56 protein-coding genes (1 of these 56 cut by a window edge) are annotated in these 56,512 nt (G+C 51.3%); 36 read left to right on the top strand and 20 right to left on the bottom strand.

Annotated features, from left to right (window positions below):
- Positions 1-132: the start of a polysaccharide deacetylase family protein gene (locus AC5JLP_RS15735; protein WP_496068872.1), read on the bottom strand. It extends 1,749 nt beyond the left edge of the window; the window shows 132 of its 1,881 coding nt (coding positions 1-132); it begins with the start codon at positions 130-132; the stop codon falls past the left edge of the window.
- Positions 133-887: 755 nt separating this feature from the next.
- Between AC5JLP_RS15735 and AC5JLP_RS15730 the strand changes: the two genes are divergently transcribed.
- The 8 genes from AC5JLP_RS15730 to AC5JLP_RS15695 all read left to right on the top strand — a co-directional run bounded on the left by AC5JLP_RS15730 (position 888) and on the right by AC5JLP_RS15695 (position 7,181).
- Complete coding sequence (locus AC5JLP_RS15730; RefSeq protein ID WP_496068871.1) at positions 888-1,571, top strand: V4R domain-containing protein; 684 nt, start codon at positions 888-890, stop codon at positions 1,569-1,571.
- The gene (locus AC5JLP_RS15725; RefSeq protein ID WP_496068870.1) at positions 1,568-1,879 is read left to right on the top strand and encodes a hypothetical protein; all 312 of its coding nucleotides are present in this window, start codon (positions 1,568-1,570) and stop codon (positions 1,877-1,879) included. Before AC5JLP_RS15730 ends, AC5JLP_RS15725 begins: the two co-directional genes overlap by 4 nt.
- Before the next feature lie 79 nt (positions 1,880-1,958).
- Positions 1,959-2,444, top strand: coding sequence for a globin family protein (locus tag AC5JLP_RS15720; RefSeq protein ID WP_496068869.1), 486 nt, complete (start codon positions 1,959-1,961; stop codon positions 2,442-2,444).
- Positions 2,445-2,575: 131 nt separating this feature from the next.
- Positions 2,576-3,232, top strand: a complete 657-nt coding sequence (locus AC5JLP_RS15715) for a V4R domain-containing protein (RefSeq protein ID WP_496068868.1) — start codon at positions 2,576-2,578, stop codon at positions 3,230-3,232.
- Between the two features lie 207 nt (positions 3,233-3,439).
- Entirely contained in the window at positions 3,440-5,467 is a 2,028-nt protein-coding gene (locus tag AC5JLP_RS15710; RefSeq protein ID WP_496068867.1) for a serine/threonine-protein kinase, read from the top strand.
- A gap of 157 nt (positions 5,468-5,624) precedes the next feature.
- Positions 5,625-6,338, top strand: coding sequence for an NnrU family protein (locus AC5JLP_RS15705; protein WP_496068866.1), 714 nt, complete (start codon positions 5,625-5,627; stop codon positions 6,336-6,338).
- Between the two features lie 55 nt (positions 6,339-6,393).
- Positions 6,394-6,753, top strand: coding sequence for a thioredoxin family protein (locus AC5JLP_RS15700; protein ID WP_496068865.1), 360 nt, complete (start codon positions 6,394-6,396; stop codon positions 6,751-6,753).
- A 284-nt stretch (positions 6,754-7,037) separates the two neighbouring features.
- The gene (locus AC5JLP_RS15695) at positions 7,038-7,181 is read left to right on the top strand and encodes a hypothetical protein (protein ID WP_496068864.1); all 144 of its coding nucleotides are present in this window, start codon (positions 7,038-7,040) and stop codon (positions 7,179-7,181) included.
- A 302-nt stretch (positions 7,182-7,483) separates the two neighbouring features.
- Here the strand turns inward: AC5JLP_RS15695 and cphA are convergent, their stop codons facing one another.
- Positions 7,484-10,228, bottom strand: coding sequence for a cyanophycin synthetase (cphA, locus tag AC5JLP_RS15690; RefSeq protein ID WP_496068863.1), 2,745 nt, complete (start codon positions 10,226-10,228; stop codon positions 7,484-7,486).
- Positions 10,229-10,664: 436 nt separating this feature from the next.
- Positions 10,665-11,651 carry a cyanophycinase gene (locus AC5JLP_RS15685; RefSeq protein ID WP_496068862.1) on the bottom strand — a complete coding sequence of 329 codons (987 nt, stop codon included), beginning with the start codon at positions 11,649-11,651 and terminating at the stop codon, positions 10,665-10,667.
- Positions 11,652-11,946: 295 nt separating this feature from the next.
- Here AC5JLP_RS15685 and trmD point away from each other — a divergent pair, with 295 nt between their 5' ends.
- The 8 genes from trmD (at position 11,947) to AC5JLP_RS15645 (ending at position 20,559) form a co-directional block, all read left to right on the top strand.
- The gene (trmD, locus tag AC5JLP_RS15680) at positions 11,947-12,651 is read left to right on the top strand and encodes a tRNA (guanosine(37)-N1)-methyltransferase TrmD (RefSeq protein ID WP_496068861.1); all 705 of its coding nucleotides are present in this window, start codon (positions 11,947-11,949) and stop codon (positions 12,649-12,651) included.
- Positions 12,652-12,745: 94 nt separating this feature from the next.
- Complete coding sequence (locus tag AC5JLP_RS15675) at positions 12,746-13,879, top strand: DUF1517 domain-containing protein (RefSeq protein ID WP_496068860.1); 1,134 nt, start codon at positions 12,746-12,748, stop codon at positions 13,877-13,879.
- A gap of 232 nt (positions 13,880-14,111) precedes the next feature.
- Complete coding sequence (locus AC5JLP_RS15670) at positions 14,112-14,735, top strand: DUF1517 domain-containing protein (RefSeq protein ID WP_496068859.1); 624 nt, start codon at positions 14,112-14,114, stop codon at positions 14,733-14,735.
- 206 nt (positions 14,736-14,941) lie between these two features.
- Entirely contained in the window at positions 14,942-15,421 is a 480-nt protein-coding gene (gene ispF / locus AC5JLP_RS15665; protein WP_496068858.1) for a 2-C-methyl-D-erythritol 2,4-cyclodiphosphate synthase, read from the top strand.
- Between the two features lie 558 nt (positions 15,422-15,979).
- Positions 15,980-17,479: a type IV pilus twitching motility protein PilT gene (locus AC5JLP_RS15660; RefSeq protein WP_496068857.1), complete on the top strand. Its 1,500-nt coding sequence runs from the start codon at positions 15,980-15,982 to the stop codon at positions 17,477-17,479.
- Between the two features lie 781 nt (positions 17,480-18,260).
- A complete protein-coding gene (locus tag AC5JLP_RS15655) occupies positions 18,261-19,637 on the top strand; it encodes an AmpG family muropeptide MFS transporter (RefSeq protein ID WP_496068856.1) in 1,377 nt (458 codons plus the stop codon).
- A 97-nt stretch (positions 19,638-19,734) separates the two neighbouring features.
- Positions 19,735-19,977, top strand: coding sequence for a DUF8624 family small hydrophobic protein (locus AC5JLP_RS15650; RefSeq protein ID WP_496068855.1), 243 nt, complete (start codon positions 19,735-19,737; stop codon positions 19,975-19,977).
- Positions 19,978-20,052: 75 nt separating this feature from the next.
- The gene (locus AC5JLP_RS15645) at positions 20,053-20,559 is read left to right on the top strand and encodes a GNAT family N-acetyltransferase (protein ID WP_496068854.1); all 507 of its coding nucleotides are present in this window, start codon (positions 20,053-20,055) and stop codon (positions 20,557-20,559) included.
- Positions 20,560-20,738: 179 nt separating this feature from the next.
- Here the strand turns inward: AC5JLP_RS15645 and AC5JLP_RS15640 are convergent, their stop codons facing one another.
- Together AC5JLP_RS15640 and AC5JLP_RS15635 are read right to left on the bottom strand one after the other, a co-directional pair.
- The gene (locus AC5JLP_RS15640; RefSeq protein ID WP_496068853.1) at positions 20,739-21,398 is read right to left on the bottom strand and encodes a lysophospholipid acyltransferase family protein; all 660 of its coding nucleotides are present in this window, start codon (positions 21,396-21,398) and stop codon (positions 20,739-20,741) included.
- A gap of 55 nt (positions 21,399-21,453) precedes the next feature.
- The gene (locus AC5JLP_RS15635; RefSeq protein ID WP_496068852.1) at positions 21,454-22,926 is read right to left on the bottom strand and encodes a DUF3370 domain-containing protein; all 1,473 of its coding nucleotides are present in this window, start codon (positions 22,924-22,926) and stop codon (positions 21,454-21,456) included.
- Between the two features lie 762 nt (positions 22,927-23,688).
- Here AC5JLP_RS15635 and AC5JLP_RS15630 point away from each other — a divergent pair.
- Complete coding sequence (locus AC5JLP_RS15630) at positions 23,689-24,444, top strand: MORN repeat-containing protein (protein WP_496068851.1); 756 nt, start codon at positions 23,689-23,691, stop codon at positions 24,442-24,444.
- Between the two features lie 292 nt (positions 24,445-24,736).
- Positions 24,737-25,051, top strand: coding sequence for a hypothetical protein (locus AC5JLP_RS15625; RefSeq protein WP_496068850.1), 315 nt, complete (start codon positions 24,737-24,739; stop codon positions 25,049-25,051).
- A gap of 148 nt (positions 25,052-25,199) precedes the next feature.
- Here AC5JLP_RS15625 and AC5JLP_RS15620 read toward each other — a convergent pair whose 3' ends face one another.
- From AC5JLP_RS15620 to lnt, 4 genes are all read right to left on the bottom strand, one after another.
- Entirely contained in the window at positions 25,200-25,703 is a 504-nt protein-coding gene (locus AC5JLP_RS15620) for a GNAT family N-acetyltransferase (protein ID WP_496068849.1), read from the bottom strand.
- Positions 25,704-25,711: 8 nt separating this feature from the next.
- Positions 25,712-26,008, bottom strand: coding sequence for a DUF2103 domain-containing protein (locus tag AC5JLP_RS15615; protein ID WP_496068848.1), 297 nt, complete (start codon positions 26,006-26,008; stop codon positions 25,712-25,714).
- 68 nt (positions 26,009-26,076) lie between these two features.
- Entirely contained in the window at positions 26,077-26,403 is a 327-nt protein-coding gene (gene clpS, locus AC5JLP_RS15610) for an ATP-dependent Clp protease adapter ClpS (RefSeq protein ID WP_496068847.1), read from the bottom strand.
- Between the two features lie 131 nt (positions 26,404-26,534).
- Complete coding sequence (gene lnt, locus AC5JLP_RS15605) at positions 26,535-28,217, bottom strand: apolipoprotein N-acyltransferase (protein WP_496068846.1); 1,683 nt, start codon at positions 28,215-28,217, stop codon at positions 26,535-26,537.
- 166 nt (positions 28,218-28,383) lie between these two features.
- Here lnt and AC5JLP_RS15600 point away from each other — a divergent pair, with 166 nt between their 5' ends.
- The 3 genes from AC5JLP_RS15600 to AC5JLP_RS15590 all read left to right on the top strand — a co-directional run bounded on the left by AC5JLP_RS15600 (position 28,384) and on the right by AC5JLP_RS15590 (position 29,560).
- Positions 28,384-28,563 (top strand): 50S ribosomal protein L32, encoded by a 180-nt coding sequence (locus AC5JLP_RS15600; RefSeq protein ID WP_496068845.1) that lies wholly within the window; start codon positions 28,384-28,386, stop codon positions 28,561-28,563.
- Positions 28,564-28,588: 25 nt separating this feature from the next.
- Complete coding sequence (locus AC5JLP_RS15595) at positions 28,589-29,179, top strand: sulfite oxidase-like oxidoreductase (protein WP_496068844.1); 591 nt, start codon at positions 28,589-28,591, stop codon at positions 29,177-29,179.
- A 75-nt stretch (positions 29,180-29,254) separates the two neighbouring features.
- A complete protein-coding gene (locus tag AC5JLP_RS15590; protein WP_496068843.1) occupies positions 29,255-29,560 on the top strand; it encodes a hypothetical protein in 306 nt (101 codons plus the stop codon).
- Positions 29,561-29,666: 106 nt separating this feature from the next.
- On the opposite strand, the gene AC5JLP_RS15585 is transcribed toward AC5JLP_RS15590, so the two are convergent.
- Positions 29,667-30,827 carry a sensor histidine kinase gene (locus AC5JLP_RS15585; protein ID WP_496068842.1) on the bottom strand — a complete coding sequence of 387 codons (1,161 nt, stop codon included), beginning with the start codon at positions 30,825-30,827 and terminating at the stop codon, positions 29,667-29,669.
- 417 nt (positions 30,828-31,244) lie between these two features.
- On the opposite strand from AC5JLP_RS15585, the gene AC5JLP_RS15580 reads away from it, so the two are divergent.
- The 3 genes from AC5JLP_RS15580 to AC5JLP_RS15570 all read left to right on the top strand — a co-directional run bounded on the left by AC5JLP_RS15580 (position 31,245) and on the right by AC5JLP_RS15570 (position 33,454).
- Positions 31,245-31,643 carry a Mini-ribonuclease 3 gene (locus tag AC5JLP_RS15580; RefSeq protein WP_496068875.1) on the top strand — a complete coding sequence of 133 codons (399 nt, stop codon included), beginning with the start codon at positions 31,245-31,247 and terminating at the stop codon, positions 31,641-31,643.
- Between the two features lie 104 nt (positions 31,644-31,747).
- A complete protein-coding gene (gene rlmB, locus AC5JLP_RS15575) occupies positions 31,748-33,067 on the top strand; it encodes a 23S rRNA (guanosine(2251)-2'-O)-methyltransferase RlmB (RefSeq protein ID WP_496068841.1) in 1,320 nt (439 codons plus the stop codon).
- 102 nt (positions 33,068-33,169) lie between these two features.
- Positions 33,170-33,454, top strand: a complete 285-nt coding sequence (locus AC5JLP_RS15570; protein ID WP_496068840.1) for a DUF1816 domain-containing protein — start codon at positions 33,170-33,172, stop codon at positions 33,452-33,454.
- A 60-nt stretch (positions 33,455-33,514) separates the two neighbouring features.
- On the opposite strand, the gene AC5JLP_RS15565 is transcribed toward AC5JLP_RS15570, so the two are convergent.
- Positions 33,515-35,386, bottom strand: coding sequence for an FAD-dependent oxidoreductase (locus AC5JLP_RS15565; RefSeq protein WP_496068839.1), 1,872 nt, complete (start codon positions 35,384-35,386; stop codon positions 33,515-33,517).
- Between the two features lie 156 nt (positions 35,387-35,542).
- Here AC5JLP_RS15565 and AC5JLP_RS15560 point away from each other — a divergent pair, with 156 nt between their 5' ends.
- Positions 35,543-36,028, top strand: coding sequence for a Uma2 family endonuclease (locus tag AC5JLP_RS15560; RefSeq protein ID WP_496068838.1), 486 nt, complete (start codon positions 35,543-35,545; stop codon positions 36,026-36,028).
- A gap of 48 nt (positions 36,029-36,076) precedes the next feature.
- Positions 36,077-36,211, top strand: a complete 135-nt coding sequence (locus AC5JLP_RS15555) for a hypothetical protein (protein ID WP_496068837.1) — start codon at positions 36,077-36,079, stop codon at positions 36,209-36,211.
- A 138-nt stretch (positions 36,212-36,349) separates the two neighbouring features.
- Here the strand turns inward: AC5JLP_RS15555 and ribH are convergent, their stop codons facing one another.
- Together ribH and psbZ are read right to left on the bottom strand one after the other, a co-directional pair.
- The gene (gene ribH / locus AC5JLP_RS15550) at positions 36,350-36,937 is read right to left on the bottom strand and encodes a 6,7-dimethyl-8-ribityllumazine synthase (protein WP_496068836.1); all 588 of its coding nucleotides are present in this window, start codon (positions 36,935-36,937) and stop codon (positions 36,350-36,352) included.
- A 128-nt stretch (positions 36,938-37,065) separates the two neighbouring features.
- Positions 37,066-37,254, bottom strand: a complete 189-nt coding sequence (gene psbZ, locus AC5JLP_RS15545) for a photosystem II reaction center protein PsbZ (protein ID WP_496068835.1) — start codon at positions 37,252-37,254, stop codon at positions 37,066-37,068.
- Between the two features lie 372 nt (positions 37,255-37,626).
- Between psbZ and AC5JLP_RS15540 the strand changes: the two genes are divergently transcribed.
- From AC5JLP_RS15540 to AC5JLP_RS15515, 6 genes are all read left to right on the top strand, one after another.
- Positions 37,627-40,533 carry a CBS domain-containing protein gene (locus AC5JLP_RS15540; RefSeq protein ID WP_496068834.1) on the top strand — a complete coding sequence of 969 codons (2,907 nt, stop codon included), beginning with the start codon at positions 37,627-37,629 and terminating at the stop codon, positions 40,531-40,533.
- 206 nt (positions 40,534-40,739) lie between these two features.
- Positions 40,740-42,251, top strand: coding sequence for a serine/threonine protein kinase (locus AC5JLP_RS15535; RefSeq protein ID WP_496068833.1), 1,512 nt, complete (start codon positions 40,740-40,742; stop codon positions 42,249-42,251).
- A gap of 155 nt (positions 42,252-42,406) precedes the next feature.
- Positions 42,407-43,138 carry a cytochrome c biogenesis protein CcdA gene (locus AC5JLP_RS15530; protein WP_496068832.1) on the top strand — a complete coding sequence of 244 codons (732 nt, stop codon included), beginning with the start codon at positions 42,407-42,409 and terminating at the stop codon, positions 43,136-43,138.
- 85 nt (positions 43,139-43,223) lie between these two features.
- Positions 43,224-44,621, top strand: coding sequence for a cytochrome c biogenesis protein (locus AC5JLP_RS15525; RefSeq protein ID WP_496068831.1), 1,398 nt, complete (start codon positions 43,224-43,226; stop codon positions 44,619-44,621).
- 129 nt (positions 44,622-44,750) lie between these two features.
- Entirely contained in the window at positions 44,751-45,239 is a 489-nt protein-coding gene (locus AC5JLP_RS15520) for a hypothetical protein (RefSeq protein WP_496068830.1), read from the top strand.
- 485 nt (positions 45,240-45,724) lie between these two features.
- A complete protein-coding gene (locus AC5JLP_RS15515; RefSeq protein WP_496068829.1) occupies positions 45,725-46,615 on the top strand; it encodes a S66 peptidase family protein in 891 nt (296 codons plus the stop codon).
- On the opposite strand, the gene AC5JLP_RS15510 is transcribed toward AC5JLP_RS15515, so the two are convergent.
- The gene (locus AC5JLP_RS15510; protein ID WP_496068828.1) at positions 46,569-48,275 is read right to left on the bottom strand and encodes an alpha/beta hydrolase; all 1,707 of its coding nucleotides are present in this window, start codon (positions 48,273-48,275) and stop codon (positions 46,569-46,571) included. The genes AC5JLP_RS15515 and AC5JLP_RS15510 overlap by 47 nt on opposite strands.
- Entirely contained in the window at positions 48,272-48,628 is a 357-nt protein-coding gene (locus AC5JLP_RS15505; RefSeq protein WP_496068827.1) for a phage holin family protein, read from the bottom strand. The genes AC5JLP_RS15510 and AC5JLP_RS15505 overlap by 4 nt, the downstream gene beginning before the upstream one ends.
- A 414-nt stretch (positions 48,629-49,042) precedes the next feature.
- Here AC5JLP_RS15505 and AC5JLP_RS15500 point away from each other — a divergent pair, with 414 nt between their 5' ends.
- Entirely contained in the window at positions 49,043-49,261 is a 219-nt protein-coding gene (locus AC5JLP_RS15500; RefSeq protein WP_496068826.1) for a hypothetical protein, read from the top strand.
- A gap of 20 nt (positions 49,262-49,281) precedes the next feature.
- On the opposite strand, the gene AC5JLP_RS15495 is transcribed toward AC5JLP_RS15500, so the two are convergent.
- Positions 49,282-50,193, bottom strand: coding sequence for a hypothetical protein (locus AC5JLP_RS15495; protein ID WP_496068825.1), 912 nt, complete (start codon positions 50,191-50,193; stop codon positions 49,282-49,284).
- Between the two features lie 161 nt (positions 50,194-50,354).
- The gene (locus AC5JLP_RS15490) at positions 50,355-51,116 is read right to left on the bottom strand and encodes an SDR family NAD(P)-dependent oxidoreductase (protein ID WP_496068824.1); all 762 of its coding nucleotides are present in this window, start codon (positions 51,114-51,116) and stop codon (positions 50,355-50,357) included.
- Between the two features lie 126 nt (positions 51,117-51,242).
- On the opposite strand from AC5JLP_RS15490, the gene AC5JLP_RS15485 reads away from it, so the two are divergent.
- The 3 genes from AC5JLP_RS15485 (at position 51,243) to AC5JLP_RS15475 (ending at position 54,038) form a co-directional block, all read left to right on the top strand.
- Positions 51,243-52,007, top strand: coding sequence for a creatininase (locus AC5JLP_RS15485; protein ID WP_496068823.1), 765 nt, complete (start codon positions 51,243-51,245; stop codon positions 52,005-52,007).
- A 230-nt stretch (positions 52,008-52,237) separates the two neighbouring features.
- Positions 52,238-53,299, top strand: a complete 1,062-nt coding sequence (locus AC5JLP_RS15480; protein ID WP_496068822.1) for an ABC transporter substrate-binding protein — start codon at positions 52,238-52,240, stop codon at positions 53,297-53,299.
- 40 nt (positions 53,300-53,339) lie between these two features.
- Positions 53,340-54,038: a cysteine hydrolase family protein gene (locus tag AC5JLP_RS15475; RefSeq protein WP_496068821.1), complete on the top strand. Its 699-nt coding sequence runs from the start codon at positions 53,340-53,342 to the stop codon at positions 54,036-54,038.
- Between the two features lie 37 nt (positions 54,039-54,075).
- Here AC5JLP_RS15475 and AC5JLP_RS15470 read toward each other — a convergent pair whose 3' ends face one another.
- From AC5JLP_RS15470 to AC5JLP_RS15460, 3 genes are all read right to left on the bottom strand, one after another.
- The gene (locus AC5JLP_RS15470) at positions 54,076-55,650 is read right to left on the bottom strand and encodes a B12-binding domain-containing radical SAM protein (protein WP_496068820.1); all 1,575 of its coding nucleotides are present in this window, start codon (positions 55,648-55,650) and stop codon (positions 54,076-54,078) included.
- A 279-nt stretch (positions 55,651-55,929) separates the two neighbouring features.
- Complete coding sequence (locus AC5JLP_RS15465) at positions 55,930-56,172, bottom strand: YgiT-type zinc finger protein (RefSeq protein ID WP_496068819.1); 243 nt, start codon at positions 56,170-56,172, stop codon at positions 55,930-55,932.
- A gap of 6 nt (positions 56,173-56,178) precedes the next feature.
- Positions 56,179-56,424 carry a type II toxin-antitoxin system HicB family antitoxin gene (locus AC5JLP_RS15460; protein WP_496068818.1) on the bottom strand — a complete coding sequence of 82 codons (246 nt, stop codon included), beginning with the start codon at positions 56,422-56,424 and terminating at the stop codon, positions 56,179-56,181.
- Positions 56,425-56,512 lie beyond the last annotated feature (88 nt).

Below are 56,512 nucleotides of genomic sequence, written 5' to 3'. Positions count from 1 at the left end.
GCCGCGATCGCAGCGTTGAGCGCTTGCGACTGCTCTGACCAAAGCCCGCATCACCAATTTCTGCTTGTTTTGCACGACCCCACCTAACCCACATCTTGAAACGAATAGACAGCCAGCAGTATTCTTCGTCACGATCGTTTGTTTAGACCTTCGCTCAGCGGTCCACCGGGCTGGCAGACGTAACACTGCGTTAACAAACCGAAATGCCCTTGCTAGATCTACCCTATTTCGGAGCGTTTGTCAGGTTTTTCAGCATACTTCTTACAGACACGCAACAGCCCTGCGTTTGAGTGTAGTTGGGTATGGCAAAGGACAAATGGCAGGGCATACCTTCAGCACAAAATAAAAGCCTCCCTCGCGGAAGGCGTAAGTTATGGTGATTTGACTCTAGGACATCCCTATACTGGGCGATCGCGAAGTCTCAAAACTGTATAAATGATCGCCTGGTGTTGTTGTTTTAAGCGAACTGTAGAGTCATTGAGGTCAATTGTGCGGCTTCTCTAACATTTAAGGGCGTAAAGGTAGCCAGATCTAAAGGCTAGGTGTCATCAATGACTCATACACATGTCTTGCAGCAAGGATTCCAGCCCCTAGGCTCGTTTGTTAGAACGGGCGCGATGATGCCGATATCTCAAGGCTCCTGAGCTTCATTAATGACGCGCTTTAGACCACGCTTGTTTATAAAAATTTTCAATCAATTGACTGTAGTGGGTTAGATCTTTTGGGCTCAGGGAACATTAAACCAGAAGCAGCAATAACCGTTTGGGTTGAAGCCGATCTTCTCCTGGTGGAGGGTGGAGTTAAGACCCCAGGAGACCGTGTGCAGTATGGCTTATTACTTCTGGCTGCTCACATTCATCCCACTTAGATTTCGCCGAGAAAAGACTATGGTGATTGCAACGCCCCAAGAAAACCCGATCAAAATGAGAAACCCAAAGAAACACAATCATTATGGGTTTCGAGACTTCTTCCAATTTGACCCAAATAGCGGTTCGATCATCGATTGGAACGGTAGTCGAAATGTGCTGACCACCGAAGATTTTATCATTGGTTTGGTTGAGGGGTTAGAAGAAGAAGTGGGTGATGCTTCAGCCGCCACAATGTACACGATCGGCTGTGAATGGGGGCAAAAAGATGCCTTCTTCTTTGAAAAGTGGTTTGAAAAAGAATTCGATCGCAACCTCCGTCAAACGAATCTGCTGTTCTTGCTCGAAACCTGGTGGTGGCCCTTTACCTCTCAAGGCTGGGGGCGCTGGGAGGTCGATATGGGCGATCGCAAGCAAGGCTTTATGTTTATCAATGTGTTTGACTCCGCTGTGGCTCGCAGCTTGGGCGATGTGGGTAAACCTGTCTGCTTCCTGTATGCCGGACTCTTTGCCGGATTCTTTACCGAAATGGTGAAAAAGCAACTGAGTTGCATCGAAATCCAGTGCTACTCAATGGGCGAAACCTACTGCAAATTTCTGCTCGGTGGTCAAGACCGGATTGATGCAGCCTCGTTCTGGCTCAATGAAGGGGCAACGGCTAGAGATATTGAGAAGCGCTTACGCACAGGAGATTTACTGCGATGAGCGCTCTTACTCTCCCTCACACCAATGGGGCTAAGGCGGCTTCTGTGATTGAACCGTGGCAGCGGGAGTCCGTGAAAACATTCTTCACAGGCATCAATTGGGAAGATCATGCACCCGCGATTCAAGAGATTAAACAGAGTCTCGCTGAAGGGGGCAACGCGCCTCTCAGTCTGAAAACGAGCGTGTGTCAGTTCTTTGCGGCAGTCAACTGGGAAGGGACTGCGATCGCGGCTCCTATTCCGATTCAGACTGCTCCAACGTCTACGACCAATAACCTGACTTTAGATGACTTTTCTGGGCTTTTCTAAAGGCTAACTGCTTAAGGATAAAGGCTGAATTGATTTCATCTTCATCCTTTATCTTTCATCCTTCATTCCTACAAAGCGTATGCACCCACAAATTGAAACGATTTTTGATGAAGCTGAGCTGCGGTATCTTAAATCGGAAGAACTAAGCGTTGTTAACCAGTACGTCAATTCGTTGCCTGAGCGATTGGAGACATACCGAGCGTTACGCGATCATGAGTTGGAGATCATGCAACAGGTCGCTGATCAGTTAGAGGCTGCTCTGCCTCAGGAAACTGTTGAAAACCTGGAGCGCAGTCTTAAAAATGCACTCCTTCTACTGCGTTATTCTGCAATGGGTATGTTGCTGAATGATGAAGCCTTTGTGCAAGAACGGCTGGTAGATTGGCTGACAAAAACGATTAGCCTGCACAATACACGGGCAATTGACATGGCGCTTTTTCGCCTGTTGAATCAGAAATTGATGCAAACACTTGCACCGAAGCAGATTAATTTGGTTGGTCCATATATTGCCAAAGTGCAAACGGCTATTTTGCAAACCCCTGCTCTCGCTACGGCTGCTTCATAGAATGCAGTCAGTTATTCGTCCGCTTACCTCGCTAGCGAATTAGCACTAACAGCTTGGTCTCTTCAACCTTTCAGAGTTTGCCTGGATCTATATCAGCCTTCTCTATATCAATCAATTTCTGGTATTGCTCTATGATTTCTGTTGCTGATCTACTCACAAATAATCGCGTTCCTGGCAACTATTTTGCGATCGATGCCTATGTAAAGGGCGATTTGGAAATGGGCTTATTAGAGAATCGTCGCGGCGATCGACTTCTGGCACTTCCCGAAACCTTAATTCAAGCGATCTATTCAGGACTACAAAAAGAAACAGGGCAAGCTTCGCGCTTGGTGCTGTTTAACTGTGGCCGCTGGTGGGGCAAAAACTTTTATACCCGCTTCCGGGAAGAACTGACGGATTATTACGGTACTGCGCTTGCAGATATGTCGATGCTGGAGTTCATCAATAGTTTGCAGTCTTGCTGGGCTGCGTATGGGTGGGGCAAGATCGAGTTGGATCATGCACACCAACAGCGGGGCTTTTTACTCATCAAAACCTACGGTTCTCCCTTTGCTAGTCAGGCTCCTAAAGGTGATGTACCCGTTTGCTTTTTAGAAGCGGGTGTTCTAAGCGCATTCTTCAGCCAATTAACGGGACGCGAACTACACTGCATTCAAACCACCTGTGAATCGTTAAATGCGGATTGCAATCGCTTTCTCTTAGGGTTAAATAGTCGCTTACAGCCTGCTGAGATCATGGTAGAGGATCATTTAGACCATGATTCAATCATGCAAAAAATTTGTGCATAAATGTAAGCCTGTCTGTGTCTTATCAGCACTTTGCAGAAAAATCGTTCACCGTTTCCTTTAATCAAGAGGAAATTTAGTATGGTACCAACTCGCAGCTAAAATCGACTAACTCTACTGTTCTGTGGCCTTTCTTAACGCGATCGAACAGTAATGTCTAACTAGTCACAACCACATGAATTACTAGAAACTGATTACTCGTTCCACAATGTGTCACATCTTGTAAAAGAGCTAAAACGCTCTAAATATCGGCTGTTAGGGTTAGTTGGACAGGGGCAATTTGGGCGCGTCTACTGTGCTAGCCATCGCAAAACAGGTCGTTTAGTAGCGCTCAAAGAACTTGATAAACAACGATTTCCAACGCATAAATTTCTGCGCGAACTGCGATTTTTACTCAGTTTGCAGCACCCTAACATCGTGACGTGTCACGCTCTAGAACATACTCCAACTGGACGCTATCTCGTGATGGATTACTGCGAGGGCGGTACGTTACGCGGGCTGATGGAAGAAGATGTTCGCTTACATCCGGCACAGTGCTTAAAGCTAGTAGTTGATGTGTTATCGGGGTTAGATCATGCCCATAGTCGCGGTATTGTCCATTGTGATATCAAGCCCGAAAACATTCTGCTGACGCTACAGGCAGATGGATGGACGGCTCGCGTATCTGATTTTGGGATCGCCCGTTTGCACCAAGAAAGCGCTGACGGCGATGGCGGTAATACAGGGTCGCCTGCTTATATGGCTCCAGAGCGGTTTTACGGCCAGTACGCTGCGACCTCTGATTTGTATGCAGTCGGCATTTTGCTGTTTGAATTGCTGGTGGGATATCGACCTTTCTCTGGTACGCCGATCGCCATGATGTCGGCACATCTTAATAACCCAGTGAAGATCCCCAGCACAGTACCAACGGCGCTGCATTCGGTGCTTTTGACCGCGTTGCAAAAGCTGCCAGCGCGGCGCTTTCAGTCTGCGGCGCAAATGGTTACCGCTGTTCAGGCGGCCATCGCAGAAGCCATGCCTGAATTTGAACAGGCTTGGTCAAAGGCCAGATTCCTACGATCGCCCATCGTTTCACCAATAGGAGTATGCACATACATTCAGCAGGAAGCACTACAGGCCGAAGTGCAACAGTTGGTGCCCCGCTCTGCCCAGGTACCCCAAGTTTCTCAGCCTCCGTTACCGCCAATGAAGGTTCAAATGGAGGCGATCGCGGCGGTCGTTTCAACTTCTACACCTGCCTCAGCAGAGCGAGATGAGCGAGTGTATCAGCTTTGCAATCACTATATCGGTTGTCGGAGTTATCCAGAAGGGTTGCTGACATCAGAAGGAACGCCAGTAGAGCAGGGGAAACGATCGCGGCTAGCCTCTGTTCGGTTACCCAAAGTGGTGAAAAGCTTGCTGGTAAGACCTCAAGGCTGCTTTGCGTTGACTCAGCGATCGATCTATCGCCTCTCACTTGATCTCTTTCAACAGGGGCAGACTCAGCAAGGTCAACCACCGAATGGTCACAATCTTGCTTCGTTTAAGCCTGCGGTGCCAGAGTTGGTGGCTGAATTCAGTCGAGACTTTCTCGCCACCATTGAGGCAAAAGGACGATGGATGGTGGTCGCGGTATTAGAACCAGATAACGTCACCAGCGCTCTAAGCTTCTGGAAGCTATCGCGGATGCAGTCGATCAAATCAGGTGGTCGTCATGGGAATGCAGCTCAAGCGCCTCGATCGACCGCACAGGTGTTTCACCTGGCGATGCCAGACTCACGGTATGTGGTTGCCTTCTCGCACCTTGTGGATCAGAGCACCAATTCTTACATTACCGGGGTGCTGCTGGAAATTTTTACGCGTCGAGGCGATCGCGTGAATGGCTTCAGCTTACCGATCCCCTTGCGTCAGGTACTGAGCAGCAAGGTGCCGTACAACCTGCTGGCACTGGAGCCAGGGCAAACCCATTCGGTGTTGCTGATCGATCTCAAGCCGCTCAAAATCGTCCGCATTGGGCTAGAGATCGTGCCGATTCTTCTGGCAGCGGCTTCGTGGGGGTACATTCTAGTGGCAGCAGATGGACACATGATTGTCTTAGACCGCTATGGGGTAGTGTTGGGGCACATTGCTGGACCGGCTCACCCAACAGCGATCGCGGTGCTTGAGCCGTATGGCTTACTCGTCGCGACCTGGAACGATGGTCGGGGAGATCTGTATACGATCGATTTGCAGCAACCCGATTCAGGTCTGGTGTTTTGAGTCAGGATAGTGGGATTGGGTTTTGAATCAAGCAAGGATACGAGGGGAACGATGAGGAACAGCGGAGAAAGCATTAGATAATGAAGGAGTCGGTGTATTTATTGCTCGACGCTTTATCCTCGTACTCTTTACTTCCTTCGACGGTTGTCTCCTACTTATGGTTTTCGACTGGTTAACACCTAGTCATTTGATTGTGCTGGGTTTGCTGCTGAGTTTTGCGATCGCTCATAGTGGTTTAGCGGCGCTGCGTCCCTGGGGCGAACAGCGAATTGGCCCGCGACTGTACCGAGTTGTCTTTGCACTGGTGAGTTTGGGTCTGGCGATCGTCCTTATTATTTACTTCTTTAATCACCGTTACGATGGGCTACAACTTTGGCAAGTCCAGGGACTACCAGGAATGCAGACGATCGTTTGGGTTTTGTCTGCGCTTTCGTTTCTCTTTCTCTACCCGGCGACTTTTAATCTTTTAGAAATTGCGGCGATCCAAAAACCAGCGGTACATCTTTACGAAACTGGCATCATTCGTATTACACGACACCCACAAATGGTGGGGCAAATCATCTGGTGTCTTGCTCATACGCTATGGCTAGGAACATCGTTTATGGTCGTTACGTCGATTGGCTTGATTGCCCATCACTTGTTTGGTGTTTGGCATGGCGATCGTCGCTTGGTTGCTCGCTATGGTGAGGCGTTTGAAGCGGTCAAAGCACGGACATCTGTGGTGCCGTTTGCGGCGATTCTACAGGGTCGCCAATCTCTTAATGTGCAAGAATTTGTGCGTCCTGCATACTTAGGTGTGGTTGGGTTCGTTTTACTTTTCTGGTGGGCACATCCCCTTTTGATCCGTGCAACAAGTAGCGTTCACTGGTAGGATGATCCCAAGGCAAATATTAAGCATTTAAATAACAAGGAACTATAGACTTGCAATGGGTGAGCAAACCTTTGTAGAAGAAGTTTTGGAATCTCCTATCCCTGTTGTCGTTCATTTTGGTGCACCGTGGTGTGGGCCATGCAAGATGATCGAGCCTCTTCTGACGCGCTTTCAGGAGGAATGGGGCAAGCGGTTTAAGCTGTTTGGCATCAACGCTGACGAAAACCTTAAACTATCAAGCCGCTATCGCATTACTACCCTGCCAACCATTCTGCTCTTTGAGGGCGGCAATGTAGTGCATCGACTAGAAGGATTACATCGACGTGACGATTTGTGGGCAGAGTTGCAAAAAGTGCTCGTTCAGCCATTACAAGCAAATGTACAGCCTGAAGTGATCCCGTCTGATCGCGGCTAGCCTGATGCGACGCGATCGTCTTAACTGAGGTCTTGAACCTCTCGCCATAGTCCGCCCGCACTTTAGTGCGATGCATTACGCAGAAGTGGGTAGCAGTGTAGCGGAATAGGGCTTTTAGCGTCTGGTTAAGCAAGGTTGTCAAATTGAAGCCTTGCTATGATCCACTGCGACTCGGTTAGAGAAGGCTCTAGCGACTTATGTAAGGGTTCGCAAGTTTGAGCCGAAGCATCGGTCGCAGAAGCCGCCAAATTTTGCCCAAGCGATGCGGTGGCTTGCCATGCTAGGTGGCTGCAGGGGCAGCGCTCACACAAACACCGGGCGTAAAAACCCTCTGGCGAAGCATGGGCAAGTTGCATCAGTGGATGGCAGGGCTGCAACTGGCAATCAAAACCCTCAGCCCAGGGCCGTTTCCTCCGGCTGTTGCGTAAGCCATAGCCTTTGAGTGCAGGGCCGGTGAGCAACGAAGCCATCAGCCTTGCAAAACCTTTGTCAGTCGATCAGTCGATCGCCATCAACATACTGCCTCAAGCAAATAAACAGTCTCAGGACTTACACAAAAAGCCCTAACTTCTGTAGTAGGACAAGCTTTGCAGCCTTGCATCTTCTACTAAAAGTTGGGAACCTGAACGCTTCTTGCATCAGTTCTCACGGTTTAGGAGCAGAGCGAACAGTAGCTCAGCGGCTTGAACGCTAGCCGTCTCGTTTACCGCCGTTACCTCTTTTCAAAAAGCTAGCGGCTGAAGTTAACGTACTCCACAGATTCTTCAGGGGTCGCCTCTGAAACGGCTTGTGGTTGAGCTACATGGTTCGCTGCCTGTACATTCTCCGCTGACTTCATAGCAACAGGTGCTGGTTTAGCTGGTGGCTCTGGACGACGAGCGTTGATTAAGTCAATGGCACGAGTCACGCTTTCTGGCAAGATAACGACTAAGCCGTTGAGCGAGGCCGCATCCAAAGCGGTATGAATGGCGGTCACTTCGTCAAGGATCGTTTCATAGCGAGCGTCTGGTTTCGCCTGTATGATCCCTTCGGTAATTAATTCAGCGGCTTCCCCACGTGGGCGACCGCGTGTGTCGTCATCTTCCTTGATGAGGATACGATCGAACATTTGCGCCGAGAGTTTGCCCAGCGTGATGAAGTCTTCATCGCGGCGATCGCCAGGCCCACCAATGACCCCGATGCGCTCACCGGGCCAATTTTTCACAAAACCACCTAATGCTTCGTAGCTATGAGCGTTGTGGGCATAGTCAACAAGGGCGTGGTAGCGCCCCAGGTTGACCAGGTTCATCCGTCCCGGTGTTTGCTCGGTCGATGCCTCAAAGGTCATCAGCGCGTCGCGAATATCCTCAATACGAACGCCCTGGGCAAAAGCTGCCAGGCTGGCTGCCAGCGCGTTTGCAATCATGAAGGGCGCGCGACCTGCTAACGTGAGCGGTACATTCACAGCCTGCTCAATGCGCAGCGTCCAGTCGCCCTTGAGAATCGACAAGTAACCGTTTTCATAGACGGCTGCCAGTCCGCCCTGTTGCGTGTGCGATCGAATTAAGGAGCTATCGGGCTTCATGGAGAAGTAAGCCACCTGCCCCTTCACGCGATCGGCCATCTCTGCCACCAATGGATCATCAGCATTCAAAATGGCATAACCACCTGGCATCACAGTCTCAGCAACGACTCCTTTAACTTGTGCCATTTGCTCGATCGTATTGATGTCACCCAAACCCAGGTGATCGGCAGCCACATTGAGCACTACGCCAATATCACACGCGTTGAAGGCCAAGCCAGAGCGGAGAATCCCCCCTCTAGCACTCTCCAGCACCGCCACCTCTACCGTGGGGTCTTGCAAAATGAGGCGAGCGCTTTGAGGCCCCGTATTGTCACCTGGCTCGACGAGGTAATCACCGATGTAAGTGCCGTCTGTCGTGGTATAACCGACCACTTGCCCCGTTTGCTTAAAAATGTGCGCCGTCAGACGAGTGGTCGTGGTTTTGCCATTCGTGCCAGTCAACGCAATAATCGGGACGCGACTGGGTGCACCGGACGGAAACAGCATGCTCAAGACAGGTTCCGCCACGTTGCGGGGAATGCCTTCGCTGGGGCTAACGTGCATCCGGAAGCCAGGAGCCGCGTTGACTTCGACGATCACGCCATCGACTTCGTAGAGTGGACGAGAAATATCAGCCGTCACCACGTCAATCCCCGCAATATCCAGACCCACGATTTTGGCAACGCGCTGTGCCAGCCAGATATTTTCAGGATGGATATCATCCGTGCGATCGACTGCAATCCCGCCCGTACTCAAATTAGCCGTGGCACGCAGGTAGAAGATTTCTCCCTCTGCAAGCACCGTATCCAGCGTATAGTCTTGCTTTTCCAGTAGTTGCCAGGTGGTACGATCGACCTCTAGCTTAGTCAGCACATTCTCGTGCCCTTCACCCCGTCGGGGATCTAGATTTGTTCGTTCAATCAGCTGTTCGATCGTGTCTTTACCATTGCCCATCACATGAGCGGGAACGCGCTCAGCCACTGCCACAACTTTCCCGTTGATCACCAGTACACGATGATCCCGTCCTTGGTAAAAGCGCTCGACGATCACATCTCTAGAGACTTCTTTCGCTGCATCGTAGGCCGCTTCCGCCTGATCCCAATTGGTGATGTTAATCGTAATGCCTCGCCCATGATTGCCGTCTAATGGCTTAATGACGATCGGATAACCACCCACATCCGCGATCGCCCCTTCCAGATCATCCAAGTAGCTAATCACCGTACCACGCGGCACAGGCACGCCTGCTTCCCGCAGGATTTGCTTCGTCCCTTCCTTATCCGACGCCAGCTCTACAGCCAGAATGCTAGTGCGATTGCTGAGCGTTGCCTGAATGCGCTTTTGATGCACGCCATAGCCAAACTGAATCATGGCGCGGGCGCTGAGTTGAAACCAGGGAATGCCCCGCGCGTCTGCCTCTTTTACCAATGTTTCGGTACTGGGGCCTAGCGAGGCATCGGCCCAGAGCGATCGCAAATCTTGCAGGTCTTGCTCCAGTTCTTCTTTGGGGTAGTGCCCCGTTTCAATAATGCTCTGGCAGAGTCTCACCGCCGCTCTGGCGGCATAGCGTCCTGCCTGCTCGTCCTGATACTCAAATACGACCTGATAGGTGCCCAAATTGGCTGTTTCGCGGGTTCGTCCAAACCCAACAATCATCCCTGCCAGTTCTTGAATTTCCAAAGCCACGTGCTCAATGATATGCCCCATCATCGTGCCTTCCTTGACGCGACTAAGGAAGCCACCTCGGCACCCAGGAGAGCAAAAATGCTCAATCAAACTGGGCAATGCCTCCGTCACCCCTTCGTAAAAACCGGGAATCACATTCGAGGGTTTGTCTGCCAGATCCTCCAAATCCAGACGCATCACGATGAGCTTTTGGCGTCGAATGCTCCAATAGTTGGGACCACGTAATGTCTGTATTTTGAGTATTTTCATGACACTGAAGGTTTAGGAGGGACTCTGATGAACGTGTCTAACTAGATAAACGTGTCTGACTAGATAAACGTGTCTGAATTAAATGTGATGAGATACCCGATTCAAATCTCGCTGACTGCAAGATCAGTAATCACGCTTGATCGGTTGTGTCTAGAACAAGGCATAGGGGAACGATTAACCAGTTTCAAACTCTCAAAAGCCGACAGACTGTTCGCAACGAACATTTTGGCGCTAAAATGAGGAGATTCGGCTGAAAGCGTCAGGTGTAGAGAGGCGGCAGAATCAATAGCGCTAGGTGTTAGCAAGGAAACAAGCATCCTTAATCTGGCTCTGTAAGATTCGCTTGGTCAGGCATTGCTTGATTAGAAGCCGCTAATGGAACGAGCATGGATCACAACCAGCCGTTTTAGACGTGATTACCGTCACTGGACGATCGCTAAACGATCCCGCAGCCAGGAAAGAACGGCATCCGCTTCTGAAAATCGTACCGATCGCTGTGACTTAAGATGTGTAGTCGAAGATTGCCAATGCTAAGCGGATCAGTTGCACCTACCTTAGCGTGATTGGTGTAACAGAGCTCGCCTGGGTCTAAGATGGTCACGGTTCCTTTGCCAATGACTTGCAGCGTACCATCCCCCTCAAATAGCGCACAGGTATCTTCATCAATGCCAATGCCCATACGATCAGGGTAGGCTGCGATCGCGCTCATCAACCGAGCCATCCGGTTGCGATTGTGAAAATGTTGATCCACGATGACTTCGGGAATGATGCCTAAACCCGTCGTCATATCGACTAACGCCCGATTGGGTGATTCGCCACTCCCTCCGCCTGCAATCATATAGTGGCCCATGACGGCTGCACCTGCACTCGTCCCAGCCAGCGTGATCTCACCCCGTCGTGCCCGTTCCCGCACTGTTTTCATGAGCGGTGTATCGGCCAAAAGCCCACAGAGGCGTAGTTGGTCGCCACCCGTCATAAAAACGCCTGTACAGTTTTCGACGTAACTTTGCATCAGGGGATCTTCACACTGTTCCCGATCGCGGATATCTAGAATTTCAATGCCCTTTGCGCCCATTTCACCGAAGATTGTCAGGTAGCGATCGCCAATAATGGCAGGCTCACGGGAAGCAGACGGAATAATCGCAATGCGAGCCTCGGTAGACCCTGAACGACCAAAAAAGTTGTACAGAATCTCCCGTCCGTGAACCTTATCTTCTGCTCCCCCAATCACCATGATGGCAGTTTTCGTAGATTGGGGCATGTTCTCTCCAAGGAACTGAAATTCAATTTGTGACGTAGCTTCAATTTGCGACGCTACAAGATTGGGCGCAATCGGAAAAAAGCGCTCCCATAGTTTCACGACTGAGGTGTAAACGCTGCCTTTATCCATATTGCCGCGTGCCTCGCTCATTGTCCTCATCATAGTGTTTGCTTGGCAAAACGATTGCAAGGACTGAGAGTAGTGACGTTAAGCACAATCGTCACAGGTGCAAACCGCACCTTAAAGCCTTTCGCGCTCTCAGGCTTCATCATGCCAGATCGTGGAAACGTAAGCTAACTGACACTAGGATTTTATTCAATCTTTTCATCCAACTGCTAGGGTTAAAACGGTCAATTAAGATTCAAGCCGTCAGCGGTCAGCGGTCAGCGGTCAGCCTTCATCACTCATCCTTTAGCCTTCATCACTCATCCCTTCCCCTCCCCCCTTCCTCCCGGCAATGCGTTTTGATCTTGTCACGCTCTTTCCCGATTTTTTTGCGTCACCCTTAAGTTCGGGCTTGCTAGGCAAAGCCTTGGCGAAGCAGATCGCTACGGTGTATCTTACCAATCCCCGCGACTTTACGACGGACAAGCATCATCGCGTAGACGATGAACCCTATGGCGGTGGGGTGGGGATGTTGATGAAACCAGAACCGATTTTTGCGGCTGTAGAATCCTTACCTGTCCTGCCCCGACGCGAGGTGCTGTTGATGACACCTCAAGGTGAACCCATGCGACAGCCGATGTTTCAGCAGTTAGCGATCGACTGTGATCAGCTTGTCATCATCTGTGGACACTATGAAGGGGTGGATGAGCGCGTGCTGCATCTAGTGACCCGCGAGGTCTCGCTGGGAGATTTTGTGCTGACGTGCGGTGAAATTCCAGCCCTGGCACTGCTGAATGGAGTCATCCGTCTGTTACCGGGCACCGTTGGCAAGGTGGAATCCCTTAAGGCTGAGAGCTTTGAAGATGGGCTGCTTGATTTTCCGCAGTACACGCGTCCGCCTGTGTTTCGGGAATGGGGTGTACCAGACGTGTTGCTATCAGGGAACCACCAGGCGATCGCGCAATGGCGCAAATCACAGCAAATTGAACGCACCCGCGATCGCCGCCCTGACCTCTACAATCAATGGCTGGCTGATCATCTCAGTCAAGAATCGTAGCAAGACAAGATGGCCTAAAGCAGATTGCCTACAATGGTGTCATAGGGTCAGGCGTGACAGTTTGCGATCGGACATATATCCATAACTTCAACTCATGGGACATTCAGGCTTTCGGCGCTATAGTGCCATTGCGGTAGGCGCGCTACTGGCGAGCACAATTACCATTCACCCCCCTACAGAGACCACCAGTTCACACCTGACGCTTGATTCTGCCGCTGACGCTCGTAGCAGTGGTGGGCGTAGTGGTGGTGGTTCCTTTCGTTCGACCCCTTCGCGTTCAACGGGTTCTAGTTCGTCGGGGTCGCGTTCGTCCGGCTCTAGCTCGTCAGGGTCTAGCAGTTTTAACCGCAGTAACAGCCCGTCTTACCAGCGCGATCGCTACTATAACGGCGGCAGCGGCCCTGTGATTGTGCCTGTACCCGTAGGCCCAGGTGTTTACAACGACCCTTACCGCAACAATGGCTACAGTAACGGCTACAACAATGGCTCTAACAGCAGCGGTTCTAACAACAGTCAGGCTTCAACAGACGATTCGGCTGTGGGTTGGATGGTCGCACTCTTCATCCTTGTTGTGGTTGCGATCGTAGGCTTTGGAATTGCCTTCTTCGTGTTTAAAGCCATGCGTAGCTCAGATGGAGCCGCCAGCAACACCGAATTGGACAACAACATTGTCACGGTGAGCAAAGTTCAAGTAGCACTGCTAGCAGAGGCCCGCGAGATTCAAACAGAGCTGACTGAACTTAGCCTGGACGTTGATACAGAGACATCAGAAGGTTTGCTGCAATTGGTGCAAGAGGCGGCTTTAGCGCTGCTAAGAATGCCAGAAAACTGGTCACACGTTCTGGCAGAGTCCCAAACAGTCAAAAGTCGAGAAGACGCTGAAGCTTTATTCAACAAGCTGTCGATCGCCGAGCGGAGCAAGTTTAGCGTCGAGACTTTGACGAACGTAGGCGGTAGAGTGCGCCAGAGCGATCGCTTCAAGCCTGACCCCGAAGAAGACCCTGCCTCCTATATTGTGGTGACGTTGCTGGTGGGAACCGCTAACGATAAGCCACTGTTTGACCAGGTGAGAACGCAGGAAGACTTGAGCCATGTACTAGAGCAGTTGGCCTCACTCCCGTCTGATTACCTGATGACCTTTGAGCTACTGTGGAGCCCGCAAGAGTCATCTGACAGCCTTACCTACGATGAACTGCTGACCGAGTACACAGACATGGTGCAACTGTAAGTATGCCGTGTTGATGCAGACAAAAGCTTGTGGCGAGGGCAGAAAGGGAATGCTGAAAGCACTTAAATTTGGCTGAGCCGTGATGGTTGGCTAAGCGCACGCGATCGCCTCTCAACGCTTGCAAACCTACCCTTTTACTCATGCGGCAACGTTATAGATTTGCAACTTTATAGAAATACAGACATGCAGATACGCCAAGCTAAAGTCAGCGGACGCTGAGCAACAGGGTGCTATGAACCATTTACAAGAACCGTCAGAGCAAGAATCTGCTGACAGCCTGGAACTAGTCAATGACATTGTGACAGTTAGCAGGCTACAAGTGGCACTCCGATCGCGTGCTAAGCGCCTTCAAACCCAGTTTTCAGCGATCGCGCTACGGGCAAATACGGCTACTCCAGAGGGGCTGTTTGAACTGCTGCAAGAGACGGCAACTGTCCTGCTAGAAAACGCTGACTTCTGGACGCACGTTTTAGCCTGTTCCCAGACGGTTGACAGCCGCGAAGAGGCAGAAGCCCTTTTCAACAAGTTTTCGCTGCAAGAACGCGCTAAATTTAGCGCCGAAACCTTGACCAACGTGAATGGAGTGATTAGCCAACAACCAGCCGAAGCGCCAAACGCCAATACCGATCCAGCTTTTATTGTCGTGACCCTGGTGCTAGGTACTGCCGATGATCAACCGCTTTTTAATGAGATTTATTCAACGTCACTGCTGCGCGATGTGCTGGAGGATATTTCGCTCGTGCGATCGCGTTTCCTGCTGGCATTTGAACTCCTCTGGACACCGCAAGACTCGCTTGATTGTCTGACTGAAGCTGACTTGAAGGCAGATTATGCGGACTTGGTGCCGATCGCTTAGGGTAGAGGGCAGAAGAAGTCAGAGGTCGGGGGCAGGGGAAGCAGAGGAGGCAGGGGGACAATTTGCAACTCAAAACTCAAAACTTCTACGCTGACCGCTGGTGGCTGACCGCTCAAAACTCAAAACTCAAAACTCCCCCACAGACTTCCACTGCTAGCTGACTACGTGCCTCACCCTATAATCGAAAGGTTGAGCGTTGTAGGCTGATGACGAAGATTCGGATTGGCAATGGGTACGACATACATCGTCTGGTGCGCGATCGTCCACTCATTCTGGGCGGGGTTGAAATTGAGCATGAGTTGGGCTTACTGGGGCACAGTGATGCCGATGTATTAACGCACGCGATTATGGATGCCATGTTAGGCGCGCTGAGCCTGGGTGATATTGGGCACTACTTTCCGCCGACCGACCCTAAATGGAAGGGCGCAGATAGTGTCGCGTTGCTCATGCAGGTCGATCGCTTGATTCAAGCGGAGGGGTGGAAGATTGGCAATATTGACTCTGTGGTAGTAGCTGAGCGCCCAAAGCTAAAGCCGCATCTTGCAGCCATGCGCGATCGTCTTTCTACGGCTCTCAAGCTCCAACCGAATCAAGTCGGCATTAAGGCCACTACAAACGAAAAACTGGATGCAACGGGACGTGAAGAAGGTATCTCGGCCTATGCCGTTGTGCTGCTGGTGGCATAGCTATAGGCGAGTGACGGGCGATCCACGCGTGCACTGGCAAAGGCGTGAGTCATTGATGGCTCTGGAGCTATTCCGTCATCAAAACTGTCATTATCCATAGTGCTTGATGAAGATTTCATCAAACTTCACTAAAGCTTATGTGATAGTGCTTTACCGGAGCAGGGTAAATTAGATTGCAGAAGTAGCGATCTCAGCTTGCCGCTTCCACCCGTGAAACAACTCCTAGTCTGATGACTCACCTTTAACAGACTATACTCTTAGTTCATCACCTCTTTCGATTGCAGAAATGCTGATGAATCGGTTAGATAGGGTTGTTTATGACAGCGTTTGGGTAATCAGGTGCAGTCATACCAGGACGAGGCGCTGTGCCTGACTAATGTCAGGGCTTTGTGATGGGCTGGCAGCGTGAAATACAATACAGTCATTCTTCAAGCCGTTCTTTCCAGTTATTCGCTCAGTGCTATGGTTCAACCACTCGCGATCGCTCTTAGCACGACATTCTGATACGAGTCCCTGAAATTCATCTTCACTTTCTCCTCGCTTGGGAAGCCACGTGTTATGACTGCTACTAATGCTTCTACCGGATCGAAACCTGATGCCAGTACATCCATCCGGTTTGTCATTCAAGACGCTTATGACCGTGGAGCAACTGCGCTATACCTTCAACCAGGTCGTCCACCGTTTTATCGCATGAGCGGTAAACTCCTGCCGCAAGATCATCTCGCGCCACTGACGCCAGAGCAATTTCGGCATTACCTTCAAGAAGTGCTGACGCCTCAGCAACTCAAGCACTACCTTGATGTGCGCAAACTAGACGTTGATGTCCGCATTCCCGGCTTTATGCAGGGTCGCATCAACTGTGGGCCAACAGCACAGGGAACGGAGGCGATGAGTCTCAACGCGATCGCGCTCGATGGGCCAGGACGTGATGTGCAGCGTCAAGGAACTGTGCAAGTCATGGTAGAAGATGCGTGTAAGCAGCGTGCGTCTGACATTCATCTACAGGTTGGCGAACCTGTGCGGTTTCGGATTCAGGGCAAGATGGTCAAGCAGGAGTCTTACGGCAAGATCACCGCGCGTCAATTTGAAGAGTTCCTGCAAGAAGTGCTATCGCCCGCGCAACAAGAACAGTTTCAGACACGGCAAGAACTGGACACCGCCATTCTCTACGAAGGCATGGTGCGCTGCCGGGTGAACTGTTCGCAGTCGATCATGGGCGGCGCAATGGTGCTGCGCTTGATTTCGCTGGATGTACCCACGCTGAAGAAATTGGGACTGCCGGATATTTTGGGCGTGCTAGCCGAGGAACGGCAAGGACTGATTTTGGTGACGGGGTCGGTCAACTCCGGCAAATCAACCTCGCTGGCAGCGATGCTCCGGCATGTGAATGAAACCTTGCCGCGCAAGATTGTAACGATCGAAGATCCGATTGAGTATGTTCACACTTCTAACCAATCATTGGTCACTCAACGGGAAGTGGGGCTGCACACCCAGGAGTTTAAAGATGCGCTGCGAGGTGCGTTGCGACAAGATCCCGATATTATTCTGATTGGTGAGATGCGCGATCGGGAAACCGTTGATACTGCCATTCGTGCTTCTCTCACCGGGCATTTGGTCTTAGGTACTCTGCACACCAAAGGGTCTGTTAATGCCTTCAAACGGTTGCTCAACTTCTACACACCTGAAGAGCAAGAAACGGTACGCATTCAAATTGTGGATGCCCTCCGTGCGGTAATTGCTCAAGCCCTGGTGCCTACCGTTCACGGCGGACGCACAGCAGCTTTAGAAATTATGCTCAACACCGACACCATTCGAGATTATCTCCAGAAGGGTGCGATCGAAGAAATTTATCAACTGATGGAGGAAGGCAAAGACGGCAGCCAAACCCTTAATCAGGCGCTCTTTGATCTATATGAAGGAGGAGTGATTACGCCTCACGATGCGATGACGGCATCTCTCTTGCCAGATGACCTGAACTATATGCTGAAGAACTATACGCGCCGTTCTAGTCGATCGGGCTTGATGACGTCTGAGTACTTTAATCACCAAATGACTTAGGAAACGTGAGTCCGGGTGATGCAGAGGGCATTGCTTCGGCAGAAACGATTGCCCAATATCCAATTAGCAGGGATTCAAGCTAACGGATTAATAGCGATTAAGAGCGCACCCTACAAAATTCAGTGTTGACGCAATACTGCGTGTCCCTTCAGGTCAAAGTAGGCAGTAAGTGGACGTTGAGTCGCTCGATTGAGTCTTATTTAAAGAATGAGTTGGATGATTTTTGGAATTAAATAAGAACAGAAATTTTTAGATAAAGATAAACGAAGATGATTTAGGGCGCGTCATCAATTAAGCTCAAAAACCTTGAGTATCAACCTTACCGCGCCCGTCCTCACAAACAAGACTAGGGGCTGGAACCTTTGCTGCAAGTCATATGTATGAGTGACTGATGACAGCCCCTAGACTGTAACGACATAATAATAGAGGCAGCTTCAGATACTTTCTTGATAGACGAATGTAAATTCAAATTTAGATTTGTTTTGTGGAGTCAAAAGCAGCATAGCGAATATTCCAGGTATTGTTTCTCAGATTCAAGCAATATAAAAAATATACAGACACGACAACGTTAAGTAATAAAGGTGATATTTTTTTCCATAGTGCTTGTATTGAAAGCCCGTTTTTTTGGTGTAGTCCCTAGTTATTTTTTCAAGCAAACAACGACAAAAGCCAGTTCAATCTTTTCCAAAATGAACTTGCTTTAGAAATTAGAACTTAACTATGGCATTATGGCTGGATGCCAAGTATGTAGATCAATTTGACTAGTAATTCTCATCCAGCCGTGAAACCTTCTCAATCGCTATTGCAGGTCTTTCAAAGTCGCAAGATGGCAGCTATTTTGCTGTTGGGGTTTGCCTCTGGGTTGCCGTTTGCGCTGACGGATGATGCCTTTCGCGCCTGGATGACCAAAGCTGAACTGAACCTTAGTACGATCGGCTGGTTTAGTTTGGTCAGTCTGCCCTATTCACTGAAGTTCATTTGGTCGCCGCTACTCGATCGCTTTGTGCCGCCGTTTTTAGGCCGCAGACGTGGCTGGATGCTGCTGGCACAGGTCGGTCTCATTGCAGGGATTGTGGCGATTGCCCTGCAGATGGGTGTTATTGCGACGCTGGACTCCCAGGCGCGATCGTTCAATCTGCAACTGCTGGCGCTAACAGCGTTGGGAGTTGCCCTTCTAAGCGCTACACAAGATATTGCGATCGATGCTTATCGTGCTGACGTGGTTTTGGAGCGAGAGGTCGGTGCAGGCGCATCTATGACCATTTTGGGCTACCGGATTGCCCTGCTGCTTACCGGGTGGATTGCCTTCAACCTGGCTGACCGTATTACCTGGCCCTGGGTCTACGGCTTTATGGCGCTGCTGATGGGTGCAGGGCTGCTCACGTCACTATGGGCACCTGAACCTGTTGAACGCGATCAACCCCCCGAATCGTTACGACAGGCTGTTGTGCTGCCCTTTATGGAGTTTTTTCGTCGCCTGGGGTGGCAGCAAGCTCTGTTTACGCTCATCTTCATCATCGTGTTTAAGCTGGGTGATGCGATGGTCGCCAAAATGGCTGTGCCGTTCCTCGGTGGCAAGGGGCTTGGCTTTGCCGATGCCGATATTGGTAACATTCGTCAGGGTATGGGATTGATTGCCACGATCGTCGGCACGCTGGCTGGGGGAGCCGTGCTGAGCAAAATCGGTATTCATCGATCGCTGTGGATTTTTGGTGCCCTGCAAGCCGTGAGTAATCTGGGCTATTACCTTCTTGCGGTAGTGGGTAAAAGCTACCCTACAATGGTCGCAGCCATTAACGTGGAGAATTTTTGCGGGGGCTTAGGTACGGCTGGCTTCCTGGGCTTTCTGATGAGCCTCTGCAATCCCCAATTTTCAGCAACGCAGTTCGCACTCCTGTCCAGTTTGATGGCAGTGGGCAGAGATTTGATGGCGGGGCCTGCGAGTGGTGAGCTAGCGCAACGGCTTCAACCGTTCCTTCAAGCAAACCCTGCCTTACTTGCTCATGGATACCTAGTAGGTGCGACCCAGCAAGGTTGGGCACTCTTCTTTTTAGTCACGCTGGCGGCTTCTTTGCCGGGGCTTTTACTGCTGCCCTTTTTTGCTCCGTGGGAGGGCAAACTGCGATCGAAATTTGCCGATTCACATGATGAAAATTAACGATGTCGCGTTACGATAGTAACTAAGAACTTCACAAATCTTGAGTGAAGTCTCAGAATTTCTACTTGAACTAAATACTATTCATACGGCTACTTCCATGACGTTCTTTCGGCAGTACATTGCTCCGCTTTTCATCTTTCTCATCTTTTTTGTGGCGTTAGCTGCGGTCAGCGTTCGGATTTTTCTGCCCTCCGATATGGCTGCTCCTGCCCCCATGAGCGACGTTAGTTCGCAGAAGGCGACTATGCCCAGCGCAGAGTCACTCGCGGGCTTACCTCCGGCGCTTTCGGCTTTGGTAAAGGGCTTGCCAGATGATCCAGCGCTATTGCAATTGCAGTAGTCGCAAGAAACTGCCTTTCTGACTCTGGAAGCGATCGCTCAAAACGATCGCCCTAAGCCATTGGTTGGGGTGTTTGTGTTGCATCAACTGCCTCCTGATTACAGCTTACGCTTGGGTTCTGGACTCGATCGCGCATTGCTGTTGAAATTTATGCAGCGGACGTATCAGGAGGTGGAAGCAGCCGACAGCTACGCCCATCTGGCACATACCGTTGAGCAGTACTTGTCGCACGAAACACCGCTTTGGTGGGTGCTTCCTGTAGCTGAGGCAAACCTAAACGCTCTGCCTGCAACAACTTCCGTGCGATCACAACCGCCGATTGCATGCCTCTGGTTAGGCACTGCGATCGATCAGGTATATGGCGATCAGCACACGCACGTTTTTTTGCTCTATGTACTGCCAAAGCATCGACGTAAAGGTATTGGTAAGGCACTTATGCTTCACGCTGAGGCATGGGCTATGAGCAGAGGCGATCGGCAGATTGGACTGCAAGTTTTTCAGAAAAACCAAGCAGCGCTCAACCTTTACAAAGGATTGGGCTTTCAAACGCAATCGTTGTGGATGGTGAAGCCGTTGCGGTGAGGGTGAGAAGTTGAAGGGCAGGGGAAGCAGAGGGAGCGAGGCTAAAGATAAGAAGGATAAACGCTGAAAGGCTGCATCACACCTCTTTAGTGTATGGCGCACTATACGAAGTCGCTTTCAAAGCGCTGGTGCTACTCAAAGCTCTCCCTGCTTCCCCACTCCCCACCCTACTCCCCTTCTCACTCAGCCAAGCCTTCCAGCAAGGAGGCTTCGAGGGCAGTGGTAATTGCCTGCGCGGTTTGTTTATCGCCGCTCTGCCGATAATTTGTCGTGTAAAGTGGCGGCCTAATCGTAATGGTGATGTGCGATCGCCATGTTGGAGTAGGGCGGTAGTGGATTGCGATCGGTACGATTGGGATACTGATGGGCTCAGGTATGACGGCTTCTGTTTGCAAAACTAGTCGTGCTAAGCCAGGTTTGAGTGAGCGTAAGGGCTGATCCCGCACGATGCCGCCTTCAGGAAACAGCATCAGTTTTTTGTGGGCTTGCAACAGCTCGATCGCGTAGCGAAAACTGGCAATCTTAGGATGCTCCACATCGACTGGAAAAGCGCCTAACCGTTGTAAAAACCAGCCCTGTATGCCAGCGAACTGGTTTGCATTGGTCATAAACCAGAGCGGTTCGACGCTGAGTAGCGCCAGCACAAATGGATCCCAGCGGCTGTAGTGTTTGGGTGCTAGCACAACAGGCCCCTGAGTGGGTAGATGCTTAACCCCACGAATCACGATCGAGCCAAAGAAAAGGCTTAAAAACAGCCGATGAATGGGCAACAGCAGCCAGTAAAGCCAGGGCACAACCGAAACGTGATCAAGCGTCTCTGGTATTGTTTTTTGAGTCAACGAGTATCCTCCTCTGCCTCTTCTGCCCTTTGTTTACCAGTTCTTGTTAATTGACTCAGGGGTCATTCAAGGTTCTCACAGTCAAAACCTGTGGTGGCGTTGAGTCGGGTGGGTAAAGAAAGTCAACTTGAACTAGGCGATGCTCCCCTTTGGGCATGGATAACGTCAGCAAGGGTTCGCCCTCTTGCCCTCGCTGCAAAATGAGATGAATATAGCGAGTTTGGGGTGCTCCGCGATCGTCTGTATAGCGTAGCCGCACAGGACCTCGAAAGAAAATTCGATCTTCTGGAGGGGTAAAAAACACCAGACCTCCTTTCGCTTTATCTTGCTTGATCGGAGTTTGAATCGCTACCGTTACGGTCTGCCGCTGCCCCGTTGTATTGTGCAGCGGCAAGGTCAGACTGTACTGAATGCCATAGTTGCCATGAGCCTGGTAGGCTGTATCAGCATAGCGGACTAGTAAGGATGCGCTTTGTACCTGCCCTGTTCCAAACGTGCCTTGATAGAGCGTGCTCAACCCGTAAGAAAACGCATGCCCGCGCTTTGGAATGCTTAAAAAATCTGCCTTGGGGCTGTCGGTCAGGTTTGCCTTCCATTCAGACCCTAGCGCCACACCAGCTACACGACCATAGATCACGCGTGCGTAGTCTTTCAAGCGCTCGATCGGGGTGGGTGGAATGTCACGAGGGCCTGATAAGCCTCCATTGACTAGAAGGTTTTGCCATTCTTCTAGAGAAGGGCTGCGCTCTGTTTTATCGGGGTTGAGTGGCGCAAACATGGCTAAGCTTGCCACATAAACGGGGCCATTGCTGCGCAACCGCAATAACGTAGAGCGACCGTTTGATGCAGCAACAACGTTGCCTACTGGAATGGGCAGATTCATCAACATCCAGCTTTGGCGTGGTGGAATGACCATCACAGCAGGCCAGTTCCCCTGCCGTCGTCCGCGCAACACATCATTCACAATGCGGCTACCGGGACCTGCATACACTCGACCAGTCGGATCATCCACATAAGAGGGTAGCTCTATAAACTGGGCGTCAGGACGGGTAAGATAGCTGGCACCCTGGAGGACGTCGATCGTAATAGGTTGGTAGGTTGGGTTATAAACAAGCACCCCCTGAAAAAGTGTGCGCGTGTCACTGGGGTTTCGGGCTTTGGCAATATGGTGAGAAAACAGGTCAAACCGACCTTGAAAAGGAAAATTGAGATGGGCCGCAGGAACTGCTTTTCCCTCAGGCGGAAAGGTGGAGAGCAAGATGCCTTCGGTTTGCACCATCTCTGGGCTGTTGCTATTAAACACTGGCACAGTGTCAAGTTGCCCTGGCAGGGGACGCAGCTCTTGCGGCTCAAAGATCTCCTGGCGTTGTAGCGACTCTTGGGGAGGAAGTCGCTCGTCTTGAGACGGAATGATTTCCTGGGGAGGTGGTACTTTGGGAGAGGTCGGAGTTGGAGTTGAAGGGCTGGGAAGCGGGAACGGAGCCGCGATCGTCTGTGCAAGGGTAAGGAACGAAAACAAGGGAAGCATCAGCAAACTCGAAAAATCCTACAGCAAAGGTATGAATCGGCAAGATATGCGTAAGCGAAGGTGCGGAGACCGGGCTAGACGAACCCGGTGATAACCAACGCTGCCAGGGTTGTAAGCAGAGTGGGAAACAAAGCTAGGACTTACGCAAAAGCGGTCATCTTTCGCCCCCTAGCCCCCAATTCATAGCCCTATCGGGCATACCCTTCGGGAAGCAAGCTATAAGAAAGGGGGAACCGAGCCAATTAAAGCCCCCAGCATTGGGGGTTTGGGGGCAAACGCGTAAGTCCTAAAAGCTAAAAGAGCACTAGATCGCTAGAAGCGCAGGCTTTAGATAGCGCGAGACTTCAGGTCGTGTGAGACACTCGTAGGACTTACGCAGTCGCCCCCTAAATCCCCCAATGCTGGGGGACTTTGAGTGCTTGCTCCCCCAAATTTGGGGGCGGGGGGGGCTAGTTTTAGAGAATTTGCGTAAGTCCTGACTCGGTAGAAAGATGACATAAGCAGAATGTGCGCTATAACATCTAAGTTCTGACACCCATAACCATTCCAAAGTGCTGCTGATAGCAAAAGCCGCTGCATCACGACCAGGTTCATTACCGTTATCGATGATTACACCAAGCAAAGACGATCGTCAGGAGCTTTAACAGTTTCTCGTTAAGTGTGAATCCTGACAAGCAAGTACTTGCCTTGAACAGAGTCAGCATCCCACGCCGATAAGACCCGGCAAACGGCGACCATCACGCAACAGTGTGCACCCCCTTTATGAAGAAAATTTTATTTAACCCTGTGCTAGTTTATCGATTCGGCATCATTGTACTAACTTCTGTCAGTATCAATGCTGTCGTTGACATTCATCATGCCCGCTTTCGTCCAGCGATCGCACAGGCGGCTGATACAGATAACTATTGCGAAGGGCGATCGCGGGATGGCTTAATCAATGGCCGAGGGGTCTGCACCTTCCCCAGTGGTAATCGGTACGAAGGAGAACTACGTAACAGCAGACGACACGGGAAAGGGGTGTTTAGCTTTGCGAATGGCACTCGTTGCGAAGGGGTCTTTAAGGATGATTTGCTCGACGGTAAAGGCATCTGCATCTTTCCCAGTGGCAATCGGTACGAAGGCGATTTCCGTCGTAATCAACGCGAAGGAAAAGGACTTTTTCGCTTCGCTGACGGGACCTACTGCGAGGGCGAGTTTCGGAATAACGTATTCAACGGAGTTGGTGTTTGCACGTTTCCAGACGGCAATCGGTTTGAAGGCGCATTTCAAGACGGTCGCCGTCAGGGAAGAGGGCTTTTTACCTTCGCCAACGGTGTCCGCTGTGAAGGTGACTTTCGGAATGAGGTGCTGAATGGCTCTGGCGTTTGTACCTTCCCCAGTGGCAATCGCTATGAGGGTGAGTTCCGTGATGGCAGACAAAACGGTAGAGGCACTTATATCTTTGCGGACGGTACGCGACTTGAGGGCGTTTGGCGAGACGGGCGGTTTCTCAACAATCCTAAAACGGGACGATCGTAGTTTTACAGTCGAGGATGCATAGGGCGTAGAAGGGAGTGAGGCTACCCGCTCGTGATTAAACATCTGGACCAACGGGTGCGAAACCCATTCAAATAGGTCGAAAGCCCCTAGCATTCTTCTTTAGAGGACTTTGTGCTGTTCGCCCGTATTAGTGCAGGGGCGGGTCAGGCGATCGCTGACAGCTTTGTCAGTTGACCAGGATTATTGCTCTTTGTAAGGATTGCTGTATCTCACAACACCTCTTCCTTTAGACTAATGTTCATTGTGAGCTTTAAGCGTCTTAGGTAAATACATGCCACATCTTTCTTGGCACGATTATTTAACGGTTCTTTCGTTCTTTGCAGCGATCGTTGGTATCGCGCTTCTCTTTAGTGGCAGCCAAGCCTATGAGAGCGACTGGGAAATTACCGATCGAGTTTTGATGTTGATGACGTTCACCTATTGGTTAGTTTATTGCGTGACGGCTGGCTTGCAGCACCTGATTTTGCCTCAATGGGAAGTGCTGCTGTGGAGCGTGAAGCTGACGGGCGTTTTAGCTTATTTGCTAACAGCCGCCTGTGTCCTAAGCTTGCCACTACACCGCGTTTCGATTCGGCAACCAGAGTAGTTTCGTCATAGCTTGGCGACGCCGATTCCTTCTAGCTAAGCCAGAATGGATCAGTCAAACATAGTTGCTTCTTGTCCGTATGCAAGATGGCTTACCCGGCAACTGCTGGTCTTTTAGAGCGGTGCCAAAACCTCCAGGAATGGTTGAGTTAACTGTTCTGAGGTTTGATCTCTGCTAGCAGTTCGATCGTGCTGCGACGAAAGCCGCACGTTTGAAATAACTGCCGTGCCACTTCATTGGCAATGGCTGTATCCAGCCGCACTTGCTGAATGCCTTTTTGTGCAAACAGGTGCAGAGCTTGCTCAACCAGTTGTCGTCCCAGGCCTGCTTTGCGTTCATCTGGCTCCACCCAGAGATCGTGAATAAAGCCATACTCTTGCAGGCGATAGATGGGAATTTCAGTTTCGATCGTGCCCACCAGAAAGGCAACTAAGGCTCCAGGTTGCTGACTGATTGGGCTTTCGCATTCGGCCACTAGAAAAATGCTGCGATCGCTCGTTGCTTGTTCCGCTAGCCAACGCTCATAGCGCTGCGCCGGATTGGGCAAAAAACCGTACTTGGCAGCATCCCACGCTTCATGCAAAGCGCAGATTTGAGCCACCATTGGCAGTACAGCAGGGACATCAGCAGGCGTGGCGAGGCGGATTTTCATGACGATGGCTACCGTCGTTTCAGTAGATGTTCGATCGCGGCTTCAAGTTGCTCTTGCGGCAGAGAGGTCAAAATGAAGACTTCTTGCACCGTTTTGCCCTGGCGTGCAATGACCTTAAACCCGCCTCGAATGGGAACGGATATTTTTAATGCCATTTTGGGCGCATGGGCACGCACTGACGCAATCACACCTGGCGTAATGGTTTGAATACCAGCCTGATGAGTCAGTCGCTCTAACAGCGGAATCAATCCTGGAATGTGGGTGGAATGGTTAAGAACGAGCCTACCACTGGAAGAATTACTCATGCAAAAAGACGGCAAGATGAAAGGATTGTAGCCTGTAGGTTTGCATGAGTTTACAGTTATCTCTCACTCTAAGCAGCTTCCAAGGGAGCCATCGTCAACCCTTCCATCCCAAGCTGCATGTGATAGAGTTCGGCCTGTTCCTGCGGCCCTACCCATACGATCGCCTGCCCTTCGTGGTGAATCTGATTGGTGAGTTCCAGGGCACGATCGAGCGTCATACCTGGAATGTGCTCCATCAAGCTCTCAGTGACGTGTTGAAAGGTATTAAAATCATCGTTCAGCACAATAATTTTGAAGTTGGGGTAATGCTGGCGAGTCACCTGGCTAGACCGCGAAGGAGCTACCGTTGGCGCAATGGCTGCCGTAGAAGAAGCCAGCGGAAGTGTCGTTGTCATAGATATCACCAGAAAAACGCTAGTTACTAACGTTGCTTAGTCACTCATCCTAACTCACCGGCTCGCACTTAGCGGTGAAAAGGGCTCAGCGCTCAGCGGTCAGCCTCTGCCCTCTGCCCGGACGTGACGGCTTAACCCAACCGCTGTGAGAACCCTACCGCGATCGCCCCTAATCCCACGAGCACAGGGGTAAGCCAATCGCCCCAACGGACATAGAGCGTTTGAGTTTGGCGGCGAAAAATAGTGGCTGCGTGGATTTGATAGCGGTGTGGCTGCGATCGCCATTCGACGTTGCCATGCGGTGTCACGATACTGGAGTAGCCGGTATTGGTGGCGCGAACCGCCCAGCGATCGGTTTCAATGGCTCGCATGATGTCTTGGGCCTGATGCTGAGCCATCAGTATTTCGCTGTAGGGGTCTAGATTCGATGCCGTGAGAATGAACTGTCCACCAGCAGCGGCTTGTGCGCGAAACACTTCAGGGAAGGCAGAATCGTAGCAAATACTGGCGATCGCTCGTCCGAACGGTGTTTCAAACTGCTGATAAAACGTTCCCGGTGCGCCATTTTCGGCGATCGGCGAGAGAATACTGATGATGTTTCCCAACACGCGCTGAAAGGGAATATATTCGCCCAACGGCACAAGCTTAATTTTGTTGTAGCGGCTTAAGGTCGAGCCATCGGCAGCGATCGTCAACAGACTGCGTGCAACGCCCTCCTTCTGGGTGGTAAACGTTCCTAACCAAAGCACAATCCTTCTTTTCAGCACCGCTTGATAGAGGGGACTCCGGCGCTTGTTCGGTTCATTCCACAAAAAGGGCAACGCTCCCTCCGGTGTCAGCACAGCCTCAACTCCCTGTGCCGCCAGGGTCTGATAGCCACTGGTATACCCATCAGTAGCCCTTTGAATCCCTTCACTGCCTAGCTTGATGCGCGTGGGGACATTGCCTTGAATAATGCCTACTCGCAGTGGCTCGACATTTCCTGATGCCAACGGCTGCCGATAGAGTGCATAGCCCAGTCCATGCACCGTGACCAGAAGTACGATCGCAAGTAATAGCAGCGTAGCCGTTGCGAGTTTTGCTTTGCTGGTGGCTGACGGCTGATGGCTGACCGCTAACCGCTGGTAGCTCATCCACCCTTCGGCCAAAAGCCCGTTGACTGCCACGATCGCCGCTGTGATGCCAGATGTACCAGACAATTGCCCCACATGCAGCAACGGGAGATTGCCCGGACTTTGGGTATAGGCCAGCACTGTCCAATCAAGCGGCCCCAGACTCCAAAGCCACTCCAGACTGCACCAAAGCGCGGTACCCAGCAGCACTCGACGGCAAGCTGTCCAGAGAGGAGGAGTCTGTGTTCTATGGGTGAGACGCTCAGCCCACAGCATCAGCAATGACCAGAGGGCAACAAGCACCGCGCCCCAAAGAGTGATAAAGCCCCAACAGAAGAGGACGATCGCCACACTTGCCAGCCACGGTACGCCCAGCCAGGTCAGCGGATGCAGCCCCCTAATCCAGGAAAGCGCCAGTCCGTGGTAGCCAAATCCCCACGCAAGGCTGAGCCAAACGACCAGCGGCAAACGGCAAGCGGAATCCTTTGAACGCGCTAGGGGCATACTTTGAGTGGTCGAACGCTCACCCTTGAAAAGCATGAGCCACAGAGGAACCAGTGCAACCCATGCCAATGGAAAGAGATTAAGCGGGGCGGGAGCTAACCCCATTAAAAGACCGCTGCCAAACGCGATCGCCACAAACAGCAGGCGGCTTAGGCGTAAGGGACGATTGCCCTGTAATGCGTGCCAAAGCTTGATCATGCTACGTCAACTTCATGTACTGCCGCCTACACCCTACACCTCATACCCTACACCCCTACCAAATTAGAATCGCTTAAGTTGAATTGCTAATTGCCAGCGATCGCGCCATAGATTTGGAATTCATGCCCTAGAATAGAAAAGCTGTCAAATTAATCCATCCACTGTCATGGCTGTTCCTAAGAAGAAAACCTCCAGCTCTAAGCGCGATCAGCGCAAGGCAACCTGGAAGCGTAAGGCAAACCTGCAAGCACAACGCGCGCTGTCGATCGGCAAATCGATCTTGACGGGTCGTGCTGAAGGGTTTATCTACCCACAAGCAGATGCTGAAGAAGACGAAGAGTCGTAACCTGACGCAACACTCGTAAAACGCCATGCTTGGAAAGTTTTTTCAGAAACCAGACCCGGAATTACAAGACCGTGTACCTCCAGGACAGCATCTTGCGAAAGGTTTTCCAGTGTTAACCTATGGCGATACCCCGATCGTTCAGGTGCAAAGCTGGCAACTTCGTGTTTGGGGGCTGGCGAAGGAAGCCGCCTTTAGCTGGGAAGACCTCATGGCAATGCCGCAGAGCAACTTCACAGCCGATTTCCATTGCGTTACCACCTGGTCAAAGCTAGATGTACAGTGGACAGGCATCAAGGTAACTGACTTTATGCGCCATGTGGAGTTAGCTCCTAATGCGGTGCACTTGATGGAGCATTGCTACGGCGGCTATACGACGAACCTTGCGATCGATGACTTCCTGCGTGAGGAAAACTTCTTCGCGCACACGTTATTTGGCGAACCGCTTCCCGCTGACCACGGTGGCCCCCTGCGATTGGTCGTGCCGCATCTTTATGCATGGAAAAGTGCGAAGTGGCTCAATGGCCTGGAGTTTCTCGATCGTGAAGCGTTGGGCTTTTGGGAGCGCAATGGTTATCATCGCCGTGGTGAACCCTGGGCCGAAGAACGCTACAGCTAATTGTTGTTGTCAGTTTTTGTGAAGAGTAGCCAGCCTTTTGTAGAGGCTAGAACTTAGAAGTTTGGAGGCATGTGTGTGAGTGAGGATGGAATGAAATCCAGACGAGATTTCATCAATTCTTTGAATGCAGTTCCAGCGCCTGAAGCATTAAAAGAGCTAGTCAGTGAAAAAGATGCTTCAAATGCTGAGGCTATCTATAACGGCATTGCTAGGTCTATGCGGGAAAATCCAGGGATGTTTTCTTCAGAAAATAGCGTTGATGTATCCGCATATTTCCATACACCCAAAGAAGAAGTTTTCAGGCTTGTGTCTGAAGCGTTTGCTAAGTATGGTTGGTCACTGGTCGTTGAAGAAGACCATTATTTTATCAAGGCTGTATAGGCGTACAAGCTAGATCGAGCAGCGTTAGCCTCGCGCTCATTCAACCAAATTCTTCAGTGTGCAGATTTCGCGCAACTCAAAAGCATATGGCTTATGACTGTAGCGCTTATGACTGTAGCGGTAGACAGACAGTAAACAAGCTGCCTTTACCAACATCCGATTTGACCGTGATCTCACCGTGGTGCGCTTCCACAATTTGACGCGATAAGTGAAGCCCTAAACCGCTGCCAGACCGTCTGTGGCTACCTGTAATAAAGCTTTCAAAGAGTTTGGGCTGATCGGCGATCGCAATCCCAGGGCCAGTGTCTTCAACCTCCAGTACGATTGCGTTGGAGATGGACTTGCTGCTGTTAACAGAGAGGCGCACTGTCACAGAGCCAATATCGGTAAATTTGAGTGCGTTTCCAAGCAGGTTAGTAATCACGCGTCGTAGCTCGATGCGATCGCCCATCACAGTTCCCAACACCTGCTGCCTCTGTAACACTGTCTGATCGAGTGTCAGCGTCAAGTTTTTTTCGATCGCCAATGGCTGTAACTCAGCAATCACGGTTTCAACCAGCTCTGGCAGATTGACTGCCGTAAAATTAAGCGTTTTGCGCCCAGCTTCGTAACGATAGACCTCCAGCAGCAGGTTGACCATTGTCAGCAAATTTTGATTGCTGCGGATCATCGTGTTGATGGCCTCACCCATTGCTGCTGGTGGTTCGCCTAAGGCACCCTGCTGGAAGAGCGTTAACATGCGATCGGCAGCGACAAGGGGAGTGCGTAAATCATGCGTCAGGCGAGAAACAAAATCTTCGCGCTGACGGGCAATCAAATCCCGCTCATCAACACTGTGCTTAAGTCGCAGCAGCGATCGCACCCGTGCGACTAACTCATCAAATTCAATCGGTTTACGAATAAATTCATCTGCGCCAATATCTAAACCGCGTACAACGCTGGGTTGATCATGAGCTGTGATCAACAAGATGGGTAGAAACGGTAAACCCGTATGTTGGCGAATGCGTCGTGTTACTTCATACCCATCCATACCAGGCATCATCACATCTAGCAACAACAAATCGGGCGGGGTTGCTTCAATATAACTAAGGGCGGCAGTGCCACTGTTAGCGATATCGATGTGATAGCCTTCTTGCTGCAATAAAGTTTGAATCAAAAAGCAGTTGTCAGGTAGATCATCCACAACCAAGATGCGATCGACTCTAGTCGGTCGAGTCAATGGTGTCTGGCTCATATTGGTCGGTTGGGGTGAAAGGGAGAGACTCATTGGTACAACGTGAACTGGTGGTCAAGAGCAGACAAGCGTTAAGCAAAGAACCCCAGACAAGGCTTAGGCCAGCGTCAATTTTTGTTAACTCGCTGGATGAGCACTGACGTGCAATTTTATACGTTGGTATTCTCATCTGCTTCTTTCTTAAGAGAGATTTCGGGGCTATCAGGCATGAAATGATGCTTTAGATCTACCTCGCATCACCTGTTGCCCAATCAGAAATCCCGCTAAGATAAGAGTGTTGTTTTCTATTGACAGCATTTGACGAGTGCCTGTTAAAATTGGCAACCTGGTAGTAGCCCAGCAACCGCTAGACGTGAGGTAGCGCTTACGGAAACAGATAAGGACAGCGACTGCTTACACGCCAGGGTAGATGTGGCACCGTCTAGCAGACTTCAACCATTTGTGCCCTTCATGCCTCTGGCAGACGTGCCTCTATCAGAGGGGGCTACCCAACAACTGCCACCCGCTGCTCTGGCGTATTTAGGAGATGCTGTTTACGAACTCTATGTACGTCGTTGGTATCTGTTGCCTCCTCAACGGCTCCAGTCTTACCACAATCAGGTTGTAGCTCAAGTGAGGGCAGAACAACAAGCTAAGCATCTAAGATCGCTGATGCCATTGTTGACCGACTCAGAACTAGATCTGGTCAAGCGGGGGCGTAACGCTGCGACCAGACACCCCAAGCGAGTTGATCCCAGGCTCTATCAGCAAGCAACCAGTCTGGAAACGCTGATCGGCTATCTCTATCTCACAGATCCGCAACGGCTGGTGCAACTGTTAGCCAACCTTGAGCTTGGCTCGTCCGACTAGCGCCTTAAGATTTCACCCTGCGTTTTTCTTGAGTTACGCTCAAAGCTGCTTGAGTCTCCGCTTAGAATTTTTGAGCTTTTTATTCGCATTACTTCCGTAACATCATGGCTGCCAAAAGACATCACGACGATCCCCAAGAGCGCGCCTTGCCCATCCGTGCTGCGAAAGCCCGCATCAAACCAGCAACCGCAAAAGGGCGATCTCAGCCTGTGAAAGCTGGCAAACCACGGCTGTCACGCGAAGCAAGTATTGACTTTCATGTGGACAAACCACGTCCAGCCCGTAAAGCAAGCGGTGACGCTAGGGCTTCTGAATTTAAATCTGAGCGGGATACGTCCAAACCAAGGATTAGGAGACGCCATGGCGATCGACCTACAGGCGATCGCACCAACGGCGCGTCAAACTCCTCGCGTGAACCGAGAGCTGACTGGAAAGCCGATCGCATCCGCCCCTCTAGAGATGGCGATACAGTACAACCAAGGCGACGGTCAGGGCATGCTTCTCGGCATGAAGGGCATGCCCCTCGACATGAACGCCCGTCTCAATCACGCTCTCAGCGATCCCTGCCACCTGTAGCATCACGCCCACCAGCAGACGTTAGCGCTGATCTCGCTAATGCAGCGCCAACATCTTTTGAAGAAGCTGATTTAATTTATGGACGTCATCCTGTTTTAGCGGCACTGGAAAGCCAGCGATCGCTCAACCGCATCTGGATCACCGCCAAGCTCCGTTATGACCACCGCTTTCACGATTTGCTCGGTCAAGCCAAAGCAAATGGTACCGTCGTTGATGAAGTTGAACCACAGCGATTAGACCAATTGACCTTTCGAGCAAACCATCAGGGTGTGGTAGCTCAGGTTGCACCCCACGCCTACATGGAACTGACCGATTTGATTGAGCAGGCAAAAGCGACCTCTGATCAACCTGTGCTAGTCGTAGCAGACAGCATTACTGATCCCCATAATTTGGGTGCCATCATTCGCACTGCCGAAGCCCTTGGTGCGCAAGGCTTAGTGATCCCTCAGCGCCGTGCTGTTGGAGTCACATCCACGGTTGTCAAAGTTGCTGCCGGAGCGCTAGAAACGTTCTCTGTAGCAAGGGTGGTCAATCTGGGCCGCGCCTTGGAAGAGCTCAAGAGTGCCGGGTTTTGGATCTACGGTACCGCAAGCAACGGCAGCCAGGCGCTACATACAGTGCAGTTTTCAGGACCTGTCGTGCTAGTGGTGGGAGCAGAGGGCGACGGACTCAGTGTGCTGACCCAGCGTGCTTGCGATAGCCTAGTTTCCATTCCTTTAAGCGGCCACACCCCTAGCTTGAACGCCTCTGTCGCGACAGGAATGGCATTGTATGAAATCTTCCGCCAGCGCTGGTCGAATACGTTGCATCTGGATAAAGTGGAAAAGGCAATGCGGTTGAAAAAGTAAGCCGCAAGTAGTATACAAAGTGTAAAGAACCTATTGCGACAGCAGTCACATGATGCCGCCGCGTTCTCTTGATCAACCATTGGTAAATCAGCAGAGACCTGAATGAAAGACCTTTTGACAAATCTGCTCAATCTGTTTGGGCTTGCTTGGTGGGTTGAAGTGGTCACGGAAACACCTGTATGTACCTATTACTTCGGGCCATTTCTCAGCGCGAAAGCTGCTGCCGCTTCTAAGAGTGGCTATGTGGAAGATTTGGAGCAAGAGGGCGCTCAGGGCATTAGAGCCACGCTAAAACGGTTGAAGCCTACCAAACTGACCGTGGGTGATGACCTGGGGGAGAAGTCTAGCCAGGGAGTTGCACACACGCTGCGTGGGCAGTTTCAGTAACCTTCTGGCTTTGGCTCTTTTGGCTTTTCCTTTGGCTTCTCAGGGCACGATCGCAACCAGCTACAGGTCATCTGTAACGAATGCAATCGTTTCCACTAGCAACCAGCCACCAGCCATGTTGACGGTGCCTGATACAGCTAGCCATTGCTCCAGGGCTATAGTCGTTAGCTGCTGATTGATGTTGGCATCAAGCGTCACCAGCTTCAACGTTAAGCCGTTCAGCTCTGGCGGCTCCAGAACTAGCATGGTGTAGTTCTGGTTGCCGTTGCGTTGAAAGCTGCCGAGTGCTTCTTGTACGGCAGCTAACGTCAGGGACGGCACCAGTGTAGACAGTGGTTTGGTGCCCTGTTTGGGTGCCGCTCGTTTGAGTGGAACATTGCCATCAGCAGGGTACGCGTCTGGGTGGTCTAGATAGTAACGCTGCCAGTAGAGCCAGTCGGGATCATTAAAGGGTAAGTTTAGCAGCGGGATGACTGCGGCAGGCGCGATCGCATCGCTCAACAGAGCCTCCTGGAGCGATCGCACCTTCAACTCTCGCGGTTGGCATCCCTGTTCAACGCAAAGTGCTGCTGCCATTCCTGCTGCCTGCCCGATCCCCAGGACAAGAGGCTGCAAGCGCGTGGCTCCATTCGCCATGTGGGATACCGAAATATTTTTTTCGCATACCAAGAACCCATCTGTGCTGACCGATACCAGCGATCGGTAAGGAATGGTAAAGGGTGTACCTGTCCAGCGTCCGCCCCAACGCATCGACTTCGGTTTGAGCGTGATGTCGCCGTTGGGGTAATGATGATCATTGGCGTAATTGCCGATCGCGATCGCATCACAGACATTCTCCGCCTGCGTGCAGCCCTGTGCCGAAACGACGATCGGTAGCGACGCAACGCACCCATGACTTATCGGAAGAATATCCTGCTCCCGCACGGTTGTTAAGCCCTGTAACCGCCGACTTTCCCGATAGTATGGGTGCAGCGCATACGCCCCACCGCCCAAATTTTCCCTGTCCCCCACCCCCTGTCCCCTGTCCTCTAGCGGAAAAATCTCCGCTGCTAACCCATACCGACAACCCAGTTGCCTCTGAATAAAGCGGGCAAAACTTTGCGTATGCCACCGCGCTTCTTGCAAAAATTCTCCCCGTTTCTCAGCAGACAAAAGGCGATTAACCCCTTCACCATAGTCATTGCCATAAATCGGCCAGTTGATCATGAAGCGGTTTCCGGGCAATCGTCCGTAATTGAGAAAGCGATCGCCCCCATAGTTGCCCCAGGCTCCCAGAAAGCGATCGGGATCATCGTTGGGTGGCGCAGGGATCTCAGGCGCGGTTTCGCCCTCACCGTAGTCCTGCATGACAACCACCCAGGTAGGAGCCTGCACTGGATACTGCTGCGTCAGTTGGTTAGGACTGATAGGTGCGCTCGGTTCACCAAACTCTGACTGGAACTCCCAACCCCAACGGTGCGGTATATCACCGATCGCCAGCACCTCGCCCAATTCTGTGCCGTCGATCGTCACCTGGGCGTGGATCGTAAACTCCTGAAAACGGACTCCAGTAATGTGATTCCCCTCCCGAAGTACTGCTTCTGGCGTTTGTCCAGCAATCCACTGAAGATTGGGCAATGCTGCCACCCAATCGGCAAAAATCTGAGCGCCAACCCGTGGATCGTAGGTGAAGAAGCTAACCCACCCGTGATCTAACCCTTCTGGCTGTCGCTGCCTGAGTTCGTGCAGAAAGGCTCCCCAAAGTCCCGTTTGCAAGGCAAGTAACTCATTGCCATCGGGGGCAGCTACACCTGCACTGGTCAACATGCCGCCCAACCAGCTAAATTCGCTTACCAGGATCGTTTTTGCTCCCCGTCGAGCAGCTTGAATGGCGGCAGCAGTCCCCCCGGTTCCTCCACCCACGACTAAAACATCGGCTCTTAGTTCTTGCATGACATGTCACCATAAAATTCTCAAGCGAAAAACATACTCATTCGCTGTCGTAAGAAACAGGGTAGCGGTTCGTCAGTGGCGATCGCGCAAAATTTCGGTCATCCCGCCGCCATAATGGGAATAGCTCATCAGAATCAACGTTGTGAGACAAAACCAATGGTGTTCACTGCTCAACAGCTAGAAGCTATGATGCCCGATGCTACCCAGCTTTTGAGCGATGAGCCAGAGATGGAAAGTTCCCTTCACTATGCTCAACTGGCACTCCTGGTTGCCTGTTTGGAATGGCTTTGGCGCAACCAACCAGATTTTTTTATTGGCGCTAATCTCACCATTTACTTCAGCCGTCAGCAACTCCGCAACCGGGATTTTCGCGGCCCCGACTTTTTCCTCGTCAAGCGCACTGAGGCGCGATCGCGTAACGCCTGGGTTGTTTGGGAGGAAGATGGACGCTATCCCGATTTGATCATTGAACTGCTGTCAACGTTCACCGCCAAGGTCGATCACACCCTCAAGAAAGACCTGTATCAAAATCGTTTTCGGACACCAGAATATTTTTGGTTTTCGCCAGAAACGCTCGAATTTCAGGGCTTTCGGCTAGTCGGGCACGAGTATGAAGCGATCAACCCCAACGAGCATGGCTAGCGCTGGAGTGAAGAACTTGAACTGTATCTTGGTGTAGAGGCTAGTCAGTTGCGCTATTTCAATGCTCAGGGCGAGAAAATACCGACTCTGGCAGAAGCGATCGCGCAGTCGATGGTAGAAACAGAACAGGCAGCAGCACAGGCAGTAGCAGCAGCAACACAGCAATTTGAGCAAGAACGCTAGACGCTAGCACAAACCGAGCGCAGCTTAAACAGGAAAAATTACAACGCTTTGAAGCTCAGCAGCGCGCGGAACAGTTGGCGATCCGTTTGAGAGCAGTGGGCATTGATCCCGACTGAAGCTGGGTTGAGGGCAATGGCTCTATTTTTCCTGCCCGATCGCTTCATCAATGGCGGCACTTTTCATGGCTGCTGCTGGGAGTGTTGGATTTGCCCCAGCGCTCAGGTGATTGCCCTGCGGTTCTACACCAAGGCCCTTTACCTGATGCATCAGGCTTGCCATTTCTAAAGCACTCATGGCGTAGTTCCAACCCAAGTTGCTTTTAATGCCTGCTCGTTCCAGCGCTTGCTGCATCGTGTCTGTGGTGAGCACACCAAAAATTACAGGCACTCCTGTTTGAAAACCAGTGGCCGCAATGCCCTTGGAGACCTCTGCCGCCACGTAGTCAAAATGAGGCGTTTGGCCTTTAATGATGGCACCCAGGCAGATGATTGCATCGTAACGGTTTGTCAGAGCGAGTTGCCGAGCAACCAGGGGCACCTCGAAACTACCCGGCACCCAGGCATAATCAACCTGTGTTCCATTGGGATCGGTATTTACCCCGTGACGCTTAAGACAATCCTGGCAACCTTCTAAAAGCTTTGTGGTGACCAGATCATTAAACCGACCAATCACGATCGCAAACCGCATCTGGTCTGTTTGAGTGAACGTTCCTTCAAAAACTGCCATGTGCTTCTAAATTTAAAGACCTTCCCCACCAGCTCAGGACTTATGGAATGAACGTCTTTTGCTGATGGGGCATACGATGATCTTAAGCGAGTGTTCTTATCGCGGCGTAATCTGTAGACTAGAGACGACTAAACAACCAGGTAATTCAGTCCTCCTACCAGCAGAACCAGCACTGTCCACACAACCGAACCGAGAAAGATAAGACGTCTGGACTGATCCCAGTTTTGTGGTGTTGCGAGAGCGACAGGCGCACCAACAACCATCACAAACGACAAAATCACTAGAGCCGCCAGGGAAATCTGAAAGACGATGGTCATAATTTCCGCTTCTCCAATACAGCGATAGATTAGGCATAGGGACGTCAATGCGGACGATCGCATGCAGCCCCAATTAGTAAGCTATCAGAAAACTGTACCGATCTCATGGAGGGATTTGGGATTACAGTCGGAGGCAGAGGGTAGAAGGTAAAGGGTAAAAGGCAAAAGAAGTTGTTTTTTAGTTGTTGGTTGTTAGAAGCAAGCTGGACAGTTGAGTGTTGAAAGCTGTAGCTTGCTTCTGCTTTACGGTCGGCTGACGGCTGATAGCTAGTGGCTATTAATCGCTCGCTCTTTAACTCAAAACTTCAACACTGACCGCTGATCGCTCTTTAACTCAAAACTCAAAACCATCCCTCGTCCTTTCTTCCCCTAATGGATCTCATCCTCTGTCACACCACTGCTGATTTTGACACATTGGGCGCTGCTGTCGGGCTGACGCGGTTACAGCCAGGGTCTCGTATTGTGCTGGCAGGTGGGGCGCATGCAGCCGTGCGCGATTTTTTGGCGCTGCATCGAGATGAGTATGCCCTGATCGAGCGTCGATCGGTCAATGCGGACCAAATTCAGGCGATCGCCGTGGTCGATACTCAATTTCGCGATCGGTTAGGCAAGGTAGCGGAGTGGCTCAATTTGCCTGATGTCGAAATTTCGGTTTACGACCATCACCTTGGCGTAGAGTCGGACATTCAACCAGCCAAACGCCAGATAGAAGCGGTTGGAGCAACCACAACTCTGATTGTAGAGCAGCTTCAGGCGCAACAGGTAACGCTCACGATCGCCGAAGCAACGGTGATGGCATTGGGCATTCATGTGGATACCGGCTCGCTGACGTTTGACCAGACAACCGCACGAGATGCCATCGCGTTGGCATGGCTGATGGAGCAAGGAGCCAGCCTGCGAACGATCGCCCATTATGCCGATCCGGGGCTTCCGGCTGAGTTACAACCGTTGCTGACAACGGCGCTCAACACGGTACAAACAGAGACCGTATACGGCAAAGCGATCAGTTGGGTGATGCTGACGCTAGATCGTTTTGTTCCAGCCTTATCTAGTCTGGCATCGCACCTGATGAGTCTGACAGATAGTGATGCATTGCTGCTGGCAGCCTACTATTGCAAAAATGTGGCCTGTCGAACGAGCGAGGATGACAGCGACGATCGCGCACTGACTGTTATTGGGCGATCGCGCATTGATGGCACCGATTTAAACGTTCTGTTTAGTGCGATCGGCGGTGGTGGACATCCCTTAGCCGCTTCCGTGAATCTCCATGCCGTTGATCCACAAGAAACTCTTGCTCAACTGATGGCTCAATTTAAAGCGCAAATTCCTCAACCACCCGCCGCGAGAGATCTAATGTCATCGCCTGTCCGCACCATTCGTCCTGAGACTACGATCGAAGAGGCGCAGCGGTTGCTCTTACGTTATGGGCACTCCGGCTTATCGGTGGTCGAAACCAATGGTCAGCTCGTTGGCATGATTTCACGCCGTGACCTGGATCTTGCATTCCATCATGGTTTTAACCACGCCCCCGTCAAGGGTTACATGACCACTAACCTCAAAACCATTACGCCTGACACCTCGCTACCTGAAATTGAGTCGTTGATGGTGACCTATGACATTGGTCGGTTACCAGTTTTAGATCAGGATCAGTTGGTGGGAATTGTGACCCGCACAGATGTGCTACGCCACTTGCATCAGGCCGCGAGGCGAGAGAGGGCAGAAGATAGGGGGCAGGGGGTAGGGGGTAGGGGAGAGCAGGGCTTGACTCCTCACTCTTCATTTCTCACTCCTCATTCTTTACTCCTGACTACTCTGCGGCAGTGTCTTACTTCTGAACTCTGGCAAGTCTTAGCGGCAGCGGCAGAAGAAGCCGAACAACGGGGATGGCATCTATATCTTGTAGGGGGAGCCGTGCGAGATCTGTTGCTGGCGATCGCGGCGGGAACGGCAACCACAGGCACGCTCCTGTTAGAAGATGTGGATCTAGTCGTAGATGGGTTTCACCGAGCAGCCGATGTTGGAGCGGGAGTTGAAATGGCGCGATCGCTTCAAACCCTCTATTCCAGGGCACGTCTGGAAGTTCACGGTAAATTTCAGACGGCTGCCTTACTGTGGCACAATGATCCGATGCTGAAATCCCTCTGGGTTGATTTTGCGACAGCTCGCACAGAGTTCTATCCCTACCCAGCCGCCAATCCGGAGGTAGAAGCCAGTTCAATTCGGCAAGATCTTTACCGCCGCGATTTTACGATGAACGCGATGGCAATTCGCTTAACCAACCCCCATGCAGGCGAACTGCTCGATTTTTTTGGTGGGACATTTGATCTGCAAGCAAAACAGATCCGCGTCCTCCATGCCAACAGTTTTATTGAAGATCCCACACGGATCTACCGAGCTGTGCGCTTTGCCGTGCGCTTGAGCTTCCAATTAGACGGTCAAACAGAAGGATACATCCGGTACGCGATCGCTAGTGGCGTTTACGCTCAAGCGTATCAAAACCACGATCGTTCCCTGAGCAAATCACCCATCACTGCCCCTGCCTTGCAAACGCGCCTCAAAGCGGAACTAAAGTATATTCTTCAATCGCTTTACTGGAAGCCTGCGCTGCAGTACCTGGCTGATCTGGGTGCGCTGCAATGCATCCATCCAACCTTATCGATGGATACAACCTTATGGCGGCAACTGCTATTGGTCGATCGAGTGTTGAGGAGGCAGAAGTCAGCGGTCAGCGGTCAGCGGTCAGCAGTGTCCCAACATTTAATTCTTTATCCTTTATCCTTTCCTCTTCCACCATCCTGGCTCATCTTGCTCGAAGTTCTGCTTGCTCACCTTGCAGCCGAATATCGGGGGTTAGTAGCAGAAAAGCTACAGCTACCCACTGACAGCATTGAGCGCTTGCAGCAGTTAGAAGCAGCTCAAGCTCGTTTAGTGGCAGTCCTACCAACCTGTCATCGCTCCAGTGAGTTGATCCAGTTGCTGAGGCCGTATGATCGACTGCTCTTAGCATTGATTGCTGTACGCGACGTGCGATCGACCCCGCAAACCAGTCGAGGAGACTCCCCCCGCCACAAAATTTGGCAGTATCTCACTCGTTGGAGCACCCTCCAACCACTTTTAGATGGAAACGATCTCAAGGCAATGGGGTATAAACCTGGTCCACAGTTCAAAGCGATTTTAGATGCCCTCTTAGCTGCGACCGCAGACGGCATCATTCACACCCGTACTGAAGCGAAACAGTTTGTAGAAGCACAATTCTCTCCAACAAATGGAAGGGAGTGAACCGTTGGTTGAACCCAGTGTTCAGTCATCAGCCATCAGTCTCAGTATCCCGACCCACTTCCCCTGCTCCCACTGCTTCCCTTGCTCCTCTGCTCCCCCTGTCTTCTGCCCTCTGCCCTCTGCTTCTTCCCCTCATTCTCCACTCAAACTAGCCTTCGGGTACGTCGAGACGTTAGCATGGTCACGACCTCTGGAAGCGATCGCCCATGAACTTAACGGCTGGTACAGCGCTGCAACAGGGCAAGTATGTTCTTGGTAGTCCTCTGGCTCAAAGTGCTTTGGGGCTTACCTTTAAGGCAACTCAAGCGCGATCGCACCAGCCGATCGTGCTGCAAACACTACGAGTGCAACCGCAAACTGATGTTGCACATTTAAAGCGTCGGTTTATGGAGGAAGCGCAGCGGTTAGCGCAATGCCAGCACCCCGGCTTAGTGCGTGTAGTGGATGTGTTTGAGGAAGGTGGGCTACCGTTTGCCGTGATGGATGATGTTGTAGGGCAGACGCTAGCAGAATGGGTAAGATCGCGGGGGCCATTACCAGAAGCGGAGGCCGTACAATACATCCGTCAGGCTGGGTCGGCGCTAAGCGTCATGCATCGACAGGGGTTGTTGCATCGGGATGTGAAGCCAGAAAATTTGATACGCCCAAAAGGTGCATCGTTTGTCGTGCTAGTTGGTCTTGCGATCGCACACTATGCAGTGCTAGATGTACCAGACAGCGCCGGAACGGTGTCTCCTTACGCCGCACCGGAACTGCATCAACGACAGATTAAGCTTACGCCTGCAACAGATTTGTATGGACTGGCTGCAACGCTGTACTTTTTGATGACCGGGCAGGAACCGCTCGAAGCCTTACGTCGTGCACAAACCCCCTTACTGTCGCCGCGTCAATTACAGCCACAGTTGAGCAGCATGATCGAACACGCAATTCTCAGCGGTATGGCGCTCAACTCTCAGGAGAGACCACAAACCGTTGCAGACTGGTTTTCGCTCTTATCAAGTCATCATCATTTACCTGCAACTCAGGAAACATCGCACAGGGCAGATCAACCGCGTGCTGCGCTCGACCTGCCCAATCCAACGGCATCGTCGAATGGCTCTGGTCGCACGACTGCTCCTCCAGCACCACCCTTCATGCCGATAGCTTCAAGCCCTCCTACTGCATTCCCTCCGACCTTACCTACCCATGCTCTAGGAGGTCACAGCCCAGGCCCTCACGCGACTGTAGCACCAAGCCGTCCATCCATCCCCAGCCCTATAGTTGTCAAAAGCCGCTTTCCCAAAGCGCTACTGCTGGCTTCGGCCATTGCGATCGCGGCTGGTTCGGGGTTGGGGTTGGCATTGCGCTTGAGTGCAGCACATGGCATTGGTCCAACATTCTTTCAGACGCAGCAAGACTTTCCACCTGTGCAAAATTGGCCTTTACAAGCCGCTCCTGAGGCTCTATCGACAGCGCCACCTCTCCCGGAACCATTGCCCATTCGTAGCTTTGCACCTGCACCGTTGCCCAAGGTTAGATTTTCACCTAGCCCATTACCAGAACCTGTAACGCCTGAACCGTCACCCAGCGCGACGATCGAGTCCAGTCCTATACCGACTCCTAGCTCGTCGATCCCCAGCGTTCAGCCTTCGCCGTCACCCAGTCCTGTTCCCTCGACTGTCTTGCCACCACGACCAGCCCCTTCTGTACAAGCTCCTGCTAATTCTCAAGGCTTATAGCGGTTGTAGTCCTGAAGGCTCCTGGTTCTTGGCAAATGGGGAGAGAAGGAACACAGTTGATAGGCACCTTCTTGCCAGCGTTGTCTCATCCCCGGCTACCTTCCATCTCCAGTAAGATAGACTCAGCGCTGTTGGATAGGGTCGTTAGGCTAGACATGATTGAAACGTTGCAAACCCAGCTTTACGAGTTAGAACACTTTGCGAACACACTAGTGGGCGATCAACTGGCGCATCTGACGCCAGCCAGTGTGGGCATCATTTTCGTGGCAGGGCTGCTGACGAGCCTGACGCCCTGTATGCTGTCGATGCTGCCCATTACGATCGGCTATATCGGCGGCTACGAAACCCAAACGCGGCTACAAGCGGCAGCGCAATCTACCTGGTTTGCACTGGGACTGGCGACAACCCTGGCGGGGTTAGGCATTGTGGCAGCGGTCGTCGGTAAGATTTATGGTCAGATTGGGCTGGGATTGCCTATTTTGGTGAGCGCGATCGCCATTTTGATGGGTCTGAACTTGCTGGAGGCATTGCCCTTACGGCTACCCTCTTTTGGTGGTTTGGAATGGATTTCCAAGGATCTGCCACCCGGTGTACGCGCTTATTTGATTGGTCTGACCTTTGGCTTAGTTGCATCGCCATGTAGCACGCCCGTTTTGGCAAGCATCCTGGCGTGGATTTCTGCAACGAAAGATCCAGTCTTGGGCAGCGTGCTGCTGCTCTCATACACCGTTGGTTATGCGGCACCACTCGTGCTGGCAGGAACGTTCACAGCCTCGATCAAAAAACTGCTGGAGCTTCGTCGCTGGTCAGGTTGGATTACACCAGCCAGCGGCGTTTTGCTCGTAGGCTTCGGTGTCTTCTCTCTGCTTGCAAGAGTTCAGTTTTGAGTTTTGAATTTTAAGTTTTGAGTTAGATAGCTGCTCAAAACTCATCACTCAAAACTCATCACTCAAAACTAATAACGTGCTTCAAATGTTTGCAAATTCTTCGCTCTTCACGCGTCTATCTGGTTTAGGAACAGCTTCTCGAAGCTTCTTCAGGAGAGAACTGCTGCCTGTGTTGTCTGATTTGCGGTTGGCGATCGTCCTGTTGCTGGCGATCGCGCTGTTCAGCGTGATAGGGACGGTGGTGGAGCAAGGGCAATCGGCTGCGTTTTATGAAGCCAACTATCCAGAGCATCCGGCGCTGTTTGGGTTTCTTACCTGGAAAGTGTTGCTGATATTGGGGTTAGATCATGTCTATCGGACGTGGTGGTTTCTGGCATTGCTGATTTTGTTTGGGTCGAGCCTGACGGCCTGTACCTTTACGCGGCAGCTTCCGGCCTTGCGCTGGTTTTCGCGCACGTCGCGTAAGTTCTACAGTCAGCCGCGCCAGTTTCAGAAGTTTGCCCTCAGCGCCGAGTTTAAGCAAACGTCGTTAGATGACGTGTGGCCGCTGTTAGAGCAGAAACGGTATAAGCTGTTTCGCCAAGATGACGCGGTGTACGCTCGCAAAGGGATTGTGGGACGCATTGGGCCGATCGTTGTCCACGCGAGTATGCTGCTGATTTTGCTCGGCGCGATCGTCGGGGCGCTGATGGGGTTTGTGGGGCAAGAGATGGTGCCCAGTGGTCAGACGTTTCAGATCAAGAACATTGTGGATGCGGGGCCGTTTGCCGAATCGCAAATTCCCAAAGATTGGTCGGTGAAGGTGAACCGCTTTTGGATTGACTACACCCCGCAAGGCGCGATCGACCAGTTCTACTCCGATATGTCGGTGCTGGACAGCGAGGGAAGGGAAGTCCAACGCAAAACCATTCATGTGAATGAGCCGCTCCGTTATCACGGTGTCACGATGTACCAGGCAGATTGGGGCATTGCTGCGGTTCAGGTTCGCATCAACAACAGCCCCATTTTTCAGCTTCCAATGGCGCAACTGGATACAGGTGGCAAAGGTGGACGCATCTGGGGCACCTGGATTCCCACTAAGCCAGATTTGAGCGCAGGGGTCTCTCTTATCGCCAAAGATTTGCAGGGCATGCTGCTGGTCTATGACACCTCTGGTAAGCTGATTTCCACCGTTCGTGCTGGCATGTCTACCCCGGTGAATGGCGTGACGCTGGCAGTGAAAGAACTCATCGGTAGCACTGGACTGCAAATTAAAGCCGATCCCAGCATTCCGATCGTCTACGCTGGCTTTGGGCTACTCATGCTGGGCGTGATGATGAGCTACGTCTCCCACTCGCAAATCTGGGCACTTCAAAAAGATGGACACCTCTACATTGGCGGTCTCACCAATCGTGCTCAGGTTGCCTTTGAACGCGAAATGTTGGAGATTTTAGAACGGTTGGATACGCAAGAACAGGAAACGAATGCTGTCGTAACGGTGTGAGGCGATCGCTGAACAAGAAACTTGCAAACAATTGCGTTGTGTCAGATCCCCGACTTCTGATCTAAGGGCACTTAATCAGTCAAAATCTGTAAAGAAGTCGGGGATCTAGATTGTCAGCCCAAATTAGCCATGCCAAAAAGTTCTATGGCGCTCAGTTTGAGTCAAGAAGTGAAAGACCACCTAGACTTGGTGGCACCTGCAATGGTATTTTTTGCTTTGCCTGCGAGTCAGCAAATCGACGTATTACCGACGCTGGCAAAGGAACAAAAATATGATTTTTCGCAAGGTGATCTATTCACAAGTAACCCGCTTGAAGTGTTGTTAACTGCTTATACAAACTGTCTGAATAATCTCCTCAATTGGCTTGTAGTTATGGCAGATGAACCGAGAAGTCAGGAAGCCGAGATTTTGAACAGCCTCATTGAAGATCTCCTAAACACAGCCCATACAATTGTTGATGATTGTTTTGAAGAGATTGGTAATGTGGATAGTCTTGAATCTCCTGAATGGAGCAAACTTCGTCGGCTCTCCCAAGCGGTGCAACAGCAACTTCAAATTCGGCTAGAACTCAACACCGCAGCTATTAACAGTTTCATCAGTTATTGGCTTCATGCTTGAACAATTAAGTACCCGATCGCGTTCTAAACCTTTGACTAAACTGTAATGCCGTAAACCATGCGTCTCTACCAACCGCCATCATCGCTACAATCGGGTTACTCACTGCGAGTGATTGGCCCCAGTGGCACTTTGCGAGAATTTAAGTCCTTTCAGGATAGGGTTAAGATCTAGCGATCGTGCGGCGATCGGGTTGAACTCACTCCTGCCCAACTCAGAGCTAGCATAGTAAACTAGTTCTATGAGGAGCGACCATTCCAGGGAACGGGGTGATGAAGGAAGACCCGTTGGTTTAGCGTTTAATGATGCTCAACGAGCACGACAGGGGATGTCTTTATTCAGTTAGATGAACGCTCTGTATCATCTTTTTTTGGGTAGAAGCGCTGCACTGGGAAAACTTAGCGATTTACAACAAGCAGTTATTTTTGAGTCATCAGCATTGCTCTAGACATAGCTGATTGCAGGTAGGAGCGCCTCTCACCGATCAAATGCACCTTTGTCAACCGCCACCACCATTACAACCAGGTGACTTACTGCGAGTGATTGCCCCTAGCGGCACGTTGCGGGAGTCTGAGGCGTTTCAACGTGGAGTGGAGATCTGGCGATCGCGCGGCTACCGGGTTGAATTGACTCCGGGCTACGACGATCGCTGGGGCTATCTGGCAGGGAAGGATACCGATCGGCGCAAGCAGTTATTCACCGCACTCAACGATCCAGACTGTCGTGGCATTCTTTGTGCGCGGGGTGGCTATGGCGGTGCGCGGTTGCTCGAAGACTGGTCGTGGGCAGGGCATGATCCCAAATGGCTGATCGGCTTCTCGGATATTACCAGTCTGCTGATGAGCCTCAGTCTACAGAGCGTTTCAGGCGTTCATGCACCGCTGTTAACAACGCTGGCAGCAGAACCGGAGTGGTCAGTGCAACGGCTGTTTGCTTGGGTAGAAGGTCGATCGCTCCCGCCTCTAGAAGGAGTAGGTTGGGGCGGCGGACAAACAGCGGGAGTGCTGTTACCTCTCAATCTCACAGTGGCGACTAATCTTTTAGGAACGCCCGTACAACCTGACTTTGCCGACACGATTCTGGCGTTGGAAGACGTGGGAGAAGCGCCCTACCGCATCGATCGCATGTTGACCCAGTGGAGACTCTGCGGTGCGTTCAAGGAGGTAAAAGGCATTGCGATCGGTCGTTTCAGCCAGTGTGATCCGCCAGTTGATATTCCCAGTTTCACCGTGGAAGAGGTGCTACGCGATCGCCTGAGCGACTTGAATATTCCGATCGTGTCAGGACTGCCCTTTGGTCACGACGGAGCCAATGCAGCGCTCCCAGTCGGCATCATGGCGCAATTAGACGGCGATCGAGGGCTTTTAGGCATCGGCTAAACAGTTCTAACGGCTGACCGCTGACAGCCTCCAACCCCTTCCCCGACTGTAGTAGGCTCAGAGGCAAAGGTTCCTGGCTCAAATACCTAGCATACGCACCGCTGAGATACTGACGGTAAGTAGTCTGTTGGGCAACGTGGGTTTCAAAGAACGCCAGACTTAATGCACTCAGATATCCACGGGCGATCGACGGATCGGAACCTGCCAAACTTGAGGGAATCTTCAACACACCCGAATCATCTGGCGCACCGCCCAGCACGGAAAAATGGGTACCATGCGTGATGAGCACAAGGTAGCGATTGGGCGTTGTCAGCCAGGTAAAAGGGCGGATCTGCTCCAGCACGGCAGGCGTTACTGCATCATCGCTGCCTGCAACCAGCATCGTAGGCACCTGAATCTGGCTCAAACTAACCCGACCCAGTAGGCTACTGGTGATAGGGTTAACCGCCAGCACTGCCTTAATGCGGCTATCCTGCAAGCTTTCCGCTGTCGGTGGTAGGGTTAACGCCTGACATTGCACCAACAGGGCAAGGTTGAACGATCGTTCGCTTTGGCAATCCTGTTGGAGTTGCGCGACGTTAAGTGGTGCACCTGCTAATGCCAGTGCTGCATAGCCACCTTGAGAATGCCCCATCACGCCAACCTGTTGAAGATTGAGTGCTTGAAGAGCCGTATCGGTACGCGATCGATGTTCGAGTGCATCCAACAACCGTTTGACATCCAGCGGCTGGTTAACCAACTCAGCTACATCAGGCTCGGTTGCTCGTCCAGCCAGAAATTGTCGGTACCGTTGAGCGCTATTACCAGGGCTTTCGGGTACGGCAACCGCAAACCCATGTGATGCCAGATGGATGGCGAGATAGGCAAAGGTATTGCGATCGGACGCTGCACCATGTAGTAAGACGATCAGAGGAATCGATGTTTTGTCTCCAGCGTTTCGTTCTGGAAGATACAGATCGACGGGGACAGTGCGGGCTTGCTCGGTCAACTGAAACGTTTGTCGCCGCCAGCGGACTGAGCCTGGTTGTTGCAGTTTTGGGCGCTGGGCAAAGTCGATCGAGGGTTGGGCAGTTGCCTCTGCGATCGCGATTTGTTGAACGGCAGCGATCACCTGCTGCTGTTGCTGCATACCCATTGTGAATGTTCTTACCAGCGCCAGGCCCGCTTTGAGGTCAAGTCGCACACTGGGTGAAGGATAGTGGCGCAGCACATTCACAACCGTAACGCCTTGGGGATCGGCAGCGGCTAAGAGAAAGGCTGCCCGCAGCGCATAAAAGCCGTTTTGTCCAGCGTCGGTCTGCACGATCGTACCAGCCTGTTGCAGGATCGCCTCTCCCAACCGCGTGTAAGTGATTTGGGAGATGAGTACAGGGCTGACAGATGCCCGTTGCTGAAGCCACGATCGCAGTTGACCAACCTGCTGTGGGTTCGCACGCTTGGTATAAAACGCTAACTCGTCGTTAACTTTGCCCTGCCTGGCGTAAAGTTCCAACGAATCCACCGACAGCGAGAACTGAAGTGGCCCAAAGAACATAGTAATACGGTCAGCAGCCGTAGCGGGTAAGGCGGCGATCGCGCTGGAGATAACCCCAAAACTAAGCGATCGCGTCAGGTTCACCCAACTCCGCTGCGCGAAAAACGAACGCAGTAGTTGCTTCATGCCGTCGGATCAATCATTCTCACAATCCAGGAAACGATGGTTGAAACAATCGTTAATGCAACTGCCCCAATCAGCGCTGTCAGGAATCCCGCAATGTGAAAGCCTGGCGTAATCGCGGCAACCAGCCAAAACGTAAAGGCATTGATCACAAACAAAAATAAGCCCAGGGTCACAATCGTCAACGGTAGCGTGAGGATTGTCAAGATGGGTCGAACGATCGCATTGACTACACCCAAAACTACCGCCCCAATCAGCGCAGCAGTGAACGTGTCAATCTTAAAGCCCGGTACAAAGTGGGCTGTAATCACTAGCGATACAGCCGTTGCCAGCCAAGTCAAAATAAAATGCAGCATTGCTCTTAGTCAGAAGATATCTAGAAGAATGGCTGAGCCATTTGCCGAAAGCATAAATCAGCCTGTGTATTCACTATAGTCACCTTGGTAGGCCAGCCGTATCTCAGGGACAACTCAGAGGTAAATCAGGTGGCTGAAACACACTCTAGTGGTCTGTCAAGACTTATTTTGTGAGTTTCTCACTTACAAAATAACAACCTTCACTAAACCCAAAGCACAAAATCAAAACTGACGAACCACTAGGGCGCGTCATCAATTCTTTGGCAAAAACTTGTGGTATCAGCCTTGCCGCGCCCGTCCCAATAAATCAGCTAGGGGCTGTAAGCCTTGATTCTTAGGCAATGAGCCGACAATTGTTGACAGCCCTAGTATCAAGCATCTTGCACTCATCGCCTCACTGAGCGATCGCCCATCATGGAAACCTCTCTCGTTAGCCCTCTCCAATTCTGCCTCAAGCAAATCTTGCCCTTTGCCTTTAGCTTTTTGGATGATGCACTACTGCTGCTACTGCCCCGTCTCGGCTTGCATGTAGATGGACTACACTGGCTATCGCCTGTTCTCTTCAGCGGCACGCTCCTATACTGGTTGGGACAGTTTTGCTACTGTCACTACCGCACTTCACTCGTTCATTGAACGCACTAAAGTGCCTCAGTTTACAGGCTAAAACCGTCTTTTAAGCGTTTCAGTTTAGATAGAAGTTTGTCTTCAAATGAAACGCGAAGGTTTCCCGATCGTGTAATTTCCTCCTTAATAAAGGCTGGACTTCTAAAATTAATGCTTGGGATCAGAAAAATTAAAGATGTGTAATGGGAAAAACCAGACCACCACGGTTGCCACGCATTAATGTGGTAATTAAATTCTGAATGCTGGAGAAGCTGCATGTCGATCGCGACAGGTAACGCATTCCCATAAGCGCCATGTTGCGGCACGTGGGAAAACATTATGCAGTGATAACGATCGGCTAACTCACATTTCAGCTCGTAGGAGTCACTCATCACCACGATCGGGAATGTTGAGCGAGGAAGAATCTTTTTTTCAATGATTTGAAACACGCGCTGCTTTAACGCATCGTCAACAGCCCCATCTGCTTTACCAATAAATTGATCGCCAGCCCGAATACTCAACACTTCATATTCAGGCTTTGTCAGCTTCTCAGCAATTGATCGTGTGACACTCTCATTAAAACAGTAAAACTTCTTTGCAAACGCGCGCGTTGCCGCTGGAAGGGATGTTCTGTTCCAATCACCCAGATTGGTACACAGATAAAGCTCCTCTTCCTGGGAGTTCAAAAACCGATCAACTTGGGCATACATCTCTTGGTGTTCATGCGTCTCAAAAAATTCTTGAGCCGTTGCAATGTTATGCGCTTCACCCAGATGAAAAAACGATGGGTCAAACTCAATGAGAGTAGAAAAATCTGTTTGGCTTACATCGACTCTAAGTTCGCATCCAGTGGCTTCTAATCGTTCAAATAAGTGGCAGGTACCTCTGATGAAATCACCCAATCCTGGTGGGTTGTGTTGCCATTGCTTGCCTGCTTTATACGTTTGAATAATCTTTTTCATCGCGGCACCTGTATACGTTACGGCAGAATTCAGGAGTCAAAAGTTAGGAATGACGAAGGCTAAATGTAAGGCTTTCAATCCCAAATCTGTACTTCATTTAGTTACAAATCGCTGTAAAACCTGCGATCGCAAAGCCTACAAGCCGCTCAGATTCTAGTCGCTCAAAGGATGGTCTTGCCGCCATCCACCACCAACGCGGCACCGTGCATCAAAGCAGGCGCGTCACTGGCAAGAAAGAGTGCCACTTGGGCAATCTCAGCGGGATCGCCCAGCCGTCCAATTGGCATGGTGGCAATGCCTTCTGCTTTGGCCTGAGCCGGATCAGCCGCTTGAGCGAATTCGCCTTGTAGCATGGGTGTTTCAATCGGCCCAGGACACAAAGCATTAATGCGAATATTCTCTTTAGCGTACTCCAATGCTAGGGCACGGGTGAACGATAGGACGGCTCCTTTGCTCGCACAGTAGGCCGCGTATAAGGGTTGAGCCACGATCGCCAGTTCTGATGCAGTGTTAATCACAACTCCACCACCCTGCTGCTGCATTTTTGGGATCGCCTGCTGGCAGAGGTAGAACACCGATTTGAAATTGACTGCCATCACGCGCTCTAGGGCTTCTGCATCCGTTTTCACAAATGGTTCAATGATGGCAATTCCCGCATTGTTATAAAGAATATCGATGCGTCCATAGGTATTACAGCAGTACGTGATCGCCTGCACACACGCCGCTTCCGTAGACAAGTCGGCAGCCAAAAAGTGAAATTGCCCCTCTGCCTGCAAGGTTGCTGCGAGTGCCTGCCCTGCCACCTCATTGCGATCGACTCCCAAAACCTGCGCGCCTTCTGCGGTAAACAACGCTGCCGCCGATCGCCCAATACCAGATGCAACGCCCGTTATTAATGCTACTTTGCCACTTAGCCGACTCATCGGTTACTTCCTTTATGACGTTTTTTATGACGTAGATATGGTTGGTGCTGAGGGAGGAAAGGGTGCTAGCTGAACATCCTATGCGGTCGATCGTGTAAAGTCCAATTAGATCGTTTAGGTGTGAGCATGAGTGCCTTGTTGATGAGTTCGTTGAGTTGGGTGGCTTACCAGGAGCGATTGCAGAAGGACGATCTGGTGCTGCTGCTGCCCTGTGGCGCGCTAGAGCAGCATGGCCCACATTTGCCGTTGGGAACGGATGCCTTGTTGAGTGGGGCGATCGCGCAAGCCGTAGCCGAGAGAATTAACGGGCTGGTGGCACCAACGCTGAGCTATGGCTACAAATCGCAGCCCAAATCGGGTGGCGGGCAGCATTTTCCGGGTACCACCAGCCTGGATGGACAAAGCTTGAGTCAGATGACGCGCGATGTCGTTCGTGAATTTGCCCGTCATGGGATCAAGAACTTGGTTGTGGTCGATGGACACTACGAAAATCAGTGGTTTTTGACGGAAGGGATTGATCTGGCGCTGCGGGAATTGGGAATCGCCAATCCCCTCCGTATCATGCGCCTGGAATATTGGGACTTTTGCACCGAAGCCACGCTCAACCATGTCTTTCCTGATGGCTTTCCAGGATTTGCGCTGGAACACGCGGCTGTCATTGAAACCTCGCTCATGCTGCACTTCTACCCCGATTTGGTGGCGTTGGATCAGCTTCCTACCGATCCACCTGCCAACTTTCCACCCTATGATGTATACCCCACTCGCATAGAATGGATACCTCCATCGGGTGTTCTTTCCTCAGCCCAGGGAGCCACTGCTACAAAAGGTTTGTTGATGGCAGAGCAAATTACGGCTAGTATTGCAGCGGCGATTCAGCATGAGTTTGGTTGAGGCAGAGGGCAGAAGGTAAAAGGCAAAGGGTAAAAGGCAAAAGCAGTTGTTGGTTGTTAGCTTTTGGTTGTTAGAAAGAAGCTGATGGCTGATAGCTGATAGCTGACCGCTATTTCCTCAAAACTCTCTACTCCTTGGCTAAACTTTTCCTGTCTGCTGTATTGGTGGTTGCATTCTCCACTCGTTACAAATGTAAAAATTTTGCGTTAGCTACAAGGATGGCAGAATTGATGAATTTCTCTAAGTCACCCCGTTGGACTCGGCGGCAGGCGTTGTGGATGATGACTGGCGCGATCGCAGGTGCCAGTGTTCATGCGTGTGCGAAACCGTCCGAAGCACCCTCTGCTCAGTCATCGTCGTCTCCGGCAGCATCGACTGGAGCAGGAGCAGGAACGGCATCAATGGGCATTACCACCTGGATTGGCAACACTCCGCTGTATATTGCTCAGGAGAAAGGCTTTTTCAAAGATCTGGGGCTGGCCTTAACGATCAAGGTGTTTGATACGGTGGCTCAGGCATTTCCAGCCTTTACGTCTGGTCAGTTGGATGGGTTGGCACCTGTGACCTCTGAAGCAGTGACGTTGGCTTCCAAAGGGGTCGATTTTAAGGTTGTGACAGTGGAAGATACATCCGTTGGTGCCGATGTCATCCTGGCGCGCAACAGCATTAAGAGCATTAAGGATTTCAAGGGCAAAAAAATTGCGGTAGAGCTGGGAGGCATTGGTCATTTCTTCGTGCTGCAAATTTTGGCAGAGGCAGGGCTGACCGCAAAGGATGTCACCCTGGTCAACACACCGCCCGATGCTGCTGCTGCCGCGTTTCAGACGGGCAAAGTGGAAATTGCCTACTCTTACTCGCCGTTTAGCAATCAGGCGATCGCGGCTCAAAAAGATGGGCGCGTGATTTATAGCTCGAAGCAAATGCCTACGGCGATCGCAGACCTTTACATCTTCAGCACAAAATTTGTGCAAGCGAACCCCAAAACCATTGCGGCGTTTGTCGAAGGCAACCTTAAGGGCGTAGAGTTTCTGAAGACAAACCGCAAGGAAGGCTTAGAAATTGGTGCTGCTAAGCTCAAAATTAAGCCCGAAGAGTTGGATCAGCAGCTTAAAGGGATTCGCATTCCCGACAAGGCAACAAATGTGGCGATGTTGGGCGATGCGAACAGTGACCAATATTTGCTGAAGCCAATGACAAAACTGGCCTCTTTCTTGAAAGATCAGGGACAAATTCAAACGGTGCCTGATCTCACCAAAGTGCTGGAACCGCAGTATGTGACGGCGATGAAGTAAAGCCCAAATGATGTAGAGCGAATTACAGGCACGATCGCAGATGGCTAGCTTTGATCATTCATCATCCCTGGTGGCTGCTCCCCACCCTTTTCCGATCGACCTGAGCCAAACTGCTCTCCTGGTAGTTGATATGCAGAATGACTTCTGCCATCCAGAGGGATTCTGTGGTCATAATCTGGGGGCTGATTTGTCAGCAGTGAGCGCGATCGTCCCTCGCATTCAGGCAGTGATTGAGTGGTGTCGCAGTCGTAGCTTTTGGGTTGTCTACACCCGCGAAAGCCATCAGGCAGATTTAGGTGATCTTCCACCCAGCAAGCAACTCCGGTATAGCAATGCTGGTTATCCAGTCGGCACACCGGGAAACATGGGGCGGTTTCTTGTGCGAGGCGAACCTGGTACTGCCCTGCTGGATGCTTTCACACCGTTGGCGACGGAACTTCAACTGGACAAGCCTGCCCAATCCATCTTCATTGGTACAGATTTAGAGATTAAGTTGCGCGATCGCAGTATCACTCACCTCTTGCTGACAGGCGTCACGACCCAATGCTGCGTACTGGCAACCTACCGCCACGCCACCGACCTCGGTTTCTACTGTTTGCTGCTCGAAGACTGTTGTGCGGCTTTTAGCGACAGTGACCATCAAGCCGCGATCGAGGTTGTGCAAAGTGAAAACGGCGCGATCGGCTGGGTTGCCAACTCGGAAACGCTCTTTACCACTCCGTGGGGACGTTACATGTAACGTCCCTACAGAATGATTTTGGCTGCTTGCAGTGCCGTTATTTACCTGCGATCGCCACGACTTTCTCCGTTAGCACTTCTGGTTGATAGTCCGCTAGCTTCGCCATGATTTCATCGCGCACGATGGCGCGGTAATCGATGAAATGCTCCAGTAGCGCACAGTTGGTCAGGTAGTGCTTGAAGACACCGGGATTTTTTTGCAAGATCGCAAAGAACTGCTGCCAGAACTGAATGCGCGTGCTGCGTTGAATGCCTTGTCGCCAGCAGATGATGAGCATGGCGCGTAGATCAACCAGCCCTGGTAGCTTAAATTTCTTTTTGTTCGGGCTGGGCTGCATGTTTAGAAAGTGACGGTAAACGCGCGCCAGGTAGCGATCGGGTTCATACAGTTCCCAGAAGCAGCGGACGTATTCCTGGGCAATTTCTTCTAAGGGACGAGTGGGCACAAAATTCGTCAGCGTGGTCTGGTGAATGTTAGCTTCGCCATCGCCTGCCCGCAGTCGTCCTTCTTTTTCGAGCCGATGCCACAGTGCCGTGTTAGGCAACGCTTGCAGCATGCTGAAAAGTGCCTGGGGAATAGCCGTTGCTTCTACAAAATCGATGATGCGATCGCCCGCACCTGATTTCTCACCATCAAAGCCGATAATGAACCCAGCCATTACTCGCAGTCCAGTGCGATTAATCGTTTGCACCGCTTCCACTAGAGAGTTGCGAGTATTTTGGAACTTTTGCGTGAGGGATAAACTGTCCGTATCCGGCGTTTCAATGCCCAAAAAGACGGCGGTGAAGTTCGCTGCAATCATCAGATCAAGCAATTCCTGATCTTGCGCCAGATCGACGGATGCTTCGGTAGACAGGCTAAAGGGATAGCCGTGCGCCTTCATCCAGGGAGCCAGTTCCTTTAGCATCAGCTTCACGTTGCGCTTGTTGCCAATGAAGTTGTCGTCCACTACAAAAATGGTGCGTCGCCAGCCCAGATCGTAGAGCGCCTGTAGTTCTGCCAGCAGTTGAGCGGGTGTTTTTGTGCGAGGTTTGCGCCCATACAGCACGATGATGTCGCAAAATTCGCACTGGAACGGGCAGCCTCTCGAAAACTGCACCGACATATCGCCGTAGGCATCCAGTTCCAGCAAGTCGAACCGGGGGACGGGTGTATCAGTCACGGCAGGCTTTTCGCCGTTAGCTCGGAATACGCCGGAGGTTTCACCCCGTTCCAGTGCCTCTACCAGCATGGGTAAGGTAATTTCGCCTTCATCCAGCACTAAGAAGTCGGCTCCTGCTGCCTGCACGGCTTCTGGTACAGAGGTGACATAGGGGCCTCCTACCGCTACTCGCTTCCCTCGCCGCTTTGCTGATTCGATGAGATAAAGCATGTCTGGCTTTTGCACAATCATGCCGGAGATGATGATCAGATCGGCCCAGTACCAATCGGCCTCACTCTCGTACCGCACGTTGCGATCGACCAGACGAAATTCCCAGGCTTGAGGCAAAATTGCTGCTACAGTCGTCAAGCTCAGGGGTGGTAATGAAACCTTGCGTCCAACCAATTCGAGGGCTTTATCAAATGACCAGAACGACTTTGGAAAGAGCGGATAAAGAAGTAAAACGCGCATGTGTGATCCAAACCTACAGCTACGGTTATTGTTCGACTAATCAAAAAAACAATTGATTAGGGCAAGCCCGATTATCATCGGTTATTGAGGGTTTTCCGAAAACTTGCTGAGTTCTTCAGTATTCAAGCTCACATGATCGCTCTCTTGAGAGATGATACTCGCGCCTGTTTTGTTCCCAGGATGAATCAACTACCGCAGTTTCAATCCGCACAGCTCCCATGATTTCAGGGAAGATGTATCTGTCTCAAGACGACCAGGGTTAGCGTAGGGGTCGTGCAATTAACTGATTTGGAACGATCGACCCAGTGGTATAAATTCTTCCGTCTGCTGGTTTTTCAGCTTTGCTCGAATGTCCTCAAAGCGTCGAACAGTTTTCTCGGAGTACAGGCGATCGCCGCACTGCAAACAGACCTCAGCCTTTACGCTCACAATTGCCATGTGAATCTCACCGCGCAAAAGCTTCTGCATGTTCTTTTCGACTAATTCACCGCTGCAAAGAGGGCATTGATCAACATTCATCATTAGGCGTTACACAAAATCATCAGACGGCTGTGGAATGTTATCGCCATGTCCATACACCGTCTCAATCCACAGTTGTCGTGCTTCTTCAATATTTGCCATGATTTCATCGGGCGTTTCGCCCTGTGTGATGCATCCCGGTAAATCTTTGATCATCGCTACATAGCCACCTTCTGCCTCCGGGTAAATTGTAATTGGATAACGAAGGTTCAGGTAGTGGTCTAAAGCTTTACGGCTGGTCTGTTTGGTTTGCATACCTATTTCCCATCACGTTTGAGCTAAGTTACCTTAATAGGACTTACGCAGTTGGGGCGTAGAAAGGTGACATAAGACTTGAGGAAAT

The sequence above is a fragment of the Stenomitos rutilans genome (assembly GCF_059505485.1).
This window is presented reverse-complemented; position numbering and strand designations above follow the sequence as displayed.

Excerpts from the sequence above, each read along its gene's own strand:
- AC5JLP_RS15730 (WP_496068871.1), top strand. The coding sequence starts at position 888 with ATGGTGATTGCAACGCCCCAAGAAAACCCGATCAAAATGAGAAACCCA.
- AC5JLP_RS15725 (WP_496068870.1), top strand. The coding sequence starts at position 1,568 with ATGAGCGCTCTTACTCTCCCTCACACCAATGGGGCTAAGGCGGCTTCT.
- AC5JLP_RS15720 (WP_496068869.1), top strand. The coding sequence starts at position 1,959 with ATGCACCCACAAATTGAAACGATTTTTGATGAAGCTGAGCTGCGGTAT.
- AC5JLP_RS15715 (WP_496068868.1), top strand. The coding sequence starts at position 2,576 with ATGATTTCTGTTGCTGATCTACTCACAAATAATCGCGTTCCTGGCAAC.
- AC5JLP_RS15705 (WP_496068866.1), top strand. The coding sequence starts at position 5,625 with ATGGTTTTCGACTGGTTAACACCTAGTCATTTGATTGTGCTGGGTTTG.
- AC5JLP_RS15700 (WP_496068865.1), top strand. The coding sequence starts at position 6,394 with ATGGGTGAGCAAACCTTTGTAGAAGAAGTTTTGGAATCTCCTATCCCT.
- cphA (WP_496068863.1), bottom strand. The coding sequence starts at position 10,228 with ATGAAAATACTCAAAATACAGACATTACGTGGTCCCAACTATTGGAGC.
- AC5JLP_RS15685 (WP_496068862.1), bottom strand. The coding sequence starts at position 11,651 with ATGATGAGGACAATGAGCGAGGCACGCGGCAATATGGATAAAGGCAGC.
- trmD (WP_496068861.1), top strand. The coding sequence starts at position 11,947 with ATGCGTTTTGATCTTGTCACGCTCTTTCCCGATTTTTTTGCGTCACCC.
- AC5JLP_RS15675 (WP_496068860.1), top strand. The coding sequence starts at position 12,746 with ATGGGACATTCAGGCTTTCGGCGCTATAGTGCCATTGCGGTAGGCGCG.
- AC5JLP_RS15670 (WP_496068859.1), top strand. The coding sequence starts at position 14,112 with ATGAACCATTTACAAGAACCGTCAGAGCAAGAATCTGCTGACAGCCTG.
- ispF (WP_496068858.1), top strand. The coding sequence starts at position 14,942 with ATGACGAAGATTCGGATTGGCAATGGGTACGACATACATCGTCTGGTG.
- AC5JLP_RS15660 (WP_496068857.1), top strand. The coding sequence starts at position 15,980 with ATGACTGCTACTAATGCTTCTACCGGATCGAAACCTGATGCCAGTACA.
- AC5JLP_RS15650 (WP_496068855.1), top strand. The coding sequence starts at position 19,735 with ATGACGTTCTTTCGGCAGTACATTGCTCCGCTTTTCATCTTTCTCATC.
- AC5JLP_RS15635 (WP_496068852.1), bottom strand. The coding sequence starts at position 22,926 with ATGCTTCCCTTGTTTTCGTTCCTTACCCTTGCACAGACGATCGCGGCT.
- AC5JLP_RS15630 (WP_496068851.1), top strand. The coding sequence starts at position 23,689 with ATGAAGAAAATTTTATTTAACCCTGTGCTAGTTTATCGATTCGGCATC.
- AC5JLP_RS15625 (WP_496068850.1), top strand. The coding sequence starts at position 24,737 with ATGCCACATCTTTCTTGGCACGATTATTTAACGGTTCTTTCGTTCTTT.
- AC5JLP_RS15620 (WP_496068849.1), bottom strand. The coding sequence starts at position 25,703 with ATGAAAATCCGCCTCGCCACGCCTGCTGATGTCCCTGCTGTACTGCCA.
- AC5JLP_RS15615 (WP_496068848.1), bottom strand. The coding sequence starts at position 26,008 with ATGAGTAATTCTTCCAGTGGTAGGCTCGTTCTTAACCATTCCACCCAC.
- clpS (WP_496068847.1), bottom strand. The coding sequence starts at position 26,403 with ATGACAACGACACTTCCGCTGGCTTCTTCTACGGCAGCCATTGCGCCA.
- lnt (WP_496068846.1), bottom strand. The coding sequence starts at position 28,217 with ATGATCAAGCTTTGGCACGCATTACAGGGCAATCGTCCCTTACGCCTA.
- AC5JLP_RS15600 (WP_496068845.1), top strand. The coding sequence starts at position 28,384 with ATGGCTGTTCCTAAGAAGAAAACCTCCAGCTCTAAGCGCGATCAGCGC.
- AC5JLP_RS15595 (WP_496068844.1), top strand. The coding sequence starts at position 28,589 with ATGCTTGGAAAGTTTTTTCAGAAACCAGACCCGGAATTACAAGACCGT.
- AC5JLP_RS15585 (WP_496068842.1), bottom strand. The coding sequence starts at position 30,827 with ATGAGTCTCTCCCTTTCACCCCAACCGACCAATATGAGCCAGACACCA.
- AC5JLP_RS15580 (WP_496068875.1), top strand. The coding sequence starts at position 31,245 with ATGCCTCTGGCAGACGTGCCTCTATCAGAGGGGGCTACCCAACAACTG.
- rlmB (WP_496068841.1), top strand. The coding sequence starts at position 31,748 with ATGGCTGCCAAAAGACATCACGACGATCCCCAAGAGCGCGCCTTGCCC.
- AC5JLP_RS15570 (WP_496068840.1), top strand. The coding sequence starts at position 33,170 with ATGAAAGACCTTTTGACAAATCTGCTCAATCTGTTTGGGCTTGCTTGG.
- AC5JLP_RS15565 (WP_496068839.1), bottom strand. The coding sequence starts at position 35,386 with ATGCAAGAACTAAGAGCCGATGTTTTAGTCGTGGGTGGAGGAACCGGG.
- AC5JLP_RS15560 (WP_496068838.1), top strand. The coding sequence starts at position 35,543 with ATGGTGTTCACTGCTCAACAGCTAGAAGCTATGATGCCCGATGCTACC.
- ribH (WP_496068836.1), bottom strand. The coding sequence starts at position 36,937 with ATGGCAGTTTTTGAAGGAACGTTCACTCAAACAGACCAGATGCGGTTT.
- psbZ (WP_496068835.1), bottom strand. The coding sequence starts at position 37,254 with ATGACCATCGTCTTTCAGATTTCCCTGGCGGCTCTAGTGATTTTGTCG.
- AC5JLP_RS15540 (WP_496068834.1), top strand. The coding sequence starts at position 37,627 with ATGGATCTCATCCTCTGTCACACCACTGCTGATTTTGACACATTGGGC.
- AC5JLP_RS15535 (WP_496068833.1), top strand. The coding sequence starts at position 40,740 with ATGAACTTAACGGCTGGTACAGCGCTGCAACAGGGCAAGTATGTTCTT.
- AC5JLP_RS15530 (WP_496068832.1), top strand. The coding sequence starts at position 42,407 with ATGATTGAAACGTTGCAAACCCAGCTTTACGAGTTAGAACACTTTGCG.
- AC5JLP_RS15525 (WP_496068831.1), top strand. The coding sequence starts at position 43,224 with ATGTTTGCAAATTCTTCGCTCTTCACGCGTCTATCTGGTTTAGGAACA.
- AC5JLP_RS15520 (WP_496068830.1), top strand. The coding sequence starts at position 44,751 with ATGCCAAAAAGTTCTATGGCGCTCAGTTTGAGTCAAGAAGTGAAAGAC.
- AC5JLP_RS15515 (WP_496068829.1), top strand. The coding sequence starts at position 45,725 with ATGCACCTTTGTCAACCGCCACCACCATTACAACCAGGTGACTTACTG.
- AC5JLP_RS15510 (WP_496068828.1), bottom strand. The coding sequence starts at position 48,275 with ATGAAGCAACTACTGCGTTCGTTTTTCGCGCAGCGGAGTTGGGTGAAC.
- AC5JLP_RS15505 (WP_496068827.1), bottom strand. The coding sequence starts at position 48,628 with ATGCTGCATTTTATTTTGACTTGGCTGGCAACGGCTGTATCGCTAGTG.
- AC5JLP_RS15500 (WP_496068826.1), top strand. The coding sequence starts at position 49,043 with ATGGAAACCTCTCTCGTTAGCCCTCTCCAATTCTGCCTCAAGCAAATC.
- AC5JLP_RS15495 (WP_496068825.1), bottom strand. The coding sequence starts at position 50,193 with ATGAAAAAGATTATTCAAACGTATAAAGCAGGCAAGCAATGGCAACAC.
- AC5JLP_RS15490 (WP_496068824.1), bottom strand. The coding sequence starts at position 51,116 with ATGAGTCGGCTAAGTGGCAAAGTAGCATTAATAACGGGCGTTGCATCT.
- AC5JLP_RS15485 (WP_496068823.1), top strand. The coding sequence starts at position 51,243 with ATGAGTGCCTTGTTGATGAGTTCGTTGAGTTGGGTGGCTTACCAGGAG.
- AC5JLP_RS15480 (WP_496068822.1), top strand. The coding sequence starts at position 52,238 with ATGAATTTCTCTAAGTCACCCCGTTGGACTCGGCGGCAGGCGTTGTGG.
- AC5JLP_RS15475 (WP_496068821.1), top strand. The coding sequence starts at position 53,340 with ATGGCTAGCTTTGATCATTCATCATCCCTGGTGGCTGCTCCCCACCCT.
- AC5JLP_RS15470 (WP_496068820.1), bottom strand. The coding sequence starts at position 55,650 with ATGCGCGTTTTACTTCTTTATCCGCTCTTTCCAAAGTCGTTCTGGTCA.
- AC5JLP_RS15465 (WP_496068819.1), bottom strand. The coding sequence starts at position 56,172 with ATGATGAATGTTGATCAATGCCCTCTTTGCAGCGGTGAATTAGTCGAA.
- AC5JLP_RS15460 (WP_496068818.1), bottom strand. The coding sequence starts at position 56,424 with ATGCAAACCAAACAGACCAGCCGTAAAGCTTTAGACCACTACCTGAAC.